38 protein-coding genes and 2 pseudogenes are annotated in these 43,978 nt (G+C 68.2%); 12 read left to right on the top strand and 28 right to left on the bottom strand.

Translation table 11 applies throughout. The features are described from left to right. The first annotated feature begins 290 nt into the window (after positions 1 to 290). Entirely contained in the window at positions 291 to 1,496 is a 1,206-nt protein-coding gene (locus tag D0D37_RS28825; RefSeq protein WP_116203729.1) for a glycosyl hydrolase family 8, read from the top strand. 23 nt (positions 1,497 to 1,519) lie between these two features. Here the strand turns inward: D0D37_RS28825 and D0D37_RS28820 are convergent, their stop codons facing one another. From D0D37_RS28820 to D0D37_RS28805, 4 genes are all read right to left on the bottom strand, one after another. Further along, positions 1,520 to 2,056 (bottom strand): M15 family metallopeptidase, encoded by a 537-nt coding sequence (locus D0D37_RS28820; protein ID WP_116203728.1) that lies wholly within the window; start codon positions 2,054 to 2,056, stop codon positions 1,520 to 1,522. An 82-nt stretch (positions 2,057 to 2,138) separates the two neighbouring features. Beyond that, a complete protein-coding gene (locus D0D37_RS28815) occupies positions 2,139 to 2,936 on the bottom strand; it encodes a family 1 encapsulin nanocompartment shell protein (RefSeq protein ID WP_116203727.1) in 798 nt (265 codons plus the stop codon). Beyond that, positions 2,933 to 3,964 (bottom strand): Dyp-type peroxidase, encoded by a 1,032-nt coding sequence (locus tag D0D37_RS28810; protein WP_116203726.1) that lies wholly within the window; start codon positions 3,962 to 3,964, stop codon positions 2,933 to 2,935. Before D0D37_RS28810 ends, D0D37_RS28815 begins: the two co-directional genes overlap by 4 nt. 95 nt (positions 3,965 to 4,059) lie before the next feature. Beyond that, positions 4,060 to 4,674, bottom strand: a complete 615-nt coding sequence (locus tag D0D37_RS28805) for a TetR/AcrR family transcriptional regulator (RefSeq protein ID WP_116203725.1) — start codon at positions 4,672 to 4,674, stop codon at positions 4,060 to 4,062. 78 nt (positions 4,675 to 4,752) lie between these two features. Here D0D37_RS28805 and D0D37_RS28800 point away from each other — a divergent pair, with 78 nt between their 5' ends. From D0D37_RS28800 to D0D37_RS28790, 3 genes are read left to right on the top strand one after another with little or no spacing between them, the layout of a single operon-like run. Next, positions 4,753 to 5,601: an SDR family NAD(P)-dependent oxidoreductase gene (locus D0D37_RS28800; protein WP_244223709.1), complete on the top strand. Its 849-nt coding sequence runs from the start codon at positions 4,753 to 4,755 to the stop codon at positions 5,599 to 5,601. 43 nt (positions 5,602 to 5,644) lie between these two features. Beyond that, positions 5,645 to 6,766, top strand: a complete 1,122-nt coding sequence (locus D0D37_RS28795) for a DUF5938 domain-containing protein (protein WP_116203724.1) — start codon at positions 5,645 to 5,647, stop codon at positions 6,764 to 6,766. A gap of 16 nt (positions 6,767 to 6,782) precedes the next feature. After that, positions 6,783 to 8,321, top strand: a complete 1,539-nt coding sequence (locus D0D37_RS28790; protein ID WP_116203723.1) for an acyl-CoA synthetase — start codon at positions 6,783 to 6,785, stop codon at positions 8,319 to 8,321. Here the strand turns inward: D0D37_RS28790 and D0D37_RS28785 are convergent. The 4 genes from D0D37_RS28785 to D0D37_RS28770 are packed head-to-tail and all read right to left on the bottom strand — an operon-like array spanning position 8,318 to position 10,595. Further along, on the bottom strand, positions 8,318 to 9,055 hold the full coding sequence (locus D0D37_RS28785; RefSeq protein ID WP_116203722.1) for an SDR family oxidoreductase: 738 nt from the start codon (positions 9,053 to 9,055) through the stop codon (positions 8,318 to 8,320). The genes D0D37_RS28790 and D0D37_RS28785 overlap by 4 nt on opposite strands. 9 nt (positions 9,056 to 9,064) lie before the next feature. Further along, a complete protein-coding gene (locus D0D37_RS28780) occupies positions 9,065 to 9,430 on the bottom strand; it encodes a DUF1707 SHOCT-like domain-containing protein (RefSeq protein WP_116203721.1) in 366 nt (121 codons plus the stop codon). After that, positions 9,427 to 9,996, bottom strand: coding sequence for a phosphatase PAP2 family protein (locus tag D0D37_RS28775; RefSeq protein WP_116203720.1), 570 nt, complete (start codon positions 9,994 to 9,996; stop codon positions 9,427 to 9,429). Before D0D37_RS28775 ends, D0D37_RS28780 begins: the two co-directional genes overlap by 4 nt. Then, a complete protein-coding gene (locus tag D0D37_RS28770) occupies positions 9,993 to 10,595 on the bottom strand; it encodes a DedA family protein (protein ID WP_116203719.1) in 603 nt (200 codons plus the stop codon). Before D0D37_RS28770 ends, D0D37_RS28775 begins: the two co-directional genes overlap by 4 nt. A gap of 90 nt (positions 10,596 to 10,685) precedes the next feature. Between D0D37_RS28770 and D0D37_RS28765 the strand changes: the two genes are divergently transcribed. Both D0D37_RS28765 and D0D37_RS28760 read left to right on the top strand, forming a co-directional pair. Continuing rightward, positions 10,686 to 11,063, top strand: a complete 378-nt coding sequence (locus D0D37_RS28765; protein WP_116203718.1) for a BlaI/MecI/CopY family transcriptional regulator — start codon at positions 10,686 to 10,688, stop codon at positions 11,061 to 11,063. A 1-nt stretch (position 11,064) separates the two neighbouring features. Continuing rightward, the gene (locus D0D37_RS28760; protein ID WP_208720184.1) at positions 11,065 to 12,063 is read left to right on the top strand and encodes a M56 family metallopeptidase; all 999 of its coding nucleotides are present in this window, start codon (positions 11,065 to 11,067) and stop codon (positions 12,061 to 12,063) included. Positions 12,064 to 12,219: 156 nt separating this feature from the next. Here the strand turns inward: D0D37_RS28760 and D0D37_RS47525 are convergent. Together D0D37_RS47525 and D0D37_RS28750 are read right to left on the bottom strand one after the other, a co-directional pair. Next, positions 12,220 to 12,663 (bottom strand): annotated as a pseudogene (locus D0D37_RS47525) (polysaccharide deacetylase family protein); the annotation flags it as partial. Beyond that, the gene (locus D0D37_RS28750) at positions 12,660 to 13,670 is read right to left on the bottom strand and encodes a glycosyltransferase (protein WP_116203717.1); all 1,011 of its coding nucleotides are present in this window, start codon (positions 13,668 to 13,670) and stop codon (positions 12,660 to 12,662) included. The pseudogene D0D37_RS47525 and the gene D0D37_RS28750, both read right to left, overlap by 4 nt. 209 nt (positions 13,671 to 13,879) lie before the next feature. On the opposite strand from D0D37_RS28750, the gene D0D37_RS28745 reads away from it, so the two are divergent. After that, positions 13,880 to 15,352: an LCP family protein gene (locus D0D37_RS28745; RefSeq protein ID WP_116203716.1), complete on the top strand. Its 1,473-nt coding sequence runs from the start codon at positions 13,880 to 13,882 to the stop codon at positions 15,350 to 15,352. Positions 15,353 to 16,176: 824 nt separating this feature from the next. Here D0D37_RS28745 and D0D37_RS28735 read toward each other — a convergent pair. After that, a complete protein-coding gene (locus D0D37_RS28735; protein WP_162834520.1) occupies positions 16,177 to 17,349 on the bottom strand; it encodes a thioester domain-containing protein in 1,173 nt (390 codons plus the stop codon). 268 nt (positions 17,350 to 17,617) lie between these two features. Between D0D37_RS28735 and D0D37_RS28730 the strand changes: the two genes are divergently transcribed. Beyond that, on the top strand, positions 17,618 to 18,469 hold the full coding sequence (locus D0D37_RS28730; RefSeq protein WP_116203714.1) for a TIGR02569 family protein: 852 nt from the start codon (positions 17,618 to 17,620) through the stop codon (positions 18,467 to 18,469). Here the strand turns inward: D0D37_RS28730 and D0D37_RS28725 are convergent. Then, the gene (locus D0D37_RS28725; RefSeq protein ID WP_116203713.1) at positions 18,462 to 19,355 is read right to left on the bottom strand and encodes a 2-hydroxyacid dehydrogenase; all 894 of its coding nucleotides are present in this window, start codon (positions 19,353 to 19,355) and stop codon (positions 18,462 to 18,464) included. The genes D0D37_RS28730 and D0D37_RS28725 overlap by 8 nt on opposite strands. Then, positions 19,352 to 20,629, bottom strand: coding sequence for an MFS transporter (locus D0D37_RS28720; protein WP_116203712.1), 1,278 nt, complete (start codon positions 20,627 to 20,629; stop codon positions 19,352 to 19,354). Before D0D37_RS28720 ends, D0D37_RS28725 begins: the two co-directional genes overlap by 4 nt. A 120-nt stretch (positions 20,630 to 20,749) precedes the next feature. Here D0D37_RS28720 and D0D37_RS28715 point away from each other — a divergent pair, with 120 nt between their 5' ends. Further along, on the top strand, positions 20,750 to 21,490 hold the full coding sequence (locus tag D0D37_RS28715) for an IclR family transcriptional regulator (protein ID WP_116203711.1): 741 nt from the start codon (positions 20,750 to 20,752) through the stop codon (positions 21,488 to 21,490). Positions 21,491 to 21,530: 40 nt separating this feature from the next. Here D0D37_RS28715 and D0D37_RS28710 read toward each other — a convergent pair whose 3' ends face one another. The 4 genes from D0D37_RS28710 to D0D37_RS28695 form a co-directional block, all read right to left on the bottom strand. Further along, positions 21,531 to 22,400, bottom strand: a complete 870-nt coding sequence (locus D0D37_RS28710; RefSeq protein ID WP_208720183.1) for a S1 family peptidase — start codon at positions 22,398 to 22,400, stop codon at positions 21,531 to 21,533. A 523-nt stretch (positions 22,401 to 22,923) separates the two neighbouring features. Next, positions 22,924 to 23,538 carry a TetR/AcrR family transcriptional regulator gene (locus D0D37_RS28705; RefSeq protein ID WP_116203710.1) on the bottom strand — a complete coding sequence of 205 codons (615 nt, stop codon included), beginning with the start codon at positions 23,536 to 23,538 and terminating at the stop codon, positions 22,924 to 22,926. A gap of 137 nt (positions 23,539 to 23,675) precedes the next feature. After that, positions 23,676 to 26,246 (bottom strand): ABC transporter permease, encoded by a 2,571-nt coding sequence (locus D0D37_RS28700; RefSeq protein ID WP_116203730.1) that lies wholly within the window; start codon positions 26,244 to 26,246, stop codon positions 23,676 to 23,678. A gap of 5 nt (positions 26,247 to 26,251) precedes the next feature. Beyond that, positions 26,252 to 26,992, bottom strand: a complete 741-nt coding sequence (locus tag D0D37_RS28695; RefSeq protein ID WP_116203709.1) for an ABC transporter ATP-binding protein — start codon at positions 26,990 to 26,992, stop codon at positions 26,252 to 26,254. Positions 26,993 to 27,321: 329 nt separating this feature from the next. Here D0D37_RS28695 and D0D37_RS28690 point away from each other — a divergent pair, with 329 nt between their 5' ends. From D0D37_RS28690 to D0D37_RS28680, 3 genes are all read left to right on the top strand, one after another. Beyond that, the gene (locus tag D0D37_RS28690; protein WP_116203708.1) at positions 27,322 to 28,521 is read left to right on the top strand and encodes a sensor histidine kinase; all 1,200 of its coding nucleotides are present in this window, start codon (positions 27,322 to 27,324) and stop codon (positions 28,519 to 28,521) included. Next, entirely contained in the window at positions 28,509 to 29,144 is a 636-nt protein-coding gene (locus D0D37_RS28685; protein ID WP_116203707.1) for a response regulator, read from the top strand. The genes D0D37_RS28690 and D0D37_RS28685 overlap by 13 nt, the downstream gene beginning before the upstream one ends. Before the next feature lie 123 nt (positions 29,145 to 29,267). Beyond that, the gene (locus D0D37_RS28680; RefSeq protein ID WP_116203706.1) at positions 29,268 to 29,468 is read left to right on the top strand and encodes a hypothetical protein; all 201 of its coding nucleotides are present in this window, start codon (positions 29,268 to 29,270) and stop codon (positions 29,466 to 29,468) included. Here D0D37_RS28680 and D0D37_RS48530 read toward each other — a convergent pair whose 3' ends face one another. The 11 genes and pseudogenes from D0D37_RS48530 to D0D37_RS28630 all read right to left on the bottom strand — a co-directional run bounded on the left by D0D37_RS48530 (position 29,469) and on the right by D0D37_RS28630 (position 43,879). Beyond that, positions 29,469 to 29,957 carry an FAD-dependent monooxygenase gene (locus D0D37_RS48530; protein WP_279630340.1) on the bottom strand — a complete coding sequence of 163 codons (489 nt, stop codon included), beginning with the start codon at positions 29,955 to 29,957 and terminating at the stop codon, positions 29,469 to 29,471. It abuts the gene before it with no gap. After that, a pseudogene (locus D0D37_RS48525) lies at positions 29,882 to 30,610 on the bottom strand (FAD-dependent monooxygenase). The gene D0D37_RS48530 and the pseudogene D0D37_RS48525 overlap by 76 nt, the downstream one beginning before the upstream one ends. Positions 30,611 to 30,798: 188 nt before the next feature. Then, positions 30,799 to 31,479: an AraC family transcriptional regulator gene (locus tag D0D37_RS28670; RefSeq protein ID WP_341867999.1), complete on the bottom strand. Its 681-nt coding sequence runs from the start codon at positions 31,477 to 31,479 to the stop codon at positions 30,799 to 30,801. Positions 31,480 to 31,539: 60 nt separating this feature from the next. Continuing rightward, complete coding sequence (locus D0D37_RS28665; protein ID WP_116203705.1) at positions 31,540 to 34,848, bottom strand: serine hydrolase; 3,309 nt, start codon at positions 34,846 to 34,848, stop codon at positions 31,540 to 31,542. 106 nt (positions 34,849 to 34,954) lie between these two features. Then, positions 34,955 to 35,980: an ABC transporter ATP-binding protein gene (locus D0D37_RS28660; RefSeq protein WP_116203704.1), complete on the bottom strand. Its 1,026-nt coding sequence runs from the start codon at positions 35,978 to 35,980 to the stop codon at positions 34,955 to 34,957. 121 nt (positions 35,981 to 36,101) lie between these two features. Next, on the bottom strand, positions 36,102 to 38,012 hold the full coding sequence (locus D0D37_RS28655) for a dipeptide/oligopeptide/nickel ABC transporter permease/ATP-binding protein (protein WP_116203703.1): 1,911 nt from the start codon (positions 38,010 to 38,012) through the stop codon (positions 36,102 to 36,104). A 1-nt stretch (position 38,013) separates the two neighbouring features. Further along, entirely contained in the window at positions 38,014 to 38,994 is a 981-nt protein-coding gene (locus tag D0D37_RS28650) for an ABC transporter permease (RefSeq protein WP_116203702.1), read from the bottom strand. After that, entirely contained in the window at positions 38,994 to 40,586 is a 1,593-nt protein-coding gene (locus tag D0D37_RS28645; RefSeq protein WP_116203701.1) for an ABC transporter substrate-binding protein, read from the bottom strand. Before D0D37_RS28645 ends, D0D37_RS28650 begins: the two co-directional genes overlap by 1 nt. A gap of 10 nt (positions 40,587 to 40,596) precedes the next feature. Further along, positions 40,597 to 41,490 (bottom strand): serine hydrolase, encoded by an 894-nt coding sequence (locus D0D37_RS28640; protein WP_116203700.1) that lies wholly within the window; start codon positions 41,488 to 41,490, stop codon positions 40,597 to 40,599. After that, the gene (locus tag D0D37_RS28635; protein ID WP_116203699.1) at positions 41,487 to 42,872 is read right to left on the bottom strand and encodes a serine hydrolase; all 1,386 of its coding nucleotides are present in this window, start codon (positions 42,870 to 42,872) and stop codon (positions 41,487 to 41,489) included. The genes D0D37_RS28640 and D0D37_RS28635 overlap by 4 nt, the downstream gene beginning before the upstream one ends. A 119-nt stretch (positions 42,873 to 42,991) precedes the next feature. Beyond that, on the bottom strand, positions 42,992 to 43,879 hold the full coding sequence (locus tag D0D37_RS28630; protein WP_116203698.1) for a serine hydrolase: 888 nt from the start codon (positions 43,877 to 43,879) through the stop codon (positions 42,992 to 42,994). Positions 43,880 to 43,978 lie beyond the last annotated feature (99 nt).

The following is a 43,978-nucleotide window of genomic DNA, read 5'->3' as shown; positions in this document are numbered from 1 at the left end:
CGCCCACCCCGACCCGAACAAGTGGAACGCGCTGGTGCGACGCCAGCCACACCACCACGCCCACACCCCCAACCAGCACCCGCACACCCCGCCACCAACACCAGAAACCACCACAAAAAACAACCAGTGGATCCAGGTCAGATTCCCTCAAGGAGCCCTTCACGGACTGCTTCGGAACCGGTACACCCGACTATTCCGAGCCGGACATCTTGACACGATCACCCCACTGGCAGCAGGCTTTCCTCAACGCCGCCTAGTTAGGAAACTTTACTAACAAGGAGACCTATCCGATGCCCGCTTCCCGGAAGGCGGCGCTGTTCGCCGCCGCTTCCGTTTCGCTTGCTGCTGCGCTGGCCGGTGCTGGGCCTGCGACCGCAGCCTCCGTGGCACATCCGTTTCCCGCGCACGTCACCTATCAGACCGGCGTCCGGCCTTCGGTCAGCCAGGCCGAGCAGGACTCCGCGGTCAAGAAGCAGTACGACTCCTGGAAGAAAACTTACCTCCGCCAGGCTTGCGGCGGTTACCTCGTCTGGGCTACCGACGACGCGCCCAACAAGGGCACCGTTTCCGAGGCCCAGGGCTACGGGATGAACATCGTCCCGTTGATGGCCGGTTACGACGACCAGGCCAAAACCATCTTCGACGGGATGTGGAAGTTCGTCCAGGACCACCGGGACGGCAAGGGGCTCTTCCAGTGGGTGATCGACGGCAAGACCTGCAAGTACTCCGACGGCGGCACGCCTGACTCGGCCACCGACGGCGATCTCGACGTCGGCTACGGGCTGATTCTCGCGGACAAGCAGTGGGGCGGTTACAGCGCCGCCGCCAAGGACTGGCTGGACAAGGTTTACAAGTACGACGTCGCGTCCGACGGGCATCTCAAGATCGCCGACGACGCGGGCAATGACGACACCCGGCCGTCCGACTTCATGCTTGACCATCTGCGCGCGTTCGCGAAGTACGACACCGCGCACGACTGGAACAAGGTCGTCACCCGGACCGAGCAGCTGATCACCCAGTTCACGGCCAAGTACTCGCCGAACGCGAATCTGTTGTCTGACTTCGTGGTCGGTGCGAACACCAGCAGCCCGAAGCCCGCGCCCGCGGACCACCTCGAGAATCAGCCGGACAATATCGTGGGGTACAACTCCGTTCGCGTGCCTTGGCACATGGGCACGGACGCGTTGTTGTACGGCGGCAAGGTCGCGACCGACGTCGCCAAGAAGGAATCGGCCAGCTACAAGAGCCATTCTGGCGGCAACCCGGCCAAGATCTATCCGCACACCAAATTGGACGGTACGCCGACCAAGACCAGTGACCAGTCCGAGGTCGCGGCCAATCCGGTGGGTGTCGCGGCGATGGCCGCCGGCGACCAGGCATGGACGGATTCGCTGTGGAAGTACCTGGCGGGCAATCCGTATGACGACACTTACTACGGCGAGACCATCAAGCTGCTCGTCTACCTGGTGATGTCCGGCAACTACTGGGCCCCGTGACCCTGACCTGCCCGCACGGACGACTAACCGGCGGCGTCCGTGCGGGCAGGCGGGCACTTTCCGCCGGGGGTGGTCAGCAGTTCGAAGTGCCACATCTCGTTCGAGTACACCTGGCACAGGCCGTATTTCGCGCCGTGCTGGATGAGCCAGTCGTCGGCTCGCGTCGGGGCGACGTCGACCGCCTTGCCGGACACGTGCGTCGATTGTTCCGGCGTGTTCACGTACTTCCGCGCCTTTTCCAGGCTGCCGTACTTTTCGACGCCCGCATCGAGCAGCTTCTGCTGGTACTCCTTCGTCCGCCAGCCCGACGCGATCTGAATGTCCACATTGCGCTGACGCGCGTCGGTTGCCGCCTCCTGCAACGCTTTCCGCAACGCCGGGTCGAGATTCCCGACGGCCGGGTAGCTCGTGTCGGACGGCCTCAGCGTGACGCCTTCCGGGGCACCGCCCTGAACCGGGTCGTGGTCCGGATCGCCGTCTAGCGTCGTGAGGCCAGAGCATCCGGCGACGACTGCCGCGGGCAGCACGAGCAGCATGGTTTTGATCTTGTTCTGCAGCACGCCGCAACTATCGCGAGCGGGTATCCCCGGACGGTTCGGCGAATGTCCGCGCTGCGTAACAAGACCGCATGAACAGGTAACGTCAGGCGGTCAGCCCGATCCCCGCTTCCGCGGTGTTCACGAGGAACGTCAGCGTCTCGTAGAAGTACAGCTCCACAGTGGACGCGTCGTGGCTGGCGTAACCAATGGACAGGTCCTGTCCGAAGTGGAGTTCGTAGTCGCCTCCGCGGGTGGACAGCACGCAGGCACCGCTGATCGCGGGCGTGCGGATGAGATCGCCGTCCACGATCTGTTTCAGGTGTTCCAGCACCGGATAACCGTGGTTGGCCGCCTCGTACGCGGCGGTGAACTCGTCGTCGCTGAGCAGGACGGTGTACGGCCCGGCCACGCCCGCGTCGCGCAGTTCGGCGATCGCGTCGCCGATCGCCTTCGGGTAGCCCGGGGCCTCCGGCGGCAGCGCGATCGGCGAAAGCGACGAAGCTGACCGAATCCCGGTGATGCCCGCCTCGGCGAAACCGTCGAGCACGATCCGGTCCTCGGCGTACGCGATCTGCTGCGCGGCGTCCTTCACTGGCTGCCAATCGGCGTCTTTCGCGCCCCACTCCACCGAATCGACTTCCTCGCGCGACACCGTGAACGGCACCCGCAACTCCACGATCCGTTGCGCCGTGCGCAGGCTCGTCGCGACGCCGTCGAACTTGTCGCCGACGCGTTCGCGGCGTCCGGTGCCGATCGCGGCCAGCGCCGGGTCGCCGGTGACGACGACGTCGACCACCCGGCGCGCGGCGGCGAACTCGGCGAACGTGCGCTTCGCCTCCTCCTCCAGGTCCGCCCACGCGGCTGCGGAGATCGGAGCGAGTTCGCGATGCAGGTTGTTCATGACCGAATGCTCCTTCGCAGGCTTCCGATGCCCAGCGACGTCCCGGCGGGCGTCGCGGCAGCCGGCGGTTCCGGCTCGGGCGGGGCGTCCGGCGGATCTTCGAGGAAGTCCGCGGTCGGCACATAGAACAGCGCGCCGGTGTGGGGCGTGGAGAAATCGAGGATCCGGTCGTAGTTGCCCGGCGGCGACCCGACGAACATGTTCTCCAGCATCTTCTCGATCACCGCGGGCGATTTGGTGTAGCCGATGAAATACGTGCCGAACTCGTCGTGCCCGGGACGGCCGAACGGCATGTTGTCGCGCAGGATGTCGAGTTCGTTGCCCTCGTCGTCGGTGATCACGTTGAGCGCGAGGTGGGAATCAGCGGGCTTTTCCTCGTCCGAAAGCTCCACATCGGACAGTTTGCGCCGTCCGATCACCAGCTCCTGCTGCTCAGTGCTGAGCGCGTTCCAGGCCTGCATGTCGTGCAGATACTTCTGCACGACAACGTAACTGCCCCGGTCGAACGGTTCGTCGTCGTCCACCAGCACTGCCTGATTGACGCCGTTGCCGGTCGGATTCTCGGTGCCGTCGACGAAACCGAGCACGTCGCGCGCGTCGAAGTACCGGAAGCCCTGTACCTCGTCGAGCACCGTCACCGAACCGCGCAGCCGGTCCATGATCAGCGATTCCAGCTCGAAGCACAGGTCGAGCCGGTCGGCGCGGAGGTGGAACAGCAGGTCGGCCTCAGCGGTGAGCACGCTTGTGTGCTTGTCGCCGGAGAACACCGGCAGCTCGTGCAGCTCCGCCGGTCGCGGTCCGCCGTAGATCCGGTCCCACGCCGCGGACGAAATCCCGGCGACGCAGGTAAGCCCGGCACCGGCGTCGCGGAAGCCGACCGCGCGCTGCAGCCCGGCCAGGTCGGCGAGAAGGTCCTTCGCGATCTGTTCGGCACCGGCGTGGACGCTGACCATCAGGAAGATCGCCGCCCTGGTCAACGGCGCGGAAACGGCCTGCGGCTCAGGCGGTTCAAGGTCCCCCGCTTGCACGCTCGCGCACCCCTTTTCACCCGGTGACCGTCCGAGCGCATCCTAACCACGGACGGGCGCGCGCACCGGGCATCACCACTCGGGAGGGGTAACCGTCAGACGAAGTGCGTGAGCAGAGCCGCGACGTCGGCTTCCAAGCGGTCCGCCGCGCCGTCCTGACCGGCGAGTTGCTGCAGCAGAGCGCGCTGGAACAGGCCGTCGAAGGCGGCGTACGCGACCTCCGGCGACACCTGAGCGGGCCGTTCGGTGAACTCGGCGTAGCGCCGCACGACGCGCCACACCATGTCCTGGCGCTGTTCGTCGATGTCGAGCACATCGCCGCGGAAGGACTCCTCGAAGAGGCTTTGGTTGCGCAGGTCGTACCAGAGGCGGTGCATCGCCGCGTCGGTCCGCAGCGTGCCGGCCATCGCCGCGCCGAAGCCGTGCTTCAGCTCCTCCGCCGAACCTGCCTCGGCCACTACGTCGTCGTAGCGGGTCACGCAGACCTCTTCGAACTTGCGGACCGCGTAGGTGAGCAGCTCGACCTTGTCGGCGAAGTAGTAGTGCAGGACGCCGTGCGAGAAGTCGGATTTCTGGGCGATTTCGCGCAGGCTCGTGCGGGCATAGCCCAGCTCGGCCAGCGCCTGCAGCGCGGACTCGGCCAGCTGCTCGCGGCGCTGGGCGAACTTGTCCACGGCGCGGCGGGAGATGCGCTCCTTCGCCTGTGTCACACCCGGCAGTCTAGCGCGACACCGTTTCTTGACGAGTGTCCAAGAAAATCTTGACGACTGTCCAAAATTAGCTACGGTGTGACCTACACCGCACTGGCGGCACGTCTCAAGGAGGAGATGTCGATGGGTTCGTACGACCTGACCGGGCGCACCGCGCTGGTCACCGGCGGCGCGCAGGGCCTCGGCCAGGGCATGGCCGAGGCGCTCGCGAAGGCAGGCGCGGCGGTGGTGATCGGCGACGTCCAGGAGGACCTCGGCCGAAAGACCGCCGACGCGATCAAGCAGAGCGGGGCCAGCTCCGGGTTCGTCCGGCTGGACGTCACCGACGACGACAACTGGGCGCAGGCGGTCGAGGCGGTGGTCGGCGAGCACGGCGGGCTCGACATCGTCGTGAACAACGCGGGCGTGGAGATCACCGGTCTCGTCGCCGACCTCAATCCGGCGGACGTGCGGAAGATGCTCGAGGTCAACGTGCTCGGCACCTCGCTCGGCGTGAAGCACGCGTTCCGCGCCATGCGCCCGGGAGGCGTCGCCGGGAACGGCGGTGCGGTCGTGAACATCTCCTCGGTGGCCGCGACCATCGCTTTCCCCGGCATCGCGGGTTATTCGGCGACGAAATCGGCGGTCGACCGGCTTACCCGCGTCGCGGCGATGGAGGCCGGGAAGCTCGGCTACGGGGTGCGGGTGAACTGCGTGTACCCGGGCTTGGTCCCGACGCAGATGGGCAACCAGCTCGCGACCGACGTGGTCGACGTCGGGCTGTTCCCGAGCGTCGAGGAGGCGATCGGCGCGGTCGTCGCGCAGACCCCGGCCGGACGGCTCGGCGAGGTCGCCGACATGGCCGACGCGGTGGTGTTCCTCGCCTCGGACGCCGCCCGCTTCATCACCGGCGCCGGCCTCCCGGTCGACGGCGGCATGGGCATGTGAATTCCCTCCAGCGCTCCAGCATTCCAAGAGAGGAAACCCAGTCGTGACCAAGCCCGTCGTCGTTTACGGCGCGTCCGGCTACACCGGCCGCCTGATCTGCGAATACCTCCGCGAGTACAACGTGCCCTTCACCGCCGCGGGCCGGGACAAGGCCCGGGTCCAGGCCGCGCTCGACCAGATTCCCGGCCTCGACACCGTGGACCACGAGGTCGTCGAGGTATCGCACGAAACCGGTCCGCTCACCGAGCTTTTCCGCGACGCGTCGGTCGTGTGCAACACCGTCGGCCCGTTCAGCGAATACGGCCACGAGGTCGTCCAGTCCTGTCTCGAATCCGGAACGCACTACCTCGACACCACCGGCGAGCAGGATTGGCTGATCTCCGCCGAAGAACGCTACGGCGCGGACATGGCCGCCAAGGGCCTGCTGCTCTCCCCCGGCATCGCGCAGATGTACACCACCGGCGAGATCGCGGCGAACCTCTGCCTGGAGACGCCCGGACTGGACACTTTGGACATCCTGGTGTTCTGGAAGGGTTATCCCACCGTCGCTTCCACACAAACCATCCTGGTGAACGCCGCGCTGTCCGCCGCGTATTACCTGGAGCAGAACGAATACGCGCCCTGGCCAGCGGACGGCGGGCTGCAGGACGTAAGTGTGCCGGGGCATCACGAGATCGGGCTCGCGCTGCCGTGGGGCGGCACGTCGCATCCGGTGTGGTTCAAGAACGATCCGCGCGTGGCCAACGTGAAAGCGGTCGGCGGCGTATTCGACCGGGCACTGATGCAGGGTGTGCCGCAGATCGTAGCGGCCGTGCTGGAGCAGGTGAAAGACCTGCCGCTGGAAGAAAAACTCAAGGTGCTGCACGAGCAAGCGGCCGCGGTCCGGGACGAAATGCCGCCGCGCGAGAACCAGCGGATCAACACGTCGCTGGACTCGGTGCACGCGTCCGGCCCGCTCGGCCGTGCGCACTGCGTGATCCACGGGACCTGCAACTACAAGCAGACCGGGCTGATGCAGGCGTATGCGGCGTATTCACTGCTGCAGCAACCGCCGAAGCGGGCCGGGTTCGCGTCGGCGTGCCAGGCGTTCGGGCACCGCGAACTGCTCGGCGTGCTGCGGTCGTTCGGGCTGGTCTCGAATCCGGTTTTGACAGTGCAGTCCTGAGACTGGGAGACGAGCGGTGCGACTGACCGATTACCTCGACAAGGGCGCCTCGCTGGGCCCGTCGGCCCCGTGTTTGACCACGGACGGCGGATCGCTCAGCTACGGCGAGGTCCAGCAGCTGTCCTGGCGCGTCGCCCGGGCGCTCGCGCGTTCCGGCGTGCGGCCGGGCGACAAGGTGGCGATCCTCTCCGCGAACGACCCAGTGTCGTTCGGGTGCGTCTTCGGCATCAGCCGGGCAGGGGCGGTCTGGTGCCCGGTCAACCCGCGCAACGAAGCGGCGGAGAACCGGGAGCTGCTCGACCTGTTCGACTGCACGTGCCTGCTCGTGCAGAAGTCCTTCGCGCCGCTCGTTTCCCGCATCGCCGACCAGCTGCCGAAACTGACCACGGTGGTGTGTCTCGACGGCTCTTTCCCCGGCGCGATCCCGCTGGCTGAATGGCTCGAAGGGCTCTTCGACGCGCCGTGGCAAACCGATCCGCCGGACGACACGGCCATGCTCGTCGGCACCGGCGGCACCACCGGACGACCGAAAGGCGTGGTGCTGACCGGACACAACGTCGAAACCATGTCGGCGTTGACGTTGATGAGCTACCCGTTCCAGCCGCGTCCGCGCTACCTCGCGTTGGCCCCGCTCACACACGCCGCCGGGGTCTTGTGCTTCCCGGTGCTGGCGCTGGGCGGCGAGATCGTGGTGATGCCGTCGCCGGATCTCGGCCGGTTCCTCGAACTGATCGAACGGCACCGGATCACGCACACCTTCTTGCCGCCTACGCTGATTTACCTGCTACTGGACCATCCAGCACTGTCCACAACGGACTTCAGCTCACTGGAATGCCTGTGGTACGGGGCCGCGCCGATGTCGGCCGCCCGGCTGGAGGAGGCGATCACCCGGATCGGACCGGTGCTCGGTCAGCTGTTCGGACAAAGCGAAGCACCGATGATGATCTCGACGCTGGCCCCGGCCGATCACTTCCATCCGGACGGTTCGCTGGCCCGCGAACGCTTCACCTCCGCGGGCCGTCCGACGCCGCTGACGCAGGTGGCGATCATGGCCGACGACGGAACCCTGCTGCCGCGCGGCGAACGCGGCGAGATCGTGGTGCGCGGGCCGCTGGTGATGCCGGGGTACTACCGGAATCCGGACGCCACCGCCGACGTCAGCAGGCACGGCTGGCACCACACCGGCGACATCGGCTACCTCGACGAGGAGAACTTCCTGTACGTCGTGGACCGGGCGAAGGACATGATCATCACCGGCGGGTTCAACGTCTACTCGGCAGAGGTGGAGCAGGCGCTGATGACGCATCCCGCGGTGCAGGACTGCGCGGTGATCGGGCTGCCGCACGAAAAATGGGGCGAACAGGTGACGGCGGTCGTCCAGTTGCACCAAGGCCGAACCGCTGCCGCGGACGAGCTGCGGGCCACGGTGAAGGAACTGCTCGGCAGTGTGAAGACGCCGAAGGAGGTCTTGCTGTGGCCGGATCTGCCGCGGTCGAAGGTCGGAAAGGTGCTGAAAACCGACGTACGGACGCAGCTGCTGGGCGAGCGCGCTTAGAACTGACCGCCACCCGCATGCACCGTCTGACCAGTCACCCACCGAGCCTGATCCGACGCCAGAAAACCCACAATATCCGCGATGTCCCCAGGCTCCGCAATACGGCCAAGCGGAGTCTGCTTCGCGCTGTACTCGACCACACCCGGCGGCCCATCAGCGAGGAGCGCTTCGGTGCGGACGGCACCCGGGAGCACGCTGTTCACCGTCACACCGCGCGGGCCGAGTTCCTTCGCCAGCACCCGTACGAACTGGTCTCCGGCGGCCTTCGCGGCACCATAAATCCCAGTGCCGGGCCGGGCGGTTTGGACCACTCCGCTCGACACCACGACGATCCGGCCGCCGTCGCGCACTCGCCGGGCCGCCTCGCGCAAGGAGACGAAGGTCGGCCGCAGATTAGTAGAGAAAATCAGGTCGAAGATCTCGTCGGAGGCCTCCGCGAGCGGCACGAACCGGGCGATCCCCACGTTGGCGACGACCACGTCGAGGCCGCCGAATTCCTGTTCCGTGCGGTCGAAAAGGCCGCGCAGCTCGGCGTCGTCGGTCACGTCCGCGCGCAGAGCGACCGCCTGCCCGCCGTCCGTGCGGATCTTGGCTACGACAGCCTCGGCCGCGTCCTGGTCAGTGCGGTAGTTGACCGCGACGGAAAACCCGTCCGCACCCAGCCGTTCCGCGATCGCCCTGCCGATTCCCCGCGAACTTCCGGTGACCAAGGCGACGCCCGATTCCCTCTGCACGCCACCAGTCTAGTGGCGCCCGAAATGATCTCCTTCGTCGGCGAAGCCGTGCGCGGCAAGGAAAACCATCATCGCCATCGCGATCATCAGCAGCATCCCGACGGCCAGCTTCCGCCGCGGCGGCGCGGCACCGAACTCCGTGACCAGCTGATGCCCGGCCAGCAGGAGCAACGGCTGCCAGCGGGGCCGCGCCGCGGGCGAAGGCAGATCCGCGACCACCGCGTCCAGTTCGTGCCGGTACTGCGCCGTATAGACGGTCGTGACCCGTTCTTCCACCTCGGCCAGGCTCAGCCGTCCCTCGCCCGCCGCGTTGTTCAGGACTTTCGTCGTTTGCTCGCGTTCGGCGTCGGAGCAGCGGACAGGTCGATCGGTCATGCTTTCCTCCCGGATACAGCCGGAATCAGCCGAACCGCCACCTTCGCGAGCGGTTCGCGGACCACGAGCCCGAGCAACCCGACCCCGGCGCCGACCACGAATCCCGCAAGCACGTCGTGCGGATAGTGCGCCCCGACGTACACTCGCGAAATCCCCATCAGCACCGCGAAAACGAGCGCCCAGATCCCCCATTTGCGGTTTATCAGCAGCACTGCGACCGCGAACGCCGCGACGATGACCGTGTGGTTGCTGGGAAAGGCGTAGTCGGTCGGCGGGTCGCACGGCAACAGCGTGTGCACGCCAGCGACCACGCGACATGGCCGGACCTCGGCGAACACCGACTTCAGCACGGTGTCCACGGCAAGCGCCACCGCGATCGCGATCGGCACCCACGCCGCGGCTGCCAGCGCCGCCGGTCCCCGGGTGCGCGCCCGCCAGAGCAGCGCGAGGATCACCGGCGCCACCAGGAAAACTCCGTATTCGCTGAACGTCGTCGCGATTCCGGCCAGCCAGTGCTGGGACCACGCGAAATCCGTGACGTCGCGATACAAGCCAGCGTCGATCATCGCGTGGCACTCCTTCGTGCGCGGACAAGCTCGACCAGCAGCGGGCTCAGCGAAAGCAGCACCACCACAGCGATGATCGGCAGCAGGTACGTGTCGATGTTGGGCACCGACGCGCCGAGCGCGTACCCGGCGAGCGTCACCCCGACCGTCCACAGCAGACCGCCGAGCACCTGCCACATCGCGAACTTCGCGGCGGGCATCCCGGCGATGCCGGCGAGCGGGTTCAGCACGGTCCGGACGACCGGGATAAACCGGGCCAGCACCACCGCCTTGCCCAGCCCGTACCGGGTGAGCAGCGCAGATCCGCGCGCGACGCCTTCGTGCAGGTGCTTGCTGCGCACGCGGACGAGCAGCGCACCGCCACCGCGCCGGCCGAGGATGAATCCGGTCTGCGCGCCGAGCAGTGCTCCGGCCGCCGCGGCGACGATGACGGCCGCGAGGGGCAGGTGCAGCTTCGACGAGGCCGCCAGCACCCCCGCGGTGAACAACAGCGAATCGCCCGGCAGGAAGAAGCCCACGAGCAGGCCGGTCTCGGCGAACATCACCGCGAAGACGCCGAGCGGGCCGAACGCGGCCAGCAGCCACTTCGGGTCGAGCATGCCCACCTCCAACTACTACACAACTGTCGAAATTCTACATGAACGTAGTAGCGAGCCGAGCGGCTTCGACAAACAGGTAGAATTTGGGCCATGCGGAACGGACGGGGCGAGAGCGCCCGGCGGGCTCCCGGGGAGCTGGAGGCCGAGGTGCTCGCGGTGCTGTGGGAATCCGACGAGCCGATGTCGGCCGCCGGCGTGCAGGAGCGGATCGGCGGCGGGCTGGCCTACACCACCGTCGTCACGATCCTGTCCCGGCTGTTCGAGAAGGGCGTGGCGACCCGCGAGAAGCAGGGCCGCTCGTTCACCTACCGCGCCGCCGACGACGAACCCGGGCTCGCCGCCCGCCGGATGAGCAAGGTGCTCGACGCCGAAGCGGACCGATCGAGCGTGCTGGCGAAGTTCGTGTCGAACCTGTCCGCGTCGGACGAGCGCGTGCTGCGCGATCTTCTGCGCCAGAACGGCGGCTGACGTGAACCTCGACCTGCTCGCTCCGCTGCTGCTGCCGCTGGCGTCCTGGCCGGTGGCGCGCTGGGTCGCACCCCGCTTGTCGCCGCGGCTGGGCAGTTGGCTGCTCGCTGGATCGGCGCTGGTGCTCGCCGTCGGCAGCACGGCGACGCTCGCGGTCCTCGCCGCCGCGGGCCTGGCGCAGCTGCCATTTGTCGGCGAGCTGGGCGATTTCTCCGCGGTCGCGTTCCACGGGGCCGACGCGGTGAACCTGCCGCTGGCGGTCGTCAGCGGGATCGCGCTCGTGGTCGCCGGGGTCGCGTTGACTCGCACGGCGATTCAGTACGTGCGCTGGCATCGAAAGGTGCACGCCGAGCTGAACGAGCACACCCGCGAGGCCGGCTTCGTGCTGCTGCCGGGCGAGGAACCGGTCGCGTTCGCGGTGGCCGGGGGCGGCGGCCGGATCGCGGTGTCCAGCGGGATGCTCTCCGCGCTGGAACCTCGGGAACGCCGCGCGCTGCTTGCCCACGAACGCGCGCATCTGCGGCTGCGGCACCACGTTTTCGCCGCGATCGTGACGGTCGCGACCACGGTCAACCCGGTGTTGCGTCCGCTCGGTTCGGCGGCCCGGTTCGCGTTGGAACGCTGGGCGGACGAAGCGGCCGCGGACCGCGTCGGCGACCGGAAGCTCGTGGCCACGGCGGTCGCGAAGGCCGCGCTGGCCAGCCGTTCCCAGCCGTCGCTCGCGCTTGCCGCGACCGGCGGGCCAGTGCCGCAACGCGTGCGTGCGCTGCTTTCCGCTCCGTCGTCAGGTTCGCGGCGAAAACCGCTGGCCGCGGTCGCCGTGGCGGTCGTACTCGGCGCGTGTGCTTGGTCGACGGCCTGCACCCTCGACGCGGCCACCGATCTGCACACCGGCCTCGAGACCGCTCAGCAGGCCGCTTGCGTGGTCGCGCAAGGGCCCCACGGCGAGTCCACGCTCCCGGCATTCCGCCACCAGCACCGGGATTGCGCCGAGCGCTGACTGCCACGCTCCCGGCGCGGCGGCGACATCGGAGTCGTGCAGCAGGATCGTGCCGCCGCCGGTCAGCCTTCGGCACACGGTGCGCACGACCGAACGCGGAGTGGCGCGACTGGTCCAGTCGAATCCCCAGGTACTCCACAAAACGGGCTGCAGGCCGAGGATTCGCGCTGAGACCAATGCGCTCGCGCTGAACACTCCGTACGGCGCGCGCAGCCACTGCGGCCGGGTGCCGGTGACGAGTTCGATCAGGTCGACGGTGTGCGCCAGTTCGTCGTGCAGGGCTTTCGGGGAGCGGCGCAGGAAGCAGCGGTGATCCCAACCGTGCACCGCGACTTCATGCCCGGCTGCGGCGACCTCCCGGCCGAGTTCCGGTGCTGCCGCCAACTCCCGCCCCAGCACGAAGAAGGTCGCGCGGACGTCCAGCTTCTCGAGGGTTTGAAGGAACTGCGGCGTGGACTCCGGGTTCGGGCCGTCGTCGAAGGTCAGTGCTACGTGGCTGGGGTCGCCTCGTCCGGCCAGCCGGGGCGTTCTGAGCTGCGGCAGAAACAGCGCCGCCGGTGCCGCGTGCGCGACGGCCGCCGTGGCGATTCCGCGGATCATCCGGCCGCCTTGACCGGCCGCCGCAGCAACCACTCCAGCGCCTCGGTCAGTTCGCTCGGCGTATGCACCCACGGCACGATCCCGTCGTCGTGCAGCACCGCGGCGTTGGCGCGGCCGTGGCCGGGCAGGCAGCGGTAAGTCAGCACCGGCAGGCCGGTCGCGAGCGCCTCCGACGTCGTCAGCCCGCCCGCGTTCTGCACCACGACGTCGCACGCGCGCATCAGCTCCGGCATCTTGTCGACCCAGCCGAATACGTGCCGGTGTCCGGTCTTCCGCAGCCGCTCGGCCAGTGCTTCGTTGCGGCCGCACACCACTACCGGCTCAACGAGACCGGTCGAGAGGAGGTCGTCGGCGGTCTGTCCGATTTGGCCGACGCCCCACGAACCGGCCACCACCAACGCGAGCGGGCCGTCGTGCGGGAGTCCGAAGGCGAGCCGGAGCCGCAGCCGTTCGGTCATCCCTTCCGACGGCCGGAACGCGGGTGCGACCAACGGGCGTGAGACGAGCGTGCGACCGGCGCCGAGCGCTTTGGCTTGGCGGGCGGCGGTTTCGTTGGGAGCGACGGTGAGCGTCGCGTCCGGGCTCACGCACAGCCGGTGCACGGAAGGGTCGGTGAGGTAGACGACGAGCGGTGCGGTCAGTTCGCTCGACCGCCGCAGCCGGGCGACCGCGTGCGTCGCGAGCGGATAGGTCGAGACGACCACGTCAGTGTTGTCTCCGAGCAGTTCCCGCAGCCGGGGCGTGGCGAGACCGGCGAACCGGCGGGCTGCTCCGGCCAGCGCGGGCGTACCGAGTGCGCCGAGCAGCCAGTCCCAGCTGCGTGGCACCGTGTTCAGCTGCTGGTGATAGGCGCCGCAGAGCAGCTCGCCGAGTCTTCCCGGCAGCAGGTCCAGGAAATCAGCGCGGACGACGTGCGCGCCGCGATCGGCGAACCACCGGTCCAGCTCCCTGGCGGCACCGTCGTGCCCCGCCCCGATCCGGGCGGACACGATCACCACGCGGGCCATCCGGCACCCCTTTCGACTTCTACACGGCTGTAGTAAAACTACATCCCTGTAGAATGAGAGTCGAGACCGCCCCGGCCGCGGAGATACACCCTCGGTCCGACATTCCGGGCACCCTCTCCGCAAATTGGGGTAAGCGGTAACCCGTCCAGGTGAGACGCCCGCTACCGTGGGTCTTTCGACCACCGGACGCGGCAGGAAGAGGAACCCCGATGCGTCGTCGCAAGACCGCCAGCGCGATCCGCGTCGCCCAGGTGCTTCTGGCCGTGGTTTCGCTGCTCGTCCTCGGCGGCACCGCCTTCGCGTGGTCGAAGCTGAACCAGATCACCGACGGCCTGACCAGGTCCGACGTGATCGGCGCCGGCGCGGGCTCGCCGATGGGCGAGCAGAACATTCTGATGGTCGGCCTCGACACGCGCACCGACGCGGAGGGCAATCCGCTCCCCGAGGACGTGCTCGACCAGCTCCACGCGGGCGGCGCCGAGGACGGCGGCGACACGACCGACACGATGATCGTCGTGCACATCCCGGCCGGGGGCGGGAACGCTACTGCGATTTCTATCCCGCGTGACTCTTATATCCAGCTTGCCGGGAAGTTCGGGAAGCACAAGATTAACTCGGCTTATACTTATGGGCAGACTGCTCGGAAGAATGAGCTTAGGGCTGCCGGTGAGTCTGGGTCGCAGCTGGAGACTGACTCGGCTCAGGCTGGGGCCAAGACTGCGATCGAGACGGTTCAGCAGTTGACTGGGTTGACTATCACGCATTATGCGGCGGTTAATCTGGCTGGGTTCTACTACGTTAGCCAGGCCGTTGGTGGCGTGCCGGTTTGTCTTAAGGCTCCGGTTAAGGATAGTTACTCTGGGGCTAATTTTGCTGCCGGGCCGCAGCGTGTTTCTGGGGCGCAGGCGTTGCAGTTTGTTCGGCAGCGGCATGGGTTGCCCAATGGGGACCTCGACCGGATCAAGCGGCAGCAGGTTTTTATGGCCAGTATGGCTAAGACTATTCTTTCTGCTGGGACTTTGACTGATCCTGGTAAGTTGGATGCGTTGATCGGGGCCGTTAAGAAGGCTGTTGTTGTTGATACTAACTGGGATTTGCTGGGGTTTGCTCAGCAACTGCACGGGATGAGCGCGGGGAGTATCAACTTCGTTACTGTGCCGGTGGTTAGTATTACGTTGAAGACGCCTAATGACGGCGATGCGGTGCAGGTGGATCCTAAGCAGGTTCAGCAGTTTGTTCGGGAGCAGACTGGGTCCGCTTCTGCGCCGTCTTCTTCGGTTTCTGCGCCACCGTCTTCTACTGCTGGGGATCCTGCGTTGGCTTCTTATGTGGTTGATGTGCGCAACTCGTCCGGGGTGGATGGGTTGGCTAATCGGGTTGCCGACAAGCTTGCTGCTGCTGGGTATCAGCGGGGGTCTGTTACCAATAGTGCTACTCGTCGGACTTCTACCGTTTATTACGGGCGGGGGCAGCGTAGTCAGGCTGAGGCTATCGGGGAGAAGCTTGGCGGGGTTGCGGTGGCTTCCGATAATTCGCTTGAGAAGGATCATTTCCGGGTTTATTTGGGGCAGAAGTATTCGGATGATTCTGGGGTGCATCCGGCTTCCGCTCCGGCGGTTATGGAGGCTCCTGCTGGGAGTGCGCCGGATATTACTGCTGATGGGGTTACTTGCGTTAACTGACCGGCTCGTGCTTCGCACATCGCGTTCAGTGGTTGCGTGGGGCACCCCGAAGCTGATTGTGCTGACGGTCTGAGGGTGGTTGTCAAGGCGGGAAAGATGCCTTGACAACCACCCTCAGACCGCAGAGAAGGCTTCGTATCGGGGTGCGGGGGTCGAGTGGGTGCCTCGAACGTTGAGTGCATCGGTGCGGTTGGTGTGGGCTAGCGCCCCAATGCGGCACTGGGTGCATGCGACGCACCCAACGCCGCGTCGGGGTGCGCGAGGCGCACCCGACGCCGCATTGCGGTGCACCCCGGCGGACTGGCCGTGAAGGACCCCGCGAGGGAATCCAAGTCCAATGCCAGGGACTTAGGCCGTGCGGCCTCGGCATTGCCAACCGTCCACAAGGGCGCCAACCTCGCCGAAATGCCCGCCTATGCCACCTAGCCGCTTCCGCGCGTCCGTGAGGGGAACCCTGAGGGACTCAGAGTCCCTGAAGGTGGCCCTCACAGAACTCCGCCGTCCGCCTAAGTCCGTGAAGGGCTCCTTGAAGGAATCCAAGTCCCCGAAGGTGGCCCTCACAGACCACCGGTGGTCTGTGAGGGGAACCCTGAGGGACTCAGAGTCCCTGAAGGTGGCCCTCACGGAACTCCACCATCCCCGAAGTCCGTGAAGGGCTCCTTGAGGGAATTAGATTCCCTCAAGGAGCCCTTCACAGACCTTGGCAGACCGGCGGAAGGCGAAGCGGGTGACGCGGGGTCGGCGGGTGCGAAGCCCCGGGGACAGCAAAGCGGGCCGGTCCTAAGTGGACCGGCCCGCCGCTTAGTGCGTACTACTCGAGATAATCAGGCGTTGCTCCGACGGCGGCGGACCACCAGCAGCATCGCGCCGCCTGCGACTACCAGGGCTGCGCCCAGGCCGATGGGCAGGGCGGCGTTCACGCCGGTGTTCGCCAGCGGGGTCTGGCCCGAGTTGTTGCCGCCGGCCGCGGGGGCGGTCGTGGCGGGGGCGGTGGTCACCGGGCCCGTTTCGGTCCAGGTGCCGGTCGCGGAGGCCTCGACGGCGCTCTTCTGCGACTGCGCCACGATCAGCGACTGCGCCGGCTTGTCCGCGTAGTTCTTGGCCACGAACAGGCGACCGGTGTTGACGTCGCCCGCGGCCTTCACCGCAAGTTCGGCCGTGCCGGGCTTCGCGTCCTTCGGGACGTCCAGGAACAGCTTCGTGCCGTTCTTGATCGCCGAGGACTTGATCTCCTCGCCGTTCTCGCCGACGACCTTCACGCCCTCGGGGAGCTTGCTCGTGAAGTCGGTGACGCTGCCAGTCGTCGCGACGGTGAACGGGCCGATCTTCGTGCCCGCTTCGCCGCTCGCCTTGGCCGGGGTGATGCTCAGCGCCGGCTTCGTCTCCTCGACGCCGGTGTTGGCGTCGCCGGTCAGGTAGTCGTACAGCGCGACAACATCGGCGGCCTCGTCCTCGGAGCCGTTGGCCAGCGGGTTCTTTTCGTCGAGGTCCTTGCCGTCGCTGTAGTGCCACACCGCGGCCTGGGTCGCGGTCAGCGCTTCCTTAGTGGACAGACCGTCGTGGAGCTTGGCGCCCTTGTCGGTCAGCGTCTTCTCAAGAGAGGCGACGTCCTCGGACGGGTAGCTGTGGTGCAGCACCCAGTTGATGTTCTTGTTGTTCTTGCGGAACGGCGACTTCGCGTCGGGGTAGTCGTTCCAGGCGTGCTCGACCATCGTCTCGCCGAACCGCGCGCCGACCTCGATCTGCACGCAGTACATCTTCGAGACGGCACCGTCGGACAGCTTGAAGTTGAACAGCGTCGTCTGGACCTTGCCCTTGTCGGCGATGTTGACGTCGAAGCCCGACGCACCGCCGTATACCAAGGTGCCCGAGGCCGCACCGCTGCGCGCCGTGGGGGCGTTGTCATCCGCGAGGGCGACCGGCGCGGCGATCATGAGCGCCGCTGCCGCGGAAGCCGCCGCGGCCCCTCCCCGGACCAGAAATGACCTGCCGTGCATGCTTTCTCCCATCGAGTCCCGAACCACGAACGACGGACCGCGTGAGACCACATTCCCCGACCACGACGGCCACCAATTCGGGTGAAGAATCCACCCAGTCAAGCGATGGCGAAGCATACACAGGGCTCACATGTGCACTGTGGGTGGTCCCCCGAATGCGCTTCCGTACCACCAGTCGGAGTCGTTCCTCCCCTTGTGTTGCTCTGGGTAGGTGTGCGCGGAGCTGCGAGAATCCCGGGAAACAGCACTGGAGAAAGGATGCACAACGTTGATCACGCAACCTCCGGCGGACGTGCTCGACGCCTTCGAGTGCGGCGGTGTCCCGGTTCGGCTTGAAGGCGGGAAAGGCGGGACTTGGCGCGTCGGGGACGTCGTGCTGAAACCGGTGGAGTTCGCTCCGGAAACGCGGTGGCGGGCGGAGGCGCTCGCGGCGGTGACCGAGTCGGCGGAGTTTCGGATCGCGCGGCCGCTGCGGACGGGCGGGGGAAGCTGGATCGCCGGAGAGGGAGCCGACGGCCCGAATTCATCCGGTGGCAATCCGAGCCGCTCCCCCGCGTCCGCGCAGGGGTGGGAGGCCAGCCGGCTGGTCCTCGGACGTCCGGACACTTCCCGCCCGGACGACGCCGTTCGCGCCGGGATCGCGTTCCATCAGGCGATCGCGCACCTGCCTCGGCCGGAGTTTCTCGATCTCCGGACCGACCCGTGGGCCGTCGGAGACCGGGTCGCCTGGGAGGAATTGCCGCCCGATGCGTCGGCGACCGCCCGACGGCTTCTCGACCCGTTGCTCGCCGCCCGGAGGCCGGTCGAATTGACCGCGCAGGCGGTGCACGGCGATCTCCCCGGCAACGTCCTTTTCGCGCCGGGACAGCCGCCCGCGGTGATCGACTGGGCGGTCTACTGGCGGCCGCCGTCGTGGGCCGCCGCGGTGGCTGTCGCCGACGCATTGTGCTGGTACAAAGCGGTTCCCGGCTTGATCGACCGCTGGGCCCATTTGCCTGAATGGCGGCAGATGCTGATCCGCGCGCTCGTCTACCGGATCGTCACGCACGACCTGGCCGGGCACTGGACACCAGACCAGGTCTCCGCCTACCAGCCCGCGATCGCGGCCGTGCTCAGTTGACCAGGTTCTCCAGCGGCTCGCCCTTCGCGTAGTGCGCGAGCTGACGTTCGGCCAGCCGCTTCGCCCGCGGGTAGAACGAGTCCGAACCGCCGGCGATGTGCGGGGTGATGATCGCGCCGTCGAGGGTCCACAGTGGATGGTCGGAGGGCAGCGGTTCCGGGTCGACGACGTCGAGCGCCGCGCGCAGGCGGCCGGCGGAGACCTCGGCAGTGAGCGCGTCGGTGTCCACGGCGGTGCCGCGGCCGACGTTCACGACCAGGGCGGTGTCCGGCAGCAGGGCCAGTTCCGCGGCGCCGAAGAGGCCGCGGGTTTGCGGGTTGTCGGGCAGGACCAGTACCACGATGTCCGCGGTCGGCAGGAGGTCCGGCAGTTCGGCGATGCCGTGCACGCCGGAGCGAGCGGTGCTGGAGACCCGGACCACCTCGGCCTCGCCAGCCTCCAGGTATCGCTCGATGGCGCGGCCGATCGAGCCGTAGCCGACCAGCAGGACGCGGCAGTCGGCGAGCGAGCGCGTGTGCGCCCGGTCCCACGAACCGGTCTGTTGCTGCGCGAACCAGCGCGGGAAATACCGTTGCGCAGCAAGGATCAGCGCGAGCGCGTGCTCGGCGACGCTGAGGTCGTGCAGACCCCGGCCGTTCGCCAACTGCACGCCGGACGGGACGAGCGACAGCAGGTTGTCGTATCCGGCGGACAGCGTCTGCACCGCGCGCAGCGACAGCAACTGCGGGATGAGCTTCGCGGCGGCGGGGCCCTGGTCGTAGGGCAGGACGTAGAACTCGACGTCGTCGAGGCCGTCCGGCGGGGCGCCGCGGCCGTCCCACACGACCGCGTTCAGTTCGGCCGGAACGGAAATGTCGGACCAGGGCACCAGTACACGCGCGGTCATGCTCGCCTTTCCTTCGTTTTCACCGGAACCGCGACTACCAGCACCGCGGCTGCGGCCATTGTCCCCGCCAGCATCAGGAACGCGGCAGCCGTGCTGCCGGTGGCGGATTCGAGCCAGCCGACCAGGTAGGTCCCGAGGAACCCGCCGAGCGCGCCAGCCGCGTTGATCACGGCTACCGCCACCCCAGCGGTCCGCTGCGGCAGAAGTTCGGAAATCAAGGCGAAGAACGGGCCGTACGGCGCGTACAAGGCCACCGCGGCGACCGCTAGCAGCACGAACGCCCACCAGAAGTGCTGCTTGCCCAAGAGGTACGAACCGTAGAACGCGACCGCGCCGGCGAGCAGCCACGGCCACACGTAGCGCCGCCGCGCGCCGGAGCGGTCCGAACTGCGCGAGTTGATCAGCATCGCCACCACGGCGAAGGCGTACGGAATCGCCGACAGCAAACCGGTCGCGCCGATCCCGGCCGACGAGCCCGCCTTGACGATCGACGGCAACCAGAACACGAAGCCGTAAACCCCGATGCTCCACAACAGATATTGCGCCGACAGCACCAGAACCGCCTTGGACCGCAAGGCTTCCCGCACCGGGCGGTCCGCAGGTTCCGGCAGCTGCGCCTGTTCCGCGGCGATCGCGCGCTCGATCGCGTCACGACCGGCCGCGTCGAGCCACGGCGTGTCGGCGGGCCGGTCGCGGACCTGTGCGCGGAACACGAAAGCCCAGATCAGCGCGGGGATTCCCTCGATGATGAACATGCCGCGCCACGACGTCGCTTCGATCAAATACCCCGACGCCGCCGACAGCCACATCACCGTGACCGGGTTGCCGAGGATCAGGAAAGCGTTGGCACGACCGCGTTCGGCCTTCGTGAACCAGCGCGCGAGCAGCACGACGAGCGCGGGCAGCACCGCCGCTTCCACCGCGCCGAGCAGGAACCGGACCACGATCAGCACCGGCACCGAGCTGAGCAGGCCCTGCGCGGTCGCGAGAACGCCCCACGCGAGCACCGACCAGAAGATCAGGCTGCGCACGCTGCGGCGGTCGGCGTAGAGGACGCCGGGGACCTGCAGCAGGAAGTAGCCGAGGAAGAACGACGCGCCGATCAGCCCGGACGTCGTGCTCGTGAGGTGCAGTTCCTCGGCCATGCCGCCGGCGGTCGCGATCGAAAAGTTCGACCGGTCGAGGTAGGCGAGGCTGTAGGTGACGAAGACGATCGGGATCAGCCGCAGCCACCGCTGCCTCCCGAGCGTGCCCGCCTGCTCGACGGTGTTCATCCGGTACTCCTGTCGCCGCTGACCCAAGTCCTTGACGCGCTTTCCGTAATATGGAAAGCTATTCCGCAATGCGGTGAGAGGCAGTGTGCGACGCCGCGCCCAGGACGTCAAGGGGGTCCGATGGCGGACATGGTCGGCAAGGCTTTGCGGGTGCTGTCCCTGCTCGGCGGATACCCCGAAGGCGTGCCGCTGTCCGAGCTGGCACGCGCCGCCGGATATCCGGTGAGCACGACGCATCGCCTGCTCAGTTCCTTGCAGAGCGAGGGATTCGCGCGCAACGACCCGGTGTCGAAGCGGTATTCGCTGGGGCTGCGGCTGTTCGAGCTGGGCCAGTCGGTGTCGCAGGCGCGCGGGTTCGCCGGCGTCGCGCTGCCGGTGATGCAGAAGCTGTCCGCGGAGACCGGCGAGCCGACGCTGCTGGCCGTGCTGGACGGGCACAACCAGGTGTATGTCCATTCGGTGGAGGGGTCGCAGCGGCTGCAGATTCGCGGTGAACCGGGCGCGCGCGGGCCGTTGCACTGCACGTCGATGGGCAAATGCCTGGTCGCGTTCGCGCCGAACCGGGACGAGCTGATCGCTTCGCTGGAGCTGCCTGAGCTGGGCCCGCGCACGATCACCTCGCGGGAGGCGTTCGCGGCGGAGATCGCGGCGGTGCGCGAACGCGGTTTCGCGATCGCCGACGAGGAGCACGAGGAAGGCATCCGCGCGGTCGGCGTTCCGATCAGGACGCCGGACGGGACCGCGATCGCCGCGTTGTCGACTGCGGCACCGGCTTATCGGCTGAGCGTTGCTCAACTTGAGGGGTTCGTGCCTGCTTTGCGTGCTGCGGCTAGGGAATTGGCGGCGGTGCTGCCTCGGTGAGGTCGTGCGTGTTTATGCCGGTTCTAACCGGGATTGCCACTCACGAGCCGATCTCGCCCTTGATCCACGAGACGAGCTGATCCACGCGCGCCGCGGTTTCGGTGCCGGGCTGAGGGCAGTCGGGGCCGAAGTTCTCGACCGCGATCAGCGTGTTCTTGCCCTTCACCGGCACGAAAAACGGCGAACCCGAGTCGTCCGGGCACGGGCTGTTCTCCACGGTCCGCTTCTTCAGCGGTATAAGGGTGATCTCGTTCTTGCGCACTTCGTCGACCTGGAAGTCGCCGCGTTTGATGTGGTCGGTCTGCACGATGACCTTCGAGGACAGCGAACCCCAGCCGACGAAGGTCGTGTGCTGGCCCGGGTCCGGCGGGCCGTCCGGCAGCGCGAGCGGTTCGATGTCGGTGACCGGCTCGGAAAGCTTGGCGATCGCGAGGTCGTTGACCGCGGACTGGCGCGTGTCCACGATCTTCAGCACGTGCCCGCGCGGGTCGGAGTCGGTGAGCTTCCCGATGGCGGCGGTCATGGTGTAGTCGGGTTTGCCGCTGACGCGCGTGCCGTCGAGGTCGTGGAAGCAGTGGCCCGCGGTGACGATCCATTGCGGGGCGATCAGCGAACCGCTGCAGCCGCCGGTGCGGACGCCGCCGCCCTTCTCCGGGATGTCCTTCGAGGACAATTTGACGCTGAACGGCGTCGGATGGTCAGGCAGGGCGGGTGCGGTGGGTTGCGAGGACGCTGGTGCCTTGCCGCCGGAACCGCCGCTGACCGTGCCGCTGGCGTTGCCCGCGCTGCCGCTGGCGCCGCGCGCGACGGCGACGTTCGACACCGGCTTGGCGGTCTCGGCCTCCGCGGTCCGTTGCAGGCCGACGTAGGCCCCGGCGAGCCCGGCTCCGACGACCGTGGCTACTGCCACGGCGCCCAGCCGAAGGCTCGCCCGCTGGGCGGAACGTGACTTTGCGTGCACCACGGGGTCCAAGATAGCGAAGTTGTTAAGCCGAATGAGTGAGTGTGCCCGATTAATCCGATGACCAGGGTAGAAACTGACGCGGCCGATACAGGGGGTCGGGGCTTGGTCACGGAATGCTAACGGCGCGGGTGCGTTTTGCCTGGAGGCTGGGCCGTTCGGGCGCAGGGGCCGGATTGCGGGAATTGCTCCCGCTCAGCGGGACATCCGTGCCGGGTTCCGCCTCTGGGCTTGAGCTGTCCCGCTCCGGCGCGACATTGAGTGCATGCCGCGCCATCAAGGTGGCGCTCGGTGCGCAGGGGAAAGTCCGTGAGGGGAACCCCGAGGGACTCTGAGTCCGTGAAGGTTCCCCTCACGTACATCCGCAAGCAGTGCGGGCGTTCGAGGCATCCTGCGCGCCCGAAGCGGCTTTCGGCGCGCCGCCCACTCGTGCGGCCTCGGATGCGTGTCGCGCACCGCAGCCGGGCGAGTCCTAATCCAGCAGGGCAAGCCGATTCACCAGCACCTCCAAAACCCCTTCCGGCCAAGGAAACATCGGCGACGCGGGTCTCAGCTCGGCCAGGCCATGCAGTCCGGCCCACAGGGCGGTCGCGTCGGAGAACGCCGAGGTGCTGCGCGAGAGTCCGGCGTCCGCGCAGCCCTGCACCGCTTGTGCCAGCAGGGCGAACACGTCCTGCTCCGCCGCCGTCGTCACCTCCGGATTCTCGGCCGTCCGCGCGGCATTCCACACGCCGCCGAACAGGATGCGGTAGCGCTTCGGGCGCTCCAGGGCGAAGTCCAGGTACGTCGTGCACACCGAGCGCAGCTGCGCGTCCGGCTTGTCCACCTCGGCCAGTCCGGCTTCGATGCGTTCCTTCAACTCGGCGAACGCTTCCCGCACCACCGCCAGCAGGATCTGGTCGCGGTCGGCGAAGTGCCGGTAGATGGACGGTGCCGCGATGCCGGTCCGCCGGGCGACCGCGCGCAAGGTGACCGCATCCTCGCCGCCGCCCTCGTCGAGGATCTCGGCCGCCGCCCGCACGATCTCCTCCCGCAGCCGGGCACCTTCGCCGCGGCGGTTCCGGGCGCGTCCTTCTGCTGCGTTCACGGCCGCAAGCTTACAACTGTTAGCGATACTGCCTTCGATCCATCGCGCGCTGCAAATCGGGAATCGTGGACTGGTCGAGGAAGCGAGCCGGTGCGGCGTCCGCCACCGAAAGCTGTTTCAGCAAGCTTCTTCCTTCCTTATTCGCGGAGGCCGATGGCGTCGATGGGCTTGGCACGCAAGGTGACCCGAGTGGACAGTCCAAGCGAGACCAGGCTGAGCAAGAACGCTCCGGCGACGATCCCGCCGAACACCGCGGGCGTTCCGGCTGGCAATGGGGTGCTCCGCAGGGCGAGATTCAGCAGTACCAAGGGAATCGCCGCTACCACCGTGCCGAGCAGCACCGCGACCCCAGCGGTTGTCAACGCTTCCAGGCGCATCATCCGCACGACCTGGCCTCGGGTGGTGCCGATCAGCCGCAGCAGCGCGAATTCCCGCGAGCGCTGCGCCGTGGTCATCACCAGCGTGTTGGCCACCGAGATCACCACGTAGCCGAGGATCACGCCGACCGCGACCAGGTTCAGGTAGAACTGCTGTTGTCCCGCCGCATTGTCGGCCGCCGAGACCGTGGAGCCGGGCACGACGTTGAGGCCTGGGTAGCGAGTGCTGAGGTCGCGCAGCGCGGCGGTCACCGCGGCCGGGTCGGCGTTCGGGTCCTGGCGCACCAGAACGGAACTGTCCATCCGGTCGCCGGTGTGCGAGCGGGCGAGGTCGGCGGGCAGCACGTACTCGCCGAACGCCTGGTTGTGCGTGTAGACCGCTACCAGTTTCACCTTCGCCGGACTGCCGTCGGCGAACCAGAAGTCGACCTCGTCGCCGATTTTCTTGTCGTACCAGTCGGCCTCGCCCTTGCTCATCGCGACGGTGTCGCCGCGCAGGTCGGCCAGATTCCCGGACACGACGCCGAGATCGAGCACGCCGCGCACTTGGTCGCCGTTGAGCCCCTGCGCCGGGTACTTCATCACGCGCAGCCGGTTCTCCTCCGGGACCGTGGTGACCACGTCGGTGCGGATCACCGAGGTGGCCGCCGCGACTCCGGGGATCGCGCGCGCCGCTGCGGCGACTTCCGGAGACAGCGCCCCGGTGCTGCTCGTCAGGACGTGGTCCGCGGAGGTCGACCGGACGGCCTGTTCCTGCCTGGCCGCGGCGGAGGACGTCTGGCTGTAGAACATCGAGATCGCGAACGCGACCGCCAGCATCACCGGGGTCACGGCCGACGCGAGCCGGCGGGCGTTGGCCTGGTTGTTCGCGGCGGCCAGGTACCCGCTGATCCGCGATACGCCGGTGTACACCGGGGCGATGATCCGGGTCATGAAGGCGACCACCTTCGGCCCGAGCACCGCGAGCCCGATCACGACCACCAGCGCGGACATCGACGAGGCCGCGAGCGCACCGTCGCCGGTCACGTACATCGGCACGGTTGAGCCGCCGAAGCCGAGCAGCACCAGCAGCCAGCCGATGAGGACCCGGCTCCGGCCGAGTTCGCGGCGTTCGACGGCCGCCTCGCCGAGTGCTTCGATCGGGCGGATCGACGCCGGGCGCCGCGCCGCCGACCACGCGGCCAGTCGCGCCGCGCCCAACCCGAGCAGGAACGCGACGACGAGCGGGAGCGGGCCGATCGCGAGGTCGAAGTCCGGCGGGATCACGCCGATCCCGGCGAACGCGTTGCGCAATCCGTAGGCCACGGCCACGCCCAAGCCCGCGCCGCACACTCCGGCGGTGACCGCGATCAGCATGGTTTCGGCGCTGATCAGCTTGCGGATCTGCTTCGGTGTGGCCGCGATCGCCCGCAGCAGGGCGAATTCCCGGCGACGCTGGTTGATCACCAAGGCCAACGTGCTCGACACGACGAACACCGCGACCAGGATCGCGAACCCGCCGAACGATCCCGCGAGGGCGAACAGCAGGACCCGGGTCTGGCTCACGTCGAGGAATTCGACAGTGCTGCGTCCGACGCCCGTCGTCACCGTGACCGGTTGCCCGCTGACTGCCGCGCTGATGCGGCTTTCCAAGTCGCCGGTCGACGTGCCGGGCGCGGCTAGCACGCCGATCGCGTGGACCTGCCCGGGTTTCCCGGAAAGGTCAGCGGCGCGTGCGGCGGAGAAGAACATGGCCGACTGCCGCGTCAAACCGTTGCCAGATTTCGGGGCGGCGATGCCGGTGACCCGGAAGTCCATCGGCGTGGAACGGGTCGAGATCCGTACTGTGCTGCCGACCGAAACTCCGCCGCGGGCCGCGAGTTCTGCGTCGAGAACGACTTCGTTCGACGCTTCGGGCGCGTGGCCTTCGCGCAAGGAGAACGGGGCGAGTACCGCCGCGTCCCAGTTGTGTCCGCGCGACTGGCTGCCGTTCGGGCCGGTGAGCACCTGGCCGCTGGACGTCACGACGTTCGCCGGGAAGTCCTGCTCCGGCACCGCCTGGCGCACGCCGGGCACTTCGGCGATCTTGCCGATCAGCGTCTCGGGCACCGTCGTCTGTTCGCTGACCTGCTGAGACTCGCCGAAATCCGCGCCAGGCGGTTTCGTGGTCTGCAGCCCGCCGACCACCACGGCGGCTTCGGCGTAACGCTGGGTCGGGACTCCGGCGCGCAGACCGGATTCCATGAGGACGCCGCAGCCCGCGACGAGCGCGGTGCCGCAGAGGATCGCGATGAACGCGCCGACGAAACCGCTCAGCCGGGTCTTCGTCGTCTGCCAAGCCAACGACCACATGGCGGTCACCACTCCCCGAGGTGGGTCATCCGCTCCGCGACCCGTTCCGGGGTCGGCTGCGGGAGGTGGCCGGCGAGCTTGCCGTCGGCGAGGAACAGCACTCCGTGCGCGGCGGACGCGGCGACCGGGTCGTGGGTGACCATCAACACGGTCTGGCCCATCTGGTCGACCACGGTGCGCAACAGGTCGAGCACCTGGCGCGCGGTGCGGGTGTCGAGCGCGCCGGTCGGCTCGTCGGCGAGCACGACCTCGGGCCGGGTGATCAGCGCGCGGGCGATCGCGACGCGCTGCTGCTGTCCCCCGGACAGTTCCGCGGGGCGGTGCTCCAGCCGCTTCGCGATGCCGACGCCGTCGACGAGCTCGCGCAGCCAGCGCGGATCCGGCTTCTTGCCCGCCAGCCGCATCGGCAACGTGATGTTCTGCAGCACATTCAGCGACGGGAGCAGGTTGTAGGCCTGGAAAATGAACCCGATCCGGGTCCGGCGCAATTCGGTGAGCGAGCGCTCGCGGAGCCCGCCGAGTTCGGTGTCGCCGAGCAGCACCCGGCCCGAACTCGGCCGGTCCAGACCAGCCGCGCAGTGCAGGAAGGTGCTCTTTCCGGATCCCGACGGCCCCATGACCGCGGTGAACGAGCCCCGCTGGATCCCGACCGACACCCCGTCCAGCGCGGTGACCGCGCCGTCGCCGGAGCCGTAGATCTTGCGCACCGCTTCCAGCCTCAGGGCGTGTGTACCGCCTGTGTTCATCTTCGTGTCGCTCCTCGGGCCAGCAGATTCTCTGTCGCTCATGAAGCTATGGCCGCGGGTGGGCGAAAACGATCCCGAGCGCGGGAGTCTTGGGGGTAGCGCAGGCACCACCACCCCCGGTGGGGACTTAAGCGGCGTGGCCTCACGCCTACCTACCATCCACAAAGGACTTCACTTCCGCCGAAACACCCCACCTATGCCCACTTAGCCGCTTCCTCGCGTCCGTGAGGGGAACCCTGAGGGACTCTGAGTCCCTCAGGGTTCCCCTCACGGACAGCAAACATTGACCGCCACCCCCGGTGGGGACGTCCTAATGGGACACTGTGCGAGTGAAAAACCGGCTGCGCTCGTGGTGGTCCGGACTCCGCTATCTGCTGGTGGGGGCCGCGACCTCGTTCCTCGCCATGCTGCTCTTCTTCGCGATGGCCATCGTGCTCGTGACGTGCTTGATCGGCGTCGGGATCCCGGCGCTGCCGGTCGCGTTGAAACTGATTCGATACCCGCTGCGGTTCGAACGCCGCCGCGCCGGCCGCCGGTTAGGCGAGCCGATCGCCGAGCCGTACGCCAACGTTTCCCCGATTCGAGACCCGGCAAGCCTGCGGGATCTGGCGTGGCTGGCGTTGCATGCCGTGGTCGGCTTCGTCGTCGGGGTGCTCGCGTTCAGCCTGCCGCTCGGCGGGGTGCGCCAGATCCTCACCGGCGTGTTCTGGTGGCTGGTGCCCGGCGGAATCCAGAGTTCGCTGGAGTTCATGGTGAACTCGTGGCCGACGGCCGCGCTCTGTGTGTTCAGCGGGATCGTCATGATCGCGCTCACCTTCTGGGCCTCGCCGCTGGCGCGGTGGCAAGCCCTCGCGGCGCGGGCGCTTCTCGGCCCGCGCCCCGGTGCCTCGCTGACCGACCGGGTGGTCGAGCTGACCGCGACCCGCGCCGCCGCGCTCGAGGCGCACGGTGCGGAACTCCGCCGTCTCGAACGTGATCTGCACGACGGGACGCAGGCGCGGCTCTCCGCGGTCGTGCTGCAACTCGGGATCGCCGACCAGCTTTTCGAGGGAAATCCGGCCAAGGCAAGGGAATTGCTCGGCAAGGCGCAGGACGCGGCGACCGAAGCACTCGCCGAATTGCGCACCGTCGTGCGGAGCATTCACCCGCCGTTGCTGACCGACCGCGGCCTCGACGGCGCGATCACCGCTCTCGCCGACCGGTGCGCGGTTCCGTGCACTGTGGACGTTCGCAGCACCGCACGCCGACCGGCCGCGGTCGAGGCGGCGGTGTACTTCATTGTCGCCGAGACGCTGGCGAATGTGACCAAGCATTCCGGCGCGGAACAGGCGTCGATTACGCTCGACGGCACCATCGACACCTTGCGGATCGAAATCCGCGACGACGGCCGCGGCGGCGCGGACGAATCCCAGGGCAGCGGGCTGGCCGGGATCCGGAAACGCGCCGAGGCCTTCGACGGGACGGTCACGCTCACGAGCCCGCCCGGTGGACCGACTGTTCTGGAAGTGGAGTTGCCATGCGGGTCGTGATCGTCGAGGACGACGCCCTGCTGCGAGAAGGTTTGGTGCTGCTGCTCGACACCTCGGGCATCGAGGTCGCCGCGGCTTTCGACAACACCGACGAGTTCCTCGCGTTCGTCCGCGAAGACCGTCCGGACGCGGTGATCACCGACGTCCGCCTGCCCCCGACGCACACCGACGAGGGCCTGCGCGCGGCCGTGCAAGCGCGGCAGCTGCACCCCGGACTGCCGGTGCTGGTGCTGTCCGCGCACGTGGAGACCGGCTACGCAGCCGAGCTGCTCGCGGACGGCAAGGGCGCGGTCGGCTACCTGCTCAAGGAACGCGTCGGCAAGGTCGCCAAGTTCCTCGACTCGCTGCACCGCGTCGTCGAAGGCGGCACGGCGATGGACCCCGAGGTGGTGACCCAGCTGCTGGCCCACCGCCGCGACCCGATCGACGCCCTCACCGCGCGCGAACGCGAGGTGCTCGGGCTGATGGCGGAGGGGTACAACAACGCCACGATCGCGGAACTACTGGTGGTCAGCGACGGGACGGTGCTCAAGCACATCCGCAACATCTTCGCGAAACTGGGCTTGCCGGAGGACAACGGACACCGGCGGGTGCTGGCGGTGCTGGCTTACCTGCGCTCGTGAGTGCTGATCCCGGTTCTAACCGGGATTGCCGCTCACGAGCCCCTCTTGGTAGCGCAGGCACCACCGTGAAGTTGGGCGTGCACGGCATGGTTGCCGCGGTGTCCGCTCCATAGTGTTCTCGGCATGGAGACTTCCCGTAGCCGCACCGCCGGCGGCCCTGTTGTTACTGCCTTGCTGTGGCTGGTTTTTCTCGCCGGTGCCGCCGCCAATTCGATCGGCCAGTTCGCCGGGCTGGAGGACACTTACCGGTACATCGGCGGCGGGATAGCGGCGGTGTGCCTGGTGTTTTTGCTGGTGCGGTTCCTGGCGCGCCGCAAGGATTGATCAGGCGAGCCCGGCGATGAACTCACTCAAGAGGCGGTTCGCCGGGCCGGGCTCGAACAACCCTGCCAACTCCGCCCGAGCGGTCTGTCGCCGGAATTCGCCTTGATAGGAAGCGTCACCGGCGTTGTGCACTAATTCGGTCCACCAGCTCGCGAACGCCTGGTACTTCCAGACGTGCCGCAGCGCAGTCGCCGAGTAGCTGTCGAGCAAGCTTGAATCCCGCTCTTTCCGGTAGCGGACAACGGCGTCCGCGAACAGCTCCGCATCAGGCAGAGCCAGATTCATTCCCTTAGCACTCATGGGCGGGACGATGTGCGCAGCGTCGCCAAGGAGGTAAAGGCGACCGTGGCTCATCGTGCTGTGCACCACGCTTCGCAGCGGCACCAGCTGCGTACTGGCGATCGGGCCTCGGGTCATGGGTTCCTCGAAACGTGCCTCGATTTCAGCCCAGATGCGTTCGTCGGTCCATTCCTCCAGAGAACTGTCCAACGGGCATTGCAGATAGAACCGGCTCGCTTGCGGACCGCGGGCGAATTGACCGGCGAAGCCGCGGTGGTGGAGGCCATCATGGACTGGTGCTTGCCGGGCACTTCCGCGAGCACCGTCAGCCACGCGTAGCCGTATTCGTGGGTGTAGCGCGTGAGATCGGGGATCGCGGCTCGGCTGGCGCCGCGGTCTCCGTCGCATCCGGCGATGAACTCGCAGGCGATCGTTCGGTTGTCCGCGCAACGGACCAGCGGACGATCGAGGTTCTCGATCGAAATCTCAGTCGAGAAGCGGAGATCTCCGCCGTCCGCGAGGAAAACCTCGATCAAATTCCGGACCAGCACTTGCTGCGGGCAAAACCGGCCGTCGCCTTGATCGCTCGCGTCCAGGGCGAGCGGGCGCGTTTCGCCGTCGATGCGGAAGTTCAGCACCGGCTGGGTCGGGACGCCGCCGACAACCCGGTCTTCGAGGCCGTGCGCGCGGAACATCCTGGCCGCCCGAGTGTCGATGACCCCGGCTCGCTGGCGCTGTTCGACGTATTACCGGCTGCGCTTCTCCACGATGACGCAGTCGATCCCGCTGTGCAGCAGGAAAATTCCCAAGGTGAGCCCGGCGACTCCGGCGCCCACGATCACGACGGTGGTGTTCTCGTCCATTTCGGACAGTGTTGCGGTCATGTCTCCAGGTTCGCCGGAACCGGGCTGGCAGCGGTACCAGCAGCCCGACTAGGTCTTCCGGAAACCCGCCAACCTCACCGATCGCCGCGGCGCAGCTCCTGCTGATAGCGGCCGGGCGTCTGGCCGACCACGGCGGTGAACGCCTCGATGAAGCTCGTCGGATTGGCCTACCCCAGCCGGGCCGCGGTGTCGATGACGGCGTCGCCCTCGGCCAAGCGGATGAGCGCGTGCTGCACCCGCAACAGGCTGCGCCATCGGTGGAAGCTCATCCCCAGCTCGGTCTGGAACAACCGGCTCAAGGTCCGCTCGCCCGCCCCGACGGTCCGGCCGAATTCGGCCAGCGTCAGCGACGCCGCGGGATCAGCGTGCAGGAGATCGGTGACCGCGCGAAGGCGGTCGTCGGACGCGGCCGGGAGGTACATCGCCTCGTCAGGGCCGACGACCAACTCGTCCACGACCACGCCGCGAAGCCGCTCCCGTGCCTCTGGGCGAAGTGTCCGGCCGCTGGTGAGGACGAGCAGTGCCTCCCGCAGCAACGGCGACACTTCGAACACCGTTGGCTGGGCTGGCAGCGAGGCGGACAGTTCCCCGGAGAACTCCAGCACCCGGACCTCGGTCTGCCCGTACGCACGGTGATAGTGCTCGAAGCCCGGCGGAGTCCACGCGACCCGGTTCGCCGGAGCGACCCAGGTGCCGCGCTCGGTCGTGGTGGCGAGAACGCCCGCCGACGGATACAGCAGCTGCCCTTGGACATGCCGGTGCGGCGCGATGCCGTCCCCGTGCGCGAGGTGGCCGCGCTTCTCCACGATTTGGGAGACCACCGCGGGTCTCGGGCGGATTTCCGGCACGGCGCAAGCTTACTCGGAGTGACGAACTGGAGGGGCTGAGCGAACCCAGCCCCTCCAGTCTCAGGACACCTTGGGCGTCGCCCGTGCACCGAAGTGCAGGTAAGGCTCGCCAGTCGGCAGCGTGTAGAACAGCACCGGCGTCCAGAACTGCCCGCCCGGCATCCGGAGCAGGAACAGCGTGTCCGAGACCGCTTTCAGGTCGAACTCCTGGACCTTGTCCGGCGTCAGCTCCGCCAGCGGACCGGTGGTGGTGTACACGACGCGCAAACCACCCTCGCGCTCCACCACCTCCACGTGCGCACCAGCCCGCTCGTACACGCCGAGGTGCCGGCTCGCGTCCACGGTGACCGGCGTGGCCGGGGGTTCGAGCGGACGCGGCATGGCGACGTCGGCGAGTTCGGCGAAGATCTCCCGGTACAGCTCGGTGTACAGGTCCCGCGCGTGGCCGCCGTTCGTCAGCAGCGTGACCGCGAGTCCCGCGCCCGGCAGCAGGCGCAGGAACGCCGACTGGCCAATCGTGTTGCCGTCGTGGCCGATGACGCGACGGCCGTTCCAGTCGTCGCGGATCCAGCCGAGGCCCCACGAATCGCCGAGGGTGTGCTTGTCCGGGACGTCGGCCTGCTTGTCCGCCATCGCGGCGGCCGATTCCGCCGACAGGATCCGCGTGCCGTCCTCGGTCAGGCCGCCGGTGAGGTGCAGGCGGGCGAAGGCGAGGACATCCGCGGTGCGCGCGGTGATCAGACCGGCTGGTCCGGCCGAGCGGGGCAGCTGCCAGGCCGGGACTCGAGCCAGGTCTTCGCCCTCCGGCGCATCGTGCCCGACGGCGGCGCGGAACAGCAGCGCCTCCTCCGGCAGCGTGACCGTGTGCGTGAGGCCGAGCGGGGTGTACAGCTTGTCCCGCATCGCGGCGTCCCAGGTCTTCCCGGTGAGCTTCTCGATCACCCGGCCCATCAGGATGAAACCCGAGTTGCAATACGAGAAAGTCACCCCGAGCGGGTGGTTCTGCGCGGCGTCCTCAAGCAGGTCGACGTACTTCTCGACGCAGTCGTCGCCGCGGCCGGTGTCGGTGAAGATGTCACCGTCGATGCCGCTCGTGTGGGTCAGCAGGTGCCGCATGGTGACGCTCTTGGTCACCTCGGGATCGGACAGCCGCAGTTCGGGCAGCACGTCGAGGATCGGCGCGTCGAGGTCGAGCAGGCCCTCGTCGACGAGCTGCATGACGACCGTCGACGTCCACACCTTGGAGATGGAGCCGATCTGGAACAGCGAATCCTCGGTGACCTCGACCTTGGTCGTCTTGTTCAGGACGCCGTGAGTCGCGAACACCTCCTCGCCGGTGTCGACGCGCAGAATTCCCAGCGAAGCACCCGGAACGTCGTGCTTGCGCGCTAGTTCCGCCAGGCGGCGGCTCCAGTGTGCGGCGTCGATCGGCACCCGCGAACCGGCGTACTGCTCGACCCAGTCGACCACGCGCCGGTTGTAGTCGGCGCGGTGCGAAGGCGGACCGTCCAAAATGAACAGATGCGCGCCGCCCGGGTACAGCACCAGCCGGGACGGCACGTCGCGCTCGCGCAGCGCGGTGAACCACTGCTCGGCCTGACCGACGGGGCATCGGACGTCTTCGCCGCCGTGCAGGATCAGCGTCGGCGTGCGGACCTGCTCGACCTGCGCGTGCGGGGAGGATTTCTCGTACTTGCCCGACGAAAGCCCGGCGAATTCGTTGACTGCCATGTAGTGGCCGCCGTCGGACGTACCGGCCAGGCTGGTCAAATCGCTGACGACACCACCGGCGACCGCAGCGGCGAAGCGATCGTCGCGGCTGGTCAGGTAGCAGGTCATGTAGCCGCCGTAGCTATAGCCGGTGACGGCGAGCCGGTCCGGGTCGGCGAGACCTTCGGCGACGAGCTGGTCGATCGGTTCCAGGAAGTCCGGCGCGTCCGCGCTGCCCCACGCACCGATCGCCGCGGTGTAGAACGCTTCGCCGTAACCGTCGCTGGCTCGCGGGTTGATCAGCAGCACGGCCCAACCGCGCGAGGCAAGGGTCTGGTGGTACAGGTGAATTGAGTCCGCCGCGCCGTTCCAGGAGTTGTGCGGGCCACCGTGGATGTCGATCAGCAGCGGCTGCGGGCCGGTGTGTTCGGTGTCGCGGATAAGCCAGCCCTGGACGACAGTGCCGTCGCTGATGGTGAATTCACGCGGCTCGCGGCCGAACAATTCCACTTCGGACACTGCGTCGCCGTGCTTGGTCCGCACGTCGACCGAACCCGTGGCGCGGTCGAGAACGGCGACCTCGCCGAAGGAATCGGCGGTGGCCAACACAATCGCAGCCTGGCCGCCAGCCAAGTCCACTCCGGACACCACGTTGCCGTCGCCGACCAGCACCGGACGCGGTTCACCACCGGCTAGGTCCACTTCGTACAGATGGGTGCAGCCGCGGTCGCGGATCGCGAACAACACGACGTCGCCAGCCTCGTTCAACTGCGGCAACGCACCCGGGTAGCCGGGGCCGCCGGACATCACGTTGCGGTCGAGGCTTTCGGCCAGGTTGACCGTTTCGCCGCCGTCCAGCGGAACGCGCAGCAGGCCGAGGTTTCCGGTGGCGGTGTCGGTGCGGCCGACCACCAGCAGCGCCTTGCCGTCGGTGGTCCAGCCGACCGTGCCCGCCATGCCCTGGTCGGTGCCGACCAGCCGCGGTTCGGCATTCCGCTCGGTGACGTCTAGGACGTAGGCGGAGGACCGGAAGGTGAGGTCGGCGTCGTCGTCCAAGGACGCGGTGAACGCCACGTGCTTTCCGTCGGGCGACCAGGCGGGCTGGCCCGCGTGCCAGTCGCCGAAGGTGCGCTGCTGGACTTCGCCGGTGGCGACGTCGAGGACGTGCACGTGGCTGCGGAGGGTCTTCAGCAGGCCGGGGCCGTCGGACTTGTAGTCCAGCCGCTCGGCGACGATCGGCGTGTTCGCCGGTGGCGCTTCGACAACCGCGGCGAGATCGATCGCCGCGGAGAACGCGATCTTGCTGCCGTCCGGGCTCCACACCGGCGCGCCCGCGCCGAGCGGCAGCTTGGTGAGCTGCTCGGCCTCGCCGCCGTCCGCCGGGAGGGCCCAGACCTGCGGCGGACCGTCCTGGGCGCGCAGGAACGCGAGCCGGGAGCCGTCCGGAGCCCATTTCGGTGCCGCGTCGCCGTTTCCGCGAGTGAGCTGGCGGGCCTCGCCAGAAGTGGTGCCGACCGTCCAGAGCGCGTCGACGTTCCGGTCCTCTTCCCGGTCCGCGGTCCGCAGCACGTAGACGATCCGGCTGCCGTCCGGCGAAAGCGCGGGCTGGCTGGGCGCGGCGAGGTCGTACAGGTCATCGATGCCGAGACGGCGGGTCATACGCTGGCTCCTTGAGAGATCGCGGGCTCGTGGCCCTCGGATTCACTACTGTGCTGATCGTTCCTGACCCGACCACAGCCACGGCCTAATGGCTTCGGAGCAACGGTTACGTGCCGAGCGGGGGTCGGCCTTCTTTTGGCCGGATCAGGAAGTGACAGGCCGCGGCGTGCCGCCGGGGCGCGGAGTCCTCGGCCGGATCGGCCCGGAGGCAGATCTCGCGGTCGCTCCGCACGAGCGGGCCGACCGGGCAGCGCGGGTGGTACCGGCATCCGGCGGGCGGATGGTGCGGATCCGGCGGTTCCGCGTCCGCGGTCGCGCCGGGTTCGAGGTCGAACAGCGACTTGTGCGCCGACGGGGCGGCGTCGAGCAGGTCGCGGGTGTAGGGATGCTGCGGATCGGTGAGCACCTGCTCGGCCGGTCCCGCTTCGACGATCCGGCCGAGGTACATCACCGCGACGAAATCGCTGAGATACCGGATCACGGCGAGGTTGTGCGAGATGAACAGCATCGACAGGTCGAGTTGCCGCTGCACTTCACGCACGAGGTTGAGCACCGCGCCCTGCACCGAAACGTCGAGCGCGGAGGTGATCTCGTCCGCGATCAACGCTTGCGGCTGACCCGCGAGTGCCCTGGCGAGCGCGACCCGTTGCCGCTGGCCGCCGGAAAGCTGGCCCGGGAGGTGCGTGGCGCGCTCCGGATCGAGGTTCACCAGCTCCAGCAGCCGGGCGACCTCGGCTCGCTTCGCCTTGCGGTCCGTGAAGGACTCCTTGAGGGAATCTGATTCCCGCAAGGAGCCCTTCACGGACCTTGGCCCGCGCGGCATGGCTTCGGCGATCGACTCGCCGATGGTCATCCTCGGGTTGAGCGACGAGTACGGATCCTGGAACACCATCTGCAGCGGGCGTCGGCGCGGCAGTTTCCGCACGTCCACGCCGCCGAGCAGCACCCGTCCCGCGCTCACCGGCGACAATCCGACGGCCGCCCGGGCGAGCGTCGACTTGCCCGAGCCCGATTCGCCGACCAGGCCGACGACCTTGCCCGCCGGGACGGTCAGCGAAACGCCGTCCACCGCGGTGAGCCCGCGCCGTCCGCCGTACCGGACGCTGACCGAGTCGAAGATCAGTTCGCTCATTCCGCCCCTCCCTCTCCTGACCTTTGCCCCGCTCCGCCGTCCGTGAGGGGAACCCTGAGGGACTCAGAGTCCGTCAGGGTTCCCTTCACGGACTTTGGCCAGCGAGGGCGCAGCAGGACGCTCATTCCGCTCCTCCTGCCACGACAACCGCGCCCACTGCTTCCGACAGTGCCGCATCCGGATGCCAGCACGCCACCCGATGTTCCGGCGCGATCACGGCCAATTCCGGGTCTTCCTCGCGGCATTGGTCGGTCGCCAGCGGGCAGCGGCTCGCGAACGCGCAGCCGGCCGGCATCTGGTCCGGTTCCGGCGGACGGCCGGGGATCACCGCGAGCGGCGCGTCCGGGTCCGTCTCCAGGTCGATCGTCGTGGCCAGCAGTGCCCGCGTGTACGGGTGCCGCGGCGTGAGGTCCGGACCGGCGGCGGGCAGATCCTCCACGATCCGTCCGGCGTACATCACCAGAATCCGTTCGCATGTCTGGGAAACGACCGCGATGTCGTGACTGATCAGGATGATCGCGGTGTCCCGTTCGGCGCGGGTCTGGGCCAGCAACCGCAGCAATTGCCGTTGCACGGTCACGTCCAGCGCGGTCGTCGGTTCGTCGGCGATGATCAGCCGCGGGTCGCCCATCAGGCCCATGCCGATCATCGCGCGCTGCCGCATGCCGCCGGAAAACTCGTGCGGGTACTGCTTCGCCCGCCGTTCCGCCGCCGGAATCCGTACCGCGCGCAGCCGGTCGACGGCCCGCTCGAACGCCTTGGCTCGCGAAAGTCCTTGGTGCTGTTCGGAAACCTCGGCGAGCTGGCGGCCGATCCGCCGGGTCGGGTTGAACGACGTCATCGGGTCCTGGAACACCATCGCCAGCGACGTCCCGAGCAGCGTCCGCAACTCGCGTTCCGGCGTGGTGAGCACCGGGGTTCCGGCGAAGTCCAGCCGGTCCGCGGTCACCGATCCGGGCGATTCGATCAGCCGCGACACCGCGAGTCCGGTCAAGCTCTTGCCCGAACCGGATTCGCCCACTACTCCGATCGCCTCACCCGCTCGCACCGTGAAGCTCACGCCGCGCACCGGCAGCGTCCAGCCAGTCGGCCTCGGGAACGCGACTTCCAGATTTTCGACCACCAGCACGGCATCGTCCGCGGCGACAGGGTCCACTTTGGACTTCCGCAGCACGCGGGGAGCAAGCCGCGGCAACCGGGTCCGCACGCCGATCACTCCGGCGACGGTCTCGCCGAAGAGGTTGAACGCGAGCCCCGCGAGGACCACCGCGACACCGGGCGCGAGCGCCGCCGCCGGGTTGACGTAAATGCCGTTGAGGCCTTCGTTGAGCAGCCGCCCCCAGTCGTAATCCGGGGCCTGCACACCGATCCCGAGGAACGACAGCCCGGAGAACGCCAGCAGCGAGCCACCGGCACCGATGGTGGCGTTGACCGCCAGCGGTTCGCCGATGTTCGGCAGAATGTGCCGGAACAGCAACCGGATCCGGCCCACCCCAGCGACCCGGGCGGCGGACACGAAGTCCCGTCCGGCCACCGAGGCCGACAGGGTTTGCGTCAGCCGGGCGAACTGCGGAGCCAGCGCGAACCCGATCGCCATCACCGCACCCTGAGTGCCCACGCCGAAAATCACCGCGAAGAACAGCACCAGCAGCAGCCCGGGGAACGCGACCGCGATGTTGATCGCCGCCGTCAGCAGCCTGCCGAGGGGACGCGGCAGCACCGCGGGCAGCATGCCGAGCACGAGACCGCTCGCGACGCCGAGCGCGGCGGCGATCAGCGCCAGCACCACCGAAAGCCGGGTCGCCACGAGCACGCGGTAGAAAATGTCGCGGCCCAGTTCGTCGGTGCCGACCCAATGGTCGCCCGACGGGCCTTGGCCGATCGCGTTCGTGTCGATCGCCGAAGCCGCGTCCTGCCACAGGATCGGGCCCAGCACCGCGACCGCGATCACCAGCACGAGCAGGACGGCGGCGAACGCGCCGAGCGGGGTGCGCACGGCGGCCAGCCACTGTTGTCCGCGCCGTTTCGCCATCTCAGTTCTCCCGGATCGTCGAACGCGGATCGAGGACGGCCAGCAGCAGGTCCACGATGAGGTTCACCAGCAGCACGCCGATGCCGTACACGAGCACGATCCCCTGCACCAGCGGGTAGTCCTTCTGCAGAATGGATTGGGAGATCGTCGAACCCAAGCCCGGCCAGGCGAACACGTTCTCCACCAAGACGGTGCCCGCGACGAGGCTGGTGAGCATCAGCCCGCCGAGCGTCAGCGTCGCGGTCAGCGCGTTCGGCAGCGCGTGTCGCAAGTAGACGATCCGCGCGGGCAGCCGTTTCGCTCGCGCGGTGCGGACGAAATCGTTGCCCAGCACGGAAAGCGTCTCCACTCGGACGATCCGGGAAAGCGTCGAGGCGGGGCCGAGTGCCAGCGCGATGATCGGCAGCACGAGCGAACCCGCGCCCTCGCGGCCGGCCACCGGGAACCAGCCGAGCTGCACCGCGAAGAACGCCACCAGCGCCACCGCGACCAGGAACTCGGGAATCGCGGCGAACAGCACGGTGGTCGAGGTGAAACCCAGTTCGGCACCGCGATGCCGTCCGCCGCGGGTCAGCACGGCGAAGGTCAGGCCGAGCGGGATCGCCAGCCCGATGACCACCACGAACGCGGGCAACGCCAGCTGCAGCGTCGCGGGAAGGCGGTCCGAGATGACGTCGCCGACCGGCTGTCCGGTCAGCATCGACGTGCCGAAGTCGCCGCGAAACAGTCCGCCGAAGTAGTCGAGGTACTGCTGCCACAGCGGATGGTCCAGCCCGAGCGCGGCGCGGCGGGCGTTGATCAGCTCGATCGGCGCGGTCAAGCCGAGTGCCGCCCGCACCGGGTCGCCCGGGATCAGCTGGATCATCAGGAACGCCATGGTCACGAGCACCCACAGCGACACCACGAACCGCCCGAGACGGCGGGCGCCGAAGGCCAGCCAGGGGCTGACCTTCGGGCCCGCGACGGCGATCGCGCCGGTCATCAGGCGTACATCCGGATGGTGGTCGGCTTGAGGTAACCGTTGACGATCTCGAACTTCGCGTTGCTGCCGAAGGTCGGGACCACCGAGTTCGCGAACTGCACGACGTCCTGCTTCTCGAACAGCGCCGATTCCGCGGCCATCCAGTCCGCGCAGCCTGCTTGCCCGGCCTGCGCGGCCGCCTTGGCGACCAGCGCGTCGTACTGCGGGTTCTTGATGTGCGCGAAGTTCGTGCCCTGCGGCGGTTCCCCGCCGGACATGAACGGCACCAGCTGGCTGGGCAGGGTAAGGCCGAGCGGCGCCATCGAGATGTCCCACTCGCCGGTGGCGAACAGCGCCTGGCTGAGACCCGGGCTGTCGACGCCCTTGAGCGTCACGTCGACGCCGATGCTCTTCCATCCCTGCTGCATCAGCTCCGCGCCCGGCGGCATCGTCGGACCAGCCTGCGTGCCGTAGATCGCGGTCAGCGCGAGCCGCTTCCCGTCCTTCACGCGAATACCGTCCGGCCCCGGTTTCCAGCCCGCCTGATCGAGCGCCGCCTTGGCCGCGGCGACGTCGAAGCCGGGGATCTTCCCGGTGACCGAATCGCCGTCGCACGGCCGGGGTTCGACGGTGACCATGCCCTTGACCGGCGCGCTGCCGTCGCGGGTCAGCACCTTCGCGACCTGCGGAAGGTCGATCGCTTGGGTCAGCGCGCGGCGCATCGCCTGGTCGGCGCCGAACCGGCCGGGCGCCTGGTTGAAGAACAACTCGCCGAACGGGGCCACGAGGTCGGCGTGGTACAGCCGCTGCGCCTTCAGCCGCTGCTGGTCCTGCCCGATCACCGAGGCGGCGTTGACCTCGCCGGACAGCAGCAGATTGGACATGGTCGTCATGTTCGGGACGATCCGGATGTTGACCTTGTCCGGCACCCCCTGCTGCTTCGGGTCGAACTGGCCGGGACCCCAGGTGTAGTCCTTGCGCCGGGTCAGCGTGTAATGGTCGTTCGGGACGATCTCGGACATCGCGAACATGCCGGTGCCGTTCCCGCCCTTGGCGAGCGTCTTCCGGTCGGCCAGCCCCTTGGCGCAGACGATCGGCAGGCCGGCGATGTTGCGGAGCAGGAACGCGTCCGGCGCCCCACTGGTGATCGTGACCGTGCCGTCGCCGGCGACCGCTTTCGTGCCGCTCTTCACCGTGACGCCGGCGAGCGGGGACTTGTTCGCCGGGTCTCCGACGAAGTTGATGTTCGCCGCGACGTCGGCCGCGGTCAGCGGGCTCCCGTCGGAACAGGTGACGCCCTTGCGCAGGGTGAAGGACGCGGTGGTCGTGTTCGCTTCCCACTTCTCCGCGAGCGCCGCCTCCGGCTGCCCCTTCGAATCGAGATTGATCAGCGCGTCGTAGAGGAATTGGTCGATATTGCGGGCGACCGACAGCACGGTGATCGCCGGGTCGAGCGTTCCCGGATCGGTCGGGATGGCATAGGTGAAAGTCTTGCCGTCGACCAGTTTCTGGTTCGCGGTCCGGTCCGTCCCGGATTGCGCTGATCCCCCGCACGCGCTCACGGTCAAGGCCACCACGCCCGCCATCGCGGCGGTGAGCCGGGCAGTTTTCATGGGATTTCTCCTACGGGGTCGCGCTCTGGAGGTGGTCGAGCGCCAGCCGGGCGGCGGCGCCGATGGACGCGTCGACCGCGGGAAGGCGGTCTTCGAGAGAATGCGCGCGAGTGAACACCGCGACCGCGAACCGGCGGCCGTCCCCCAGGGTCACCGCGCCTGCTTCGTTGCGGATTCCGGGCAGCGTCCCGGTTTTCGCCGCGATCGCCACGCCGGACGGGAAGCCCGACGACAGCCGGTGCGGCCAGATCTGCTGCGCCATGATCGTGCGAACCCGTTCGCACGCTTCGGGTTCGCCTGCCCGGTCGGTCCAGATCGCGTCGAGCAGCGTCGTGATCTCGCGCGGCGTGGACGACGTGGTGCGCTCCGGATCCCGGACCGACAGCTTGTCCAACTGCTCCGGTGTGGCCCCGCCGAGCAGAGCTTCGAGGTCGGAATCCGGAGTGCCGCCGAGATCCGAGACGACGGACGCGAACAGGTCCTCGCAGCAGCCGATCAGCCGGGTGCGGGCGAGCCCGAGGTCGGCCAGCACGCGGTCCACCGTTTCCTGGCCGAGCCGGTGGTAAAGCACGTCGGTGGCGGCGTTGTCGCTCATCGTGAGCATGAAGTGCGCGAGGTCGCGCCAGCTCATCTCCACGTCATCGGCGCAGCCCGCGGTGCCGATGCCACCGATCCGGTACCGAGCGGTCACCTTCGTCCGTTCGGTGTCGTCCAGCCGTCCGGCGGCGACCTCGCGGGCATAGGCGAGTGCCACCGGGATCTTGAACACCGACGCGAGGACGACCGGGTCGTCTCCGCCCGCCGACACCTCGGGGCCTTGCACGCCGATCTCCCGGGCGTGCAGGAACCCTTCCGCGCCAGCGTCGGCGAAGACGGCCTCGATCTGTTCGCGGATCCCGCTCACTGGGAGACCCGTCGGTCCGCGCGTCCAGTGTGGAGGAACTGCGCGCGGCCGTTGCCGTCGTCGCCGACGAACGCGTGTGCCAGGTAGACACCGGGCATCTGCTCGGTTTTCGCGACGAAGGTGTCGCCCTGGCTCGGGAACAGTTCTTCCTTCCCCGAGGGCGCGCCGATCTCGGCGAAGATTCCCTTCGGGGTGCGTTCCAGCCAGAGCTTGCCGTCCTCCTCGGTGACGACGGTGTCGGCGACCATCGACGAGTACTCGCCCACATACCGGGACAGGTCGGCCGGAGCGGCGGCGGGATTCGGCTCGGGCCGCGCCGCAACGGTGACGCCCGCGAGTTCGTCCAGCAGCTTCGCGAAGATCTCCTGGTACACGTTCATCGGCTGACCGCCGTTGGTCAGCAGCGCGACCGCCACGCCCTTCTCCGGAACCACGCGCAGGAAGGCCGACTGGCCGATGGTGCCGCCGTCGTGGCCGATCACCTTGCCGCCGGCCCAGTCGAAGAGCATCCAGCCGAGGCCCCAGTGCTCGGCCATGCCGAGGTCAGGCACGTCCACCTGCGGTTCGCGCATCGCGAGCAGCGACTCCGGCAGCACTACCTGGGTGCCGTCGTCGGCCTTGCCGTCGTTCAGGTGCATCCGGACGAACGTCAGCAGGTCGCGCGGGCGCATCGCGAGCGTCGAACCGGCCGGCGAGTTCGAGCGGGTGAGGGCCCAGATCGGCGCGGGCACCGGGTCCTCGCCCGGCTTCGGGGAGACGTGGCCGATGGCGGCGCGGTAGCGGATCGCGTCGTACGGGCCGGACGCCGCGTGAGTCAGGCCGAGCGGCGCGAAGAGGTGGTCGCGCACGCAGTCGTCCCAGCACTTGCCGCGCAGCACCTCGATGACGCGGCCGAGCACGCAGTAACCGGCGTTGTTGTAGGAGAACCGCTCGCCCGGCGGGAAGAGCTGCGACACGTCGGACAGCGTCGCGACGAGCTTCTCCACACAGTCGTCGCCGGGTCCGGTGTCGGTGAAGATGTCGCCTTCGAAGCCGGCGGTGTGACAGGTCAGCTGCCGGACGGTGATCACCGCCGCGGCCGCCTCGTCGCCGAGCGCGAACTCCGGCAGGTAGTCGCGCACCGGCCGGTCGAGGTCCAGCTTGCCCTCGTCGACGAGCTGCATGGCGAGCGTGGTCGTCCACACCTTCGTGATCGACCCGATCTGGAACACCGAGTCCACAGTGGACTCCACGCCGGTCCCCTTGTTGACGACGCCCGCCGCGTGGTCGATCACCTCGCCGTCGGCGAGCACCGCGATCGCGGCACCGGGAACCTGATGCTTGGCGAGCAGAGCGGCGAAATTCTCCTGAAGCCAGGTCTCGATTTCGGAAATCTTCGACATGTGCACCTTCTGTCCGGGGGATGGTGGACCGGCGTTTCGGAAATGCTAGGTCCGTGGCGGACGTCACTTGTTCGTCCGGACCGAGGAGAGCCGGGGGAAAGTTCCTCCGCTCCGACGAATCAGGCCGTGCGCAGGGACTCCACTGCCGTCGCGGCGGCGAAACCGATGAACGCGTCGCGCTCGGGCACCCGTGACCGGGAATCCTCGGCGCGGGTGAACACGGCGACCGAGTACCGGCCGCCGTCCGGGTACTCGACCACGCCGACCTCGTTGCGCACGGCGGGCAATGTCCCGGTTTTGCCGCTCGTGCGGATGCGATCGTCCGGGAACCCGGAACGCAGCCGGTGCGGCCAGACCTGCAGTTCCATCCAGTGCCGGACGTCCGCGCACGCCTGTGGGGCAGCCGCTTCGTCGCGCCAGATCAATCCCAGCAAACGGGTCATTTCGGCGGCGGTGGTACTGCAGGATTTCTCCGGTTGCAGCGCGCGCAACCCGGAGACCTGTTCGTAGGTCAGTTCGGCGAGCGCGCGTTCGTCGTCCTCGTAAGAGACTCCGAGATCTTCGCCGATGGTGGCGAGCAGTTCGCCGCAGTCCTGCGGAACGACCGTTTGCGTGAATCCGAGGCGCCGCAACGTGCTATTCACCGCGTCTTTGCCGACCTCGGCGAGAATCAGGTCGGTGGCGACGTTGTCGCTGATTCCGATCATCAGAATCGCCAAATCGTGCCAGGACATCAGGACTTCGTGGCGGAAAGTGGCGAGGCCGTACGGGCTCGGCGTCGGGTGTCCGGGCTTGACGGCGATGCGGGTGCCGAGATCGAGCGTCCCCTCAGCGGCCTGGCGAGCGAGTTCCAGCGCGATCGGGACCTTGAACACCGACGCGGGGACGACTGGGACGTCCTCGCCGATGCCGAGACTGCGCGTGCCGTCGACCTCGGCGGCGTGCAGCCGGACCTCGACGCCGACCTCCTCGGCGCGGCGGGCGATCGTTTCGGATGCGATGGCCATGGCCCTCCTGTCTACTGTGGATGGTTCGGCAGGAAGCTGTGGCGCGCGAGCGAAGCACGGGCCCGGCCTGCCGGGCCACCCATTGTCTTGGGTGAGGAG

Origin of the sequence: Amycolatopsis circi, from assembly GCF_003385235.1 — a bacterium.
Classification (GTDB): Bacteria; Actinomycetota; Actinomycetes; order Mycobacteriales; family Pseudonocardiaceae; genus Amycolatopsis; species Amycolatopsis circi.
This window is presented reverse-complemented; position numbering and strand designations above follow the sequence as displayed.

Bases quoted from the DNA above. Each gene is read 5' to 3' on its own strand.
- D0D37_RS28825 (WP_116203729.1), top strand. From the start codon at position 291: ATGCCCGCTTCCCGGAAGGCGGCGCTGTTCGCCGCCGCTTCCGTTTCG.
- D0D37_RS28815 (WP_116203727.1), bottom strand. From the start codon at position 2,936: ATGAACAACCTGCATCGCGAACTCGCTCCGATCTCCGCAGCCGCGTGG.
- D0D37_RS28780 (WP_116203721.1), bottom strand. From the start codon at position 9,430: ATGACCGATCGACCTGTCCGCTGCTCCGACGCCGAACGCGAGCAAACG.
- D0D37_RS28775 (WP_116203720.1), bottom strand. From the start codon at position 9,996: ATGATCGACGCTGGCTTGTATCGCGACGTCACGGATTTCGCGTGGTCC.
- D0D37_RS28770 (WP_116203719.1), bottom strand. From the start codon at position 10,595: ATGCTCGACCCGAAGTGGCTGCTGGCCGCGTTCGGCCCGCTCGGCGTC.
- D0D37_RS28765 (WP_116203718.1), top strand. From the start codon at position 10,686: ATGCGGAACGGACGGGGCGAGAGCGCCCGGCGGGCTCCCGGGGAGCTG.
- D0D37_RS28750 (WP_116203717.1), bottom strand. From the start codon at position 13,670: ATGGCCCGCGTGGTGATCGTGTCCGCCCGGATCGGGGCGGGGCACGAC.
- D0D37_RS28745 (WP_116203716.1), top strand. From the start codon at position 13,880: ATGCGTCGTCGCAAGACCGCCAGCGCGATCCGCGTCGCCCAGGTGCTT.
- D0D37_RS28735 (WP_162834520.1), bottom strand. From the start codon at position 17,349: ATGCACGGCAGGTCATTTCTGGTCCGGGGAGGGGCCGCGGCGGCTTCC.
- D0D37_RS28725 (WP_116203713.1), bottom strand. From the start codon at position 19,355: ATGACCGCGCGTGTACTGGTGCCCTGGTCCGACATTTCCGTTCCGGCC.
- D0D37_RS28720 (WP_116203712.1), bottom strand. From the start codon at position 20,629: ATGAACACCGTCGAGCAGGCGGGCACGCTCGGGAGGCAGCGGTGGCTG.
- D0D37_RS28715 (WP_116203711.1), top strand. From the start codon at position 20,750: ATGGCGGACATGGTCGGCAAGGCTTTGCGGGTGCTGTCCCTGCTCGGC.
- D0D37_RS28700 (WP_116203730.1), bottom strand. From the start codon at position 26,246: ATGTGGTCGTTGGCTTGGCAGACGACGAAGACCCGGCTGAGCGGTTTC.
- D0D37_RS28695 (WP_116203709.1), bottom strand. From the start codon at position 26,992: ATGAACACAGGCGGTACACACGCCCTGAGGCTGGAAGCGGTGCGCAAG.
- D0D37_RS28685 (WP_116203707.1), top strand. From the start codon at position 28,509: ATGCGGGTCGTGATCGTCGAGGACGACGCCCTGCTGCGAGAAGGTTTG.
- D0D37_RS28680 (WP_116203706.1), top strand. From the start codon at position 29,268: ATGGAGACTTCCCGTAGCCGCACCGCCGGCGGCCCTGTTGTTACTGCC.
- D0D37_RS28665 (WP_116203705.1), bottom strand. From the start codon at position 34,848: ATGACCCGCCGTCTCGGCATCGATGACCTGTACGACCTCGCCGCGCCC.
- D0D37_RS28660 (WP_116203704.1), bottom strand. From the start codon at position 35,980: ATGAGCGAACTGATCTTCGACTCGGTCAGCGTCCGGTACGGCGGACGG.
- D0D37_RS28655 (WP_116203703.1), bottom strand. From the start codon at position 38,012: ATGGCGAAACGGCGCGGACAACAGTGGCTGGCCGCCGTGCGCACCCCG.
- D0D37_RS28650 (WP_116203702.1), bottom strand. From the start codon at position 38,994: ATGACCGGCGCGATCGCCGTCGCGGGCCCGAAGGTCAGCCCCTGGCTG.
- D0D37_RS28645 (WP_116203701.1), bottom strand. From the start codon at position 40,586: ATGAAAACTGCCCGGCTCACCGCCGCGATGGCGGGCGTGGTGGCCTTG.
- D0D37_RS28635 (WP_116203699.1), bottom strand. From the start codon at position 42,872: ATGTCGAAGATTTCCGAAATCGAGACCTGGCTTCAGGAGAATTTCGCC.
- D0D37_RS28630 (WP_116203698.1), bottom strand. From the start codon at position 43,879: ATGGCCATCGCATCCGAAACGATCGCCCGCCGCGCCGAGGAGGTCGGC.